A 55950-nucleotide genomic window follows, 5' to 3' on the forward strand; every position below is an offset into this window, starting at 1 on the left:
CGCACTCGACGAACAGCAGCGGGACTTCGCCGCCAGTATCGACGCCGCACTGGGCGCCGCCGATGTCCCCGGCTCCGTCCGGGCGTGGGCACAGGGCGACACCGCACCCGCACGCAAGGTGTGGTCGGCGCTGACCGACCTCGGTGTGACCGCCCTCGCCGTTGCCGAGAAGTACGACGGCATCGAAGCGCATCCCGTCGACCTGGTGGTCGCCCTGGAGCGACTCGGCCGATGGAACGTTCCCGGTCCGGTCACGGAATCCATTGCGGTGGCGCCGATTCTGCTGGCCGATCAGGAGGATTGGGCCGACCGTTCGGCTGCTCTGGCGTCCGGCGAGCTGATCGCCACGGTGGCATTGCCGCCGTCGGTGCCCCGCGCGGTCAACGCCGACTTCGCCGGACTGACCTTGCTGGCGCAGGACGGTCAGGTCGGTGACGCCACCGTCGGAGACGGGCACTCCTCCGTCGACCCCAGTCGCACCCTGTTCGACGTCACCGCCGCAGACACCCGCGCCGCCGACGTGGCCCTGGCCTTTGAATACGGGGCGTTGGCGACCGCAGCGCAACTGGTCGGCGCCGCGCAGGCGATGCTGGACATGTCGGTCGAATACGCCAAGCAGCGCAGCCAATTCGGCCGCATCATCGGCAGTTACCAGGCGATCAAGCACAAGCTCGCCGACGTGCACATCGCGGTGGAACTGGCCCGCCCCCTGGTCTACGGCGCGGCACTGTCGCTGGCCGACGGATCCCCTGACACCACACGCGACGTCAGCGCAGCCAAGGCGGCCGCCTCGGACGCCGCGCTGCTGGCGGCACGGTCCTCGCTACAGACCCACGGCGCAATCGGATTCACCTCCGAACACGACCTGTCACTGTGGCTGCTACGGGTGCAGGCGCTGCATTCGGCGTGGGGCGATCCGACCAGCCATCGTCGTCGAGTGCTGGAGGCGCTGACATGACATCCACCGAAGAACGGCAGATGCTGCGCGAGAGCGTCGCAGCGCTGATCGACAAGCACGCCTCGCCCGCAGCGGTGCGCGACGCGATGGAGTCCGATCTCGGTTACGACGCATCGTTGTGGTCCAAGCTGTGCGAGCAGGTCGGCGTCGCCGCACTGGTGGTACCCGAGGAACTCGGCGGTGCAGGCGGGGAATTGGCCGATGCCGCAGCAGTTCTCGAGGAGCTGGGTCGCGGCTTGGTCCCGACGCCACTGTTGGGAACGACACTGGCCGAGCTGGCCCTGCTCGCCGCGGACGAACCCGACACCGACACACTCGAGCAGCTCGCTGCGGGTGAGTCCGTCGGCGCCGTGGTGTTCGACCCCGGATACGTGGTGAACGGTGACATCGCCGATGTGGTGGTCGGTATCGAAAGCGGTTCACTGACCCGGTGGAGTGACGTCAGCGCCGAAACAGTCCAGACCATGGACCCGACCCGCCGGCTGGCGCGCGTGTCCGCGGGATCAACCGACGTCATCGGCACCGATCCCGGCCTGGCCGACACCGCGTCGATCCTGCTGGCCGCCGAGCAGATCGGTGCGGCCACCCGCTGCCTGGAACTCACCGTCGCCTACACCAAGGAACGCGTGCAGTTCGGCCGCCCCATCGGCAGCTTCCAGGCGCTCAAACACCGGATGGCCGATCTGTACGTCGCGGTGCAGTCCGCCCGCGCCGTCGTCGAGGATGCCATTGCCGCACCGTCGCCGACATCGGCAGCGCTGGCCCGCCTGGCGGCCACCGAGGCGTTCACCAAGGTCGCCGGTGAAGCGATCCAGCTACATGGCGGAATCGCCATCACCTGGGAACACGACATCCAGCTGTACTTCAAGCGCGCGCACGGCAGTGCCCAGCTGCTCGGTCCGCTGTCGGACCAACTGCGCCAGCTCGAATCACAGGTGTTCTAGCCTGACTTCAGTGAAGTCCACCGCGGTCAACCTGCCCCATCCGATCGGCTACGTCCTCGGCGGGGGCGGCAGCCTGGGTGCAGTCCAGGTCGGCATGCTGCAGGCGCTGAGCGAGCGAGACCTGGGTCCCGACCTGGTGGCCGGCACCTCCGTCGGATCGATCAACGGGGCGGTGCTGGCGTCCGACCCGGTCGGGGCCGCCAACCGGTTGTCCCACGCGTGGGCGCGGATGACACGGGAGGAAGTGTTTCCCGGCGGCCTGATCGCCCAGGCGTTGCTGTTGCAACGGGTCAAGACCCACCTGTTCCCCAACACCGGGCTGGCAGCCGTCATCGCCGACTTCCTCGGCCCTACCACGGATTTCGCCGATCTCGTCCTGCCGTTCGCGGCCGTCGCCGTCGATGTCGCGACCGCGCAGCCCCATGTGCTTCGCCAGGGCCCGCTGCTGCCCGCGCTGCTGGCCAGCTCCGCCATACCCGGCATCTATCCGCCCGTCGACCACGACGGCCTGCGGCTCTACGACGGCGGCGTGGTGGCCAACGTCCCGATGCGCCAGGCCGTCGCGATGGGCGCCCGCTCGCTTGTGGTGCTGGACTGCTTTTTCCCCGGTCAGCTGCCGCGCTCCACCGACACCATCGCCGACATCCTGCTCTACACCGCACTGGTGACCATGCATTCGCAGTCGGTATCCGAGGCGACGCTGGTGGCCGAGAACATCCCGGTGGTCTACCTGCCCGGACCCGCGCCGCGGCTGGTCTCGCCGCTGGACTTCACCCACACAGCCGAGCTGATCGAAGACGCGTACCTCTCGGCGCGACAGTTCCTCGACGAGCTTCACGTCGACGGACCCGGGCTGTACCGTCAGCGCCCGCCGGAGAAAGGTCCTCTAGCGTGAGTCCGGTGAACGATCACGTGGCGTCGCGGGCCGGCATCCCCCCGTTCTACGTCATGGATGTGTGGCTGGCCGCCGCCGAACGTCAACGCACCCACGGTGATCTGGTGAACCTGTCGGCCGGCCAACCCAGCGTCGGCGCTCCGGAACCGGTGCGCGCGGCAGCGGCGGCCGCCCTGGAGGCCAACCAGCTGGGCTACACCGTCGCGCTGGGCATCCCGGAGCTACGGCAGGCGATCGCCGGGTCCTACGCCGACCGCTACGGCGTGGACGTCAGCACCGACGACGTGGTGGTCACCACCGGTTCCTCCGGCGGATTCCTGCTGGCATTCCTGGCTTGCTTCGACGCCGGCGACCGCGTGGCCATCGCCAGCCCGGGCTACCCTTGCTACCGCAACATCCTGTCCGCTCTGGGATGCGAGGTGGTGGAGATCCCGTGCGGGCCGCAGACGCGGTTCCAGCCGACGGTGCAGATGCTGGCCGAGCTGGATCCACCGGTGCAGGGTGTGATCGTGGCCAGCCCGGCCAACCCCACCGGCACGGTCATCCCGCCTGAGGAACTCGCGGCGATCGCCACCTGGTGCGACCAGACCGGGGCCAGGCTGATCAGCGACGAGGTGTACCACGGGCTGCTCTACCCCGGTGCACCGGAAACGTCGTGCGCCTGGCAGACGTCGCGCAATGCGGTTGTGGCGAACAGCTTTTCAAAGTACTTCGCGATGACGGGCTGGCGGCTGGGCTGGCTGCTGGTACCGCAGGAGCTGCGCCGCGCGGTGGATTGCCTCACCGGGAACTTCACGATCTGCCCGCCGGTGCTCCCGCAGTACGCCGCGGTGGCGGCGTTCACGCCGGAGGCCATCGCCGAAGCGGAGGGCCATCTGCACCACTACGCCGCCAACCGGGAGCGGCTGCTGACCGGTTTGCGTGATATCGGTGTGACCCGGCTGGCCCCCACCGACGGGGCGTTCTACGTCTACGCCGACGTCTCGGACTACACCTCGGATTCGTTGGCGTTCTGCGAAAAGCTGTTGGCCGACACCGGATTGGCGATCGCCCCGGGGGTCGACTTCGACACCGTGCGCGGCGGGTCGTTCGTACGGTTGTCGTTCGCCGGGCCGTCGAGCGACATCGAGGAGGCGCTGCGCCGGTTGAGACCCTGGCTTCGCTGACTTGTCGGTGGGTCGGGGTACCGTCGACCACATGTTCGAAAGTTTGTTCGAGTTCGACGCTGACGCCGACGAAGCAACGCTGCGTGGGATCGTCGCACAGCTCGAACAGCTGAAGGCCGCTGCAGCTGCCGCCCAGGCCCGCGCAACCGAAGCGTGGGCGACCAAGCGGCATGTGGCGGAAGCGGAAGCGGGTGTTCCGAAGCCGAAACGCGGCCGTGGACTGGCCAACGAGGTGGCTCTTGCTCGCCGCGTCGCCCCGAAGCGGGGTGGCCAACACCTCGGGTTGGCGACCGCGCTTGTACGCGAAATGCCGCACACCCTTGCCGCGCTGGGATGTGGCGCACTCAACGAGTGGCGCGCGACAACGATCGTGCGCGAGTCAGCATGTCTTTCGATCGAGCATCGCCGGCAACTGGACGCCGAACTATGTAGCGATACTTCGGCACTCGAAGGCTGGGGTGACAAGCGGGTTGCCGCTGAGGCAAAGAAGATCGCCGTGCGACTGGACGCGCAAGCCGTTGTCGAACGCAGCGCCAAAGCGGCAGCCGATCGGTGCGTGTGGATCCGTCCCGCGCCGGACACTATGGCCTACGTAACGGTGTTGTTGCCCGTCGCGCAGGGGGTCGCCGTGTACGCCACAGTCAGACGACAGGCAGACATCACCTTCGACGGACGCTCCCGCGGTCAGGTCATGGCCGATACCGTGGTGGAGCGCGTCACCGGCAGACCCGCAGAACAGCCCGTACCCGTGTCGCTCAACCTGGTGATGGCCGATACCACCTTGGCTGGGGATGACGATGAGTCGGCATGGTTGGACGGCTACGGTCCGGTGCCCGCCGGATTCGCATGCAAGATGGTCGGCGACGCCGCTCTCGATGACAACGCCAGAACCACGTTGCGAAGGCTTTATCGGCATCCCGACAGCGGACAGCTGGTTGCGATGGAATCGCGTTCACGAATCTTTCCGAGAGGGTTGGCCGCGTTCATCGGACTGCGGGACCAAACGTGCCGAACGCCGTACTGCGACGCCCCTATTCGCCATCGGGATCATGCGCTACCGCACCGGGAATCCGGCAGTACGAGCGCGCTCAACGGCCTCGGGGAGTGCGAGGCGTGCAATTACGCCAAAGAAGCTCGCGGCTGGCGGGTACGTACTGCCGAGCGCGACGGCATGCATCAGGCCGACTTCACCACTCCGACCGGAGCCACGCATCGGTCCATCGCCCCACCGTTGCCCGGGCCGCCGATCCGAAAACGGCTCAGCATCATCGAGAGTCAGCTCAGCGTCGACCTGGTGACCTTCGACGCTGCCTGACGTCCTGTCAGCGGGCGCTCCAGCCGCCGTCCATCGTGTAGGAAGCGCCGGTCACCATCGCCGCGGCGGGCGACGCCAGCCAGCCGACCAGATCGGCGACCTCCTCGGGTTCGACCAGCCTTTTGATCGCGCTCTCGCTGAGCAGGATCGTCTCCAGCACTTCCTGCTCGTCGATGCCGTGGGTGCGGGCCTGGTCGGCGATCTGCTTGGTCACCAACGGAGTTCGCACATACCCGGGGTTGACGCAGTTGCTGGTCACGCCGCGCGGGCCGCCCTCGAGTGCGGTCACCTTGGACAGCCCCTCCAGCGCATGTTTGGCCGTCACGTAGGCGACCTTGAACTCCGAGGCACGCAACCCGTGGATGGACGAGATGTTGATGATCCGGCCGAACCCGCGCTCGTACATCACCGGCAACACGGCACGCACCAACAGGAACGGCGCCTCAACCATCAGTGCGAGCAGCATCCGGAACTTGTCCGGCGGATAGTCGACGATCGGATCGATGACCTGCATGCCCGCATTGTTGACCAGGATGTCGAAGTCCAGGTGCAACTCTTCCAATGCTGTGACGTCGAGAAGATCCACCTCCCAAGCTTTTCCGCCGACTTCGGTGGCCAATTCGGCTGCCCCGGCACCGTCGATGTCGGCAACTGTGACTCGCGCCCCGCGAGCGGCCAGCTCGCGCGCGCACGCCGCGCCGATCCCACTGGCCGCCCCGGTGACCAGAGCCGAGCGCCCCTTCAGTGCAGTCATGCCGGCGCCGTCGCGGAGACTGCCCTGCTGTCGCGCTGGGCGTCGGCGGTGTCGATATCGGCAAGGTCGATGCCCTTGGTCTCCCGGGCGAACGCCAGCGCGATCAGGGTTATCACCGCGGCGCCCGCCAGATAGATCGCGATCGGCACCGCCGACTTGTAGATCTCCAACAGCTTCACCGCGATGATCGGCGCCAGCGATCCCGCGAAGATCGCGGTGACCTGATAGCCCAGGGACACACCGGAATACCGCATCCGGGTCGGGAACATCTCGGCCATCAGCGCCGGCTGTGGTGCGTACATCAGCGCATGGATGACCAGACCGAGAATGATCGAGCCCATGATCAACAGGTAGTGCCCGCTGTTCATCATCGGGAAGGCGAAGAAGCCCCACGCGCCGGCGCCCAGCGCTCCGAGCAGATACACCGGTTTGCGCCCGAAGCGGTCCGACAACCGGCCGGCGTACGGGATCATCACGAAATGTACTGCGTGCGCGGCCAACAGCCACCACAAGATATCGCTCGTGTCGGCGTGCACCTGCACCTTGAGATAAGTGATCGAGAAGGTGACCACCAGGTAGTACATGATGTTCTCCGCGACGCGCAGCCCCATTGCGGTGAAAACCCCACGCGGATAACGCTTGACGACCTCGACGACACCGTACGAACTCGCCTTGATCTGCTCCGCCTCCCGCTGGGCCGCCACGAAGATCGGGGCGTCGGTGACCTTGGTCCGGATGTAGTAGCCGATCAACACCACCACCGCCGACAGCCAGAAGCCGACCCGCCAGCCCCAGGACAGGAACGCGGTTTCGGATAGCGTGGTCGTCAACGTCAGCAGCACCACCGTGGCGAGGATATTGCCCACCGGGACGCCGGCCTGCGGCCAGCTGGCCCAGAATCCGCGCTCCCGGCTGGGACTGTGTTCGGCGACCAGCAGCACCGCGCCGCCCCACTCCCCGCCCACGGCGAAGCCCTGAAGGAAGCGCAGCACCACCAGCAGCGCGGGCGCCCAGTACCCGATCTGCCCGAAGGTCGGCAGGCAGCCCATCAAGAATGTCGATGCGCCGACGAGCACCAGGCTGAACTGCAGGAGTTTCTTCCGGCCGTACTTGTCGCCGAAATGGCCGAACACGATTCCACCGAGCGGTCGTGCGGCGAAGCCGACGGCATAGGTGATGAACGCCGCGAGGATCGCGTCGAGGTCGCTGGTCCCTTTGGCGAAGAAGATCTTGTTGAAGACCAGCGTGGCCGCGGTGCCGTAGAGGAAGAACTCGTACCACTCGACGACGGTGCCCGCCATCGAGGCAGCGACCACCTTGCGAAGGCCGCTCGTCACAGTGGTCACGCTCATCTGTCCCTCCTCGGTAACTCCATGCCCCAATGTGACGGCAGCCACACGCCGATGAGTATTCGCGCACGCCGCAGAGGGCGCAATGTCGAAATGCGCAGGAGCGGTCTGCGATTATGCAGATAAATCCGAGCTCGCGGCCGCTCGTCACCTCAGCAGATCGGCGGCCTTCTCGCCGATCATCATCGCGGCGGCGTTGGTGTTCACCGGCACGAGCCGCGGCATGATCGATGCGTCTGCCACCCGTACACCGGTCAGACCATGCACTCGCAGGTCCGGTCCGACCACCGCGTCGGCTCCGATTCCCATCGCGCAGGTGCCGACCGGGTGGTAGTAGGTGCCGGTGCCGCGAGCGACGAAAGCCCGGAGCGCCGCCTCATCGGTGACATCGGGCCCCGGCAGCACCTCACGTGCTCGCCACGGCGCGAACGGCTCTGTCGCCGCGATCTCGCGCGCCACCTCGACCCCGTGGACCATTCGCCGCACGTCGGATTCCGTCCCCAGGTAGTTGGGATCGATCAGTGGCGGTGTCACCGGGTCGGGTCCCGCCAGACGGATCGAACCACGCGCTTCCGGCACCGTCGCGACCCCGAGCGTGAAGCTGTTCGCCGGCGCGTCCAGATGCGGCGGATGAAACGGTACGTGGATGAACATGAGCTGCATGTCCGGGCCCGCCAGCGCCGCTGAGCTGCGCCACAGCAGCGACGTCTCGGCGTGGTTGGTCTGACCCGCCGGAATCGCCTGCGCAGCCTCGTAAACCACGCCACACAGCGGATGGTCGTGCAGGTTGCGACCGACGCCCGGCAGGTCATGGATGACCCCGACCCCGGCCGCGTGTAATTCCGCGGCGGGGCCGATACCCGACAGCAGCAGCAGGCGCGGCGAGTCCACGGCACCGGCACTGATCACCACCTCAGCCTCGGCGTACCCGGTCAGTTCTCGACCGTCCTGTACAAAATCGACACCGACGCAACGGTTTCCCTCGAATCGCAGTCGGTGTGCGCGAGAGTCCGTCATGACGGTCAGGTTGGGCCTGCCCCGCGCGGGGTGCAGATAGGCGGCCGCGACGCTCTGCCTGGCGCCACCGGAGATCGACAGATCGTGCCAGCCGGCCCCCTCCGCGTCGGCCCCGTTGAAGTCCTCGGTCAGCGGGAACCCCGCGGCGATCGCGGCATCGAGGAACACCTTCGACAGCGGATTGGCCACCTCGGTCGCGGCAGGAGCCGGGAGCACCGGGCCGTCGGTGCCGCGGTAGCGCGGGTCCCCATCGGGGACCGTCTCCATCCGGCGGAAGTAGGGCAGGACGGACGTGTAATCCCATCCGGTGCAACCGGCTTCTGCCCAGCTGTCGAAGTCGCTCGGGTGCCCCCGCAGGTACACCATCGCGTTGATGCTGCTACTGCCCCCCAGCGTGTGGCCCCGCGGCCAGTTGTGGGCCGAGCCGACGGTGCCCGCCTGCGGAACGGTGGTGTAGGAGTAGTCGATCTCGCTGCCCCACAACGTCGGCCATGCGGGCGGCGCGGCGATCTCGGGTTTGGTGTCGGCCGGCCCGGACTCGAGCAGCAACACCCGGACTGCCGGGTCCTCCGAGAGCCGGGCGGCGATCACCGACCCTGCCGATCCGGCGCCGACGATGACGTAGTCGTGGTTGATCAAGGCGTCGTAGTTGGTCAAAACGGAGTGCAACGGAACTTCCTTAGGCTGTGGTTGACGGTGTGGCCGGGCCAGCGCGCGAGAGCGGCGCTACAGGTTGCGGTCGATGAGGGAGGAGGGTGTGTGCGGTCCGAACTGACCATCGGCGAGTTCGCCACGGTGACGCACCTGAGCGTGCGGACGCTGCGGCGCTACCACGAAGCCGGACTGCTCGAGCCCGCATCGGTCGACGCGATCTCGGGTTACCGGTACTACGCGCCCGAACAGATCCCCACCGCTCAGGTGATCCATCAGCTCCGCCGGCTCGATCTGCCGCTCGCCGAGGTCCGGTCGATCCTGGCCACCGATGATCCGCAGGAACGGGCTGAGGTCATTGCGGGTCACCTGCGGCGCCTGGAGGCCGAGTTGACCCGCACCCAGGCGGCTGTCGTATCGCTGCGTCGGCTGCTGCGTCCGGATCCCGCCGACGTTCATGTCGAGCTTCGGTCGGTGCCCGCCCGAACCGTCGCCGCGATCACCGAGCAAGCACGCCTTGGTGATTCGGTGCGCTGGTATGACGATGCGATGACCGAACTCGATGCGGCCTTTCCCCCGCCGGAACGCACCGGGCCGCCCGGCGGCCAGTACGCGAACGCACTGTTCGCGCACGGCGCCGGGGTGATGATGGTCTTCCGGCCGGTCCGTACCCCACGACCATCCGGCCGGATCGAGGTCGTCGAGCTTCCGGCGGCGGACCTCGCCGTCGCGGTCCATTCCGGACCGCACGACGACATCGATGTGACCTACGGCCGTCTCGGCGCCTGGGTCGTCACGCATGCCCTTGCCGTCGACGGTCCGATTCACGAGACCTATGTGGTCGGACCCCGTGACACCGACGACTCGACCATGTGGCGGACAGAGATCGGCTGGCCGGTGTTTCAACTCGCCCCCGCACCGGGATAGTCGGCCGGTGGAAAGTCGGCGCCACGGGACAGCGACTCATGGGCGCGGACCTCGGCGAGCGAGTTCTCGAGCGTGGCGACGACGGCGTCGACCCCGCCGCTGCCGAGGACCAGCCGCCGGGGCGGTGAATCCTGGGCCATCGCGGCGATCACCGCGCGCACCCCACGCTGCGGGTCTCCCGGCTGAGTGCCGTTCTGCTCCACCATCACCGAGCGGACCTGCTCGAGCATCGGCCGGTAGTCGACAATGGATTCGGTGATCGGTTCGTCGTCGAAGCCGGCATAGGCGTGGGTGCGGAAGGCGCCCGGCTCGACGGCCATCACCTGAATGCCCAGCGGCGCAACCTCTTCGGCGAGTACCTCAGTGACCGCCTCGACAGCGAACTTCGTCGCACTGTAGTAGCCGAAGCCGGTGACGCCGCTGCGCCCAGCCACCGAGGACATGTTGACGATCCACCCGCTACGGCGGGCGCGCATACCGGGGAGCACCGCCCGGATGACGGAGAGCAGCGCGAAGAAGTTCAGCTCGAACATCGCGCGGACGTCGTCGTCCGCCATGCCTTCGATCGACCCGTACCAGCCGCGTCCGGCGTTGTTGACCAGGACGTCTATCCCGCCGGTGTGTTCCTCGGCCGCGCGGACGGTGGCCTGCACCTGGGCGGCATCGGTGACGTCGAGAGGCAGGACCAACACTCGGTCGCCGTGGGCCCGGGCCCAGTCATCGAGTTCCGCGGGCCGGCGTGCGGTGAGCACCACCCGGTCGCCGATCTCCAATGCCGCGTCGGCGTACGCCATTCCGAATCCACCGGGGGTGCCGCCGGTGATGAACCAGTTCTTCATCGTCAGGGCTCGATGACCAGTCGGCTGATGAGGTTGCCGTCCAGGGTGAACCGATAGTGCAGATCGGCTACCCCGCCGGGAAAGTCGCCTTCCAGGCGCTGGAGCACGTCGACGTGCTCGGCATCGGTCGCGGTGGCTCCGGTGAACTCGGTGGTGAAGGTGTACTCGTTGCCCGCACTGGCCAGCCAGGTTTCGATCGCCGCGCGGCCGTGCACGGTGTGGCCCTCGTCGGTGACCGCGGCGTCGGCGGTGAAGGTGGCGGTCGCGGCGGCCACGTCGCGGGACCGGTGCGCGGTGAGGTACGTCCTGACCACGGCGGGAAGCGCATCCCAGGCCGTGGTGGTTTCGGTGTTATGCGTTGTCATAGCGTCACCCTGCGGCTTCCCCCAGGGGGAGGGTCAACCCCGCTTCATCCGGACCGCGGAATCGGCCGCGGTGATCTGCGACCATGCAGCTATGTCTGTGCCGCCCGCCCGTCCGAGCGCCGACGATCTGCTCGTGCTCTTGGCCGTCGGGCGCTCCGGCCGGTTCGTGACGGCCGCCGACGAACTCGGCCTCAACCACACCACGATCTCGCGGCGGATCGCTGCCCTGGAGCAGACCCTGGGCGGCCGGGTACTGGCGCGCGCTGCCGGCGGGTGGGAGCTGACCGACCTCGGCCGCGACGCACTGGCGGCCGCCGAAACCATCGAGTCTGCGGTACGCACACTGGCCACGGACGCCGACGGATCCCGCTCACTGGAAGGAGTCGTCCGGCTGTCGGCGACCGACGGGTTCAGCGCCTACATCGCCGCCCCGGCCGCGGCCCAGATGCAACGCCGGCACCCCCGCGTCACCGTCGAGATCGTCACCGCGACACGACGCGCGTCGCAACAGCGGTCGGGCCTCGACATCGAGGTGGTGGTCGGGGAGCCGCGGGTGCGCCGCGCCGTCGCGACCCGACTCGGCGACTACCGGCTCGGGCTCTACGGATCACATGACTATCTGTCCCGGCACGACTCCCCCGCCACCGTCGCCGAGCTGGCGCGCCACCGACTGGTGTACTTCATCGATTCCATGCTGCAGGTCGACGATCTGGACCTGGCGTCGAGTTTCGTTCCGGCGATGCAGGAATCGGTGACCTCGACCAACGTCTTCGTCCACGTCGAGGCGACCCGGGCGGCCGCCGGCCTTGGACTGCTGCCCTGCTTCATGGCCGACCGTCACGACGACCTGGTTCGGGTACTGCGCGACGAGGTAGCCGTCGATCTGAGCTACTGGCTGGTGGCGCGGGAGGAAACCTTGCGACGGCCCGAGGTCGGGGCGCTGGTCGAGGCGATCACGGTTCGCATGAGCGAGATGGCGGGCGCACTGACCGGAACCGGCGCGCACTGAGCGGAAGTGTTGCGTGACAACGCCGGAGCTGGTGGGCTCATGCCATGCCCTTCATCGACCATGACCGCGGCCGCGCCTACTACCGGCACTGGGCCGCCGACCAGCCGCACGCGGCGGTCATCTTCCTGCACGGGTTCGGCGAGCACACCGGCGTCTACCACCGCCTGGGTTTCGCCCTCAACGCGGCCGGCATCGACTTGTGGGCCGTCGACCAATTCGGCCATGGGCTCTCGCCCGGCGAGCGCGGCGACTTCGGGTCGATCGAGGACAGCTCGGCACTCGCCGACTCGCTGACCGAACTGGCCCGGCAGCAGACTCCCGGGATTCCGTTGATCGCCCAGGGCCATTCGTTCGGCTCGGTGGTCACCCTGTTCCGCCTCCTGAAGGATCCGAAACAGTATGCGGCGGCGGTGATTTCGGGGTCTCCCCTGGTTCCGGTCCCCGAACTGCTCGGCGGCGACGCCGTCGAGCTCGACCCGAGCTGGCTGTCCGGCGACCCGTTCTACCTGGACTCGCTGGAGAACGACCCGTTGGCCTTCGTCGACGCCGACGGCGGCGCCCTGGCACGCGAACTCGACCGGGCCTGGGACCACTTCGGCGCCGAACTGCCGAAGCTGGCCGTCCCGACGCTGGCCATCCACGGCGAGCTCGATCCGATCGCCCCGGTGAGCGCGCTGCGCGCCTACGCCGAGCAGATCGAACCTTTACGGCTGCACGAGTTCCCGGGTGCGCATCACGACATCCTGAACGAGACGGTTCACCGAGAGGTGGCCGCGGCCATCGTCGACTTCATCGACGAGCAGCGTTAGAGCCAGGTGTCAGTCGTCGTGGTGGTGAGGAACGCGTCGAGGTCGTCGCGCCACTGCGCCGGGCTGTTCTTGTCTGGCTCGATGCCGGTGTACTCGCCGCGGTAGAACAGCAGCGGGCGCGGCTTCTTCTTCGGCACCTCGGACAGCGAGTGCACAGCACCGAACACCACGAAGTGGTCGCCGCCGTCGTGCACCGAATGCACGGTGCAGTCGATGTGAGCCAGCGTGCCCTCGATCACCGGTGAGCCGAGCTTGCTTGGGCTCCAGTCGATCCCACCGAACTTGTCCGGTTCCCTCGACCCGAACCGGGCCGACACGTCCTTCTGGTTCTCGTGCAGGACGTTGACGCAGAATTTCCCGCTGGCCTCGATGGCCGCCCAGGACCGGGACAGCTTGGTCGGGCAGAACAGCACCAGCGGCGGCTCGAGGGACAGCGCCGCAAACGACTGGCAGGCGAAGCCGACCGGAGTGTCCTCGTGCACGGTCGTGATGATCGTGATGCCGGTACAGAACTGCCCGAGCACATGGCGGAACGTGCGGGGGTCGATCTCCGGGGACGCCATCGGCTACTTGAACCCGACGGAGAAGTCGTGGCCCCACAGGCTGACCGCGGTGCTCTCCCGGGCGATCCAGTCGTGATCGTCGACTTCGAGTCCCTCACAACCGAATTCGACGTCGAAGCCGCCGGGGGTCTTCATGTAGAAGGACAGCATCTTGTCGTTGGTGTGGCGGCCGAGCGTCGCCGACATCTTCACCTTGCGACGCAACGCACGGTCCAGGCACAGGCCGACGTCGTCGGAGTTCTCCACCTCGACCATCAGGTGCACGATGCCGGTCGGGTTCGGCATCGGCATGAACGCCAGCGCATGGTGGCGCGGGTTGCAGCCGTAGAACCGCAGCCAGACCGGGTCCCCGTCGGCCGGGCGACCGGCGATCTCCGGGGGCAGGCTCATCGAATCCCGCAGCTTGAATCCGAGCACGTCCTGATAGAACGCCTGCGCGGCGGCATCGTCGTCACAAGTGAGCACGACATGGCCGAGACCCTGTTCGGCGGTGACGAACGTGTGGCCGTAGGGGCTGACGAACCGGCGACCGAGGTACTGCGCACCGTGGAACGCCTCAAGGGTGTTGCCCGCGGGATCGGAGAACCGGATCAGCCCCTCGACGCGTCGCTCGGACTTCTCCTCGCGGGTGCCTTCGACGAAGTCGACGCCCGCCTTGGCCAGGGTCTCGCGCAGAGTCTGCAGCGCCGGCGCATCGGCGACCTCCCAACCCGATATCAGCAGCCGGTCCTGCTCGCCGGGCACGATGACCAGTCGGGCGGCGAACTCGTCCATGCGGAGGTAGAGCGCGCCGGGGATGGCCCCGTCGCCTTCCACCATGCCGAGCACCTTGGTGCCGAAGTCTCGCCAGGCCGCCACGTCGGTGGCCTCAATCCGCATATAGCCGAGGGCTTTCAGCGTCATACCCCACCTCCGAGAAAAGTCGATCGTCAGCTTGTCGAACCGATTAGACCATCGTGTCGCCGAGCGGCAGCCCGAATTCCTGGTTGCCGAACATCACGTAGGCGCGCTCGGCATCGTTGGCGGCGTGCACCCGGCCCGCGTGCGCATCACGCCAGAACCGTTGCAGCGGAGTGTCGGTGCCCAGTGCGGTGGCACCCGCACTCTCGAAGAGACGGTCGACGGACGCGATCGCCCGCTGGGTGGCGCGCACCTGGTCGCGGCGGGCCTTGGCGCGCAGCTCCAGCGGAATGTCCTGACCGTCGAGCAGCAACGCGTACTCGGTGGCGAGGTTGCCCGACAGCTGGGTCCAGGCCGCGTCGATGTCGCTGGCCGCTTCGGCGATGCGGACCTTGGCGAACGGGTCGTCCTTCGCTTTCTCGCCGGCGTAGGCGGCGCGCACGCGCTTACCCTGATGCTCGACGTGAGCGGCGTAGGCACCGTACGCCATACCGACGATCGGAGTGGAGATGGTCGTGGGATGCATGGTGCCCCACGGCATCTTGTACACCGGCGCGGTATTGGTCTGTAGACCCGGCGACGCCAGATCACCCATCGCCTTGAACGAGGTGAACCGGTGGCGGGGCACGAACACGTCCTTCATCACCAGGGTGTTGCTGCCGGTTCCCTTCAGCCCCACCACATGCCAGTCGTCCTCGATGCGGTAGTCGCTGATCGGGACCAGGAAGCTGCCGAAGTCGACCGGCCTGCCGTCCTTGATCACCGGGCCGCCGACGAACGTCCAGGTGGCGTGATCGCAACCCGACGACCAGTGCCATGCGCCGTTGACCAGATAGCCGCCGTCGACCACCACGCCGGCGCCCATCGGGGCGTACGACGAGGAGATCCGGACCGTGGGGTCGGCACTCCAGACGTCTTCCTGAGCCTGCTGATCGAAGTGCGCCAGATGCCAGTTGTGCACACCGAGGATGCCGGCCACCCAGCCGGTGGACCCGCAGGCGCTGGCCAGCCGTCGCACCGCCTCGTAGAACATCGTCGGGTCACTCTGCAGGCCGCCCCACTGCTCGGGCTGCAGCAGCTTGAAGAAGCCGACCTCGTCCAGCTCGGCAATCGTGGCCTCGGGGATCCGACGCAGGTCTTCGGTCTCCTGCGCGCGCTCGCGAAGCTTGGGCAACAGTTCATCGATGCCGGTGAGAACTGCGTTCGCGTCACGCTGTTGAATGGACGTCACTGCATGCCTCCCAGAGTGTGGTTCTGGACCCAAGACTAGAACACGTTACGATTTGTGTCGAGCAGGGCGAGCCTGCGGCTGGTAGCGATATGGAAAGCGATTTCTGTAACCTGTTCTAGTTAGGCGGAGGGAAGGCTGAACACCGTGACGCAGGTTCCACCCGACGAGCCGCTGGGCAGCCACGTGCTCGAGTTGGAAGTGACCGATGTGGTCGACGAAACCGACGACTCGCGATCGCTGGTGTTCGGCGTGCCCGCCGGTGCCGACATCCCGGCTGATCGGCTGCGCTACGCGCCCGGCCAGTTCCTGACCCTGCGCATCCCCAGCGACCGGACGGGGTCGGTGGCCCGCTGCTACTCCCTGTGCAGCTCGCCGTTCACCGACGACGCTCTGACCGTGACCGTCAAGCGCACCGTTGACGGCTACGCGTCGAATTGGCTGTGCGACCACGCGCACCGGGGCATGAAGATCCACGTGCTCGCACCGTCGGGAACCTTCGTGCCCAAGACCCTGGACACCGATTTCCTGCTGATCGCGGCCGGCAGCGGCATCACGCCGATGCTGGCCATCTGCAAGTCGGCCCTCTCGGAGGGCAGCGGCAAGGTGACCCTGCTCTACGCCAACCGCGACGAGCGTTCCGTGATCTTCGCCGGCACGCTGCGTGACCTGGCCGCCAAGTACCCCGACCGGCTGACGGTCGTGCACTGGCTGGAGTCGGTGCAGGGATTGCCCAGCACCGCGGCGCTGAGCACCGTGATGGCGCCCTACACCGACCGGCAGGCGTTCATCTGCGGGCCGGGACCGTTCATGCAGGCCGCCGAACAAGCGCTGGACTCGCTGCAGGTGCCGGCCAAGCAGGTGCACATCGAGGTGTTCCGCTCACTGGACACCGATCCGTTCGCCGCGGTGACGATCACCGACGACGGCGACGAACCGCCCGCGGAAGCCGTCGTCGAACTCGACGGGCAGACCCACACCGTGTCGTGGCCGCGCAGCGCCAAACTGCTCGACGTCCTGCTCGACAAAGGCCTCGACGTCCCGTTCTCCTGCCGCGAGGGGCACTGCGGGGCATGCGCGGTGGTCAAGCGCAGCGGTGACGTGGAGATGGACATCAACGACGTCCTGGAGCCCAGCGACATCGACGAGGGGCTGATCCTGGCCTGCCAGGCGCGGCCGACCTCCGATTCAGTCGAAGTCACGTACGACGAATAGCGCGGCGCGGGGCGCGAGTGTGCGTCCTCATCCGCCGAGAGCGGCGTGTTGCGGATGAAACCGCACACTCGGAGATGTCGTGCTAGCGCGGCAGGCCCAGCAGCCGTTCGCCGGCCATGGTGAGGAGGATCTGTTCGGTGCCACCGGCGATCGTCAGGCATCGGGTGTTGAGGAAGTCGTGGACGAACCCGTCGACGGTGAGGCCGCCCGACTCGGACAGCTCCTGGCGGAACTCGGCCAGCGCCTGCCGGTGCCGAACGCCAATCAGCTTGCGCGCGCTGGCTTCTGCGCTGGTGTCCTGTCCGCCGACCGCCAGCTGCGCGATGCGCTGATCGAGCAGCGAGCCGGCCTGCGCGGACAGGATCAGCTTGGCTGTCTGGTCCTGCAGCGCGGTGTCGAGTTCACGGGCGGCGACCGAGCGCAGCATCTCCTCCACCGGATTGCCCAGCGCGGTGCCCTGCGCCATCGCGACGCGCTCATTGGCCAGCGTGGTGCGGGCCAGCCGCCAGCCGTCGTTGACGGTGCCGACCACCATGTCGTCGGGCACGAAGACGTCGTCGAAGAAGACCTCGTTGAAGAGCTCGTCGCCGGTGATCTCCCGCAGCGGGCGCACCACGATGCCGGGCGAGCGCATGTCGATCAGGAAGTACGTGATGCCCTTGTGTTTCGGAGCGTCGGCGTCGGTGCGGGCCAGGCAGACACCCCAGTGCGCCTTCTGCGCGGCAGAGGTCCACACCTTCTGACCGGTGAGCTTCCAACCACCTTCGGCGCGAACAGCTTTGGTGCGCAGGGCGGCCAGGTCCGACCCGGCGCCGGGCTCGCTGAACAGCTGGCACCAGATGATCTCGCCGCGCAGGGTGGCCGGTACGAACCGGTCGATCTGCGCAGGCGTGCCGCCCTCCAGGATCGTCGGCACCGCCCACCAGCCGATCACCAGATCAGGGCGCTGCACGTCAGCCTTGGCCATCTCGGAATCGATGAGCAGCTGCTCGGCCGGTGACGCCTCCCGGCCATAGGGCTTGGGCCAGTGCGGCGCGAGCAGACCGGAATCGGCCAGCGCGGGCTGACGCTGATCCGCCGGCAGCTTGGCCACCTCCGCGACCGCGGCGGCGATCTCAGGCTGCAGGTGCGCGACGGAGTCCAGGTCGATGTGCAGTTCGCGGCGCACCCCGTCCAGCGTCAGCGCGGCGACCCGACGCAGCCACGCCGGCCGGCCACCGAGGATCTGGCCGATGCTGTAGGCGCGACGCAGGTAGAGATGGGCGTCGTGCTCCCAAGTGATGCCGATGCCGCCGAGCACCTGGATGCAGTCTTTGGCGTTGGCGGTGGCCGCCTCGATACCGATCGCGGCGGCGATCGCGGCGGCGATCGACAGCTGCTGGGAATCCTCACCGGCAGCCGCGACCGCGGCATCGGCCGCCGCCACGGACGCCTGCTGGGAACGCAGCAGCATCTCGGCGCACATGTGCTTGATGGCCTGGAAGCTGCCGATCGGCTTGCCGAACTGCTCGCGCACCTTGGCGTAGTCCACGGCGGTGTCCAGCGTCCAGCGGGCCACGCCCGCGGTCTCGGCGGCCAGCACGGTCGCGGCCAGGTCCTCGAACCGGCGCCGCGAGACGGCCAGCGTGGTGGCGGGAACCGAATTCAGCGTCACCCGGCCCAAGGGGCGGGAAAAGTCGGTGGCCGCCAACAGCTCGACCGAAACCCCGTCGGCTCCGGCGTCGACGACGACGACCTCGTCACCCACCGGCAGCAGCAGCACTCCCGAGGTGTCGGCGCCGAGCACGAAATCGGCGGTACCCGAGATCTGATCACCGTCTTTGCGCAGGTCGGCAGCCAGCGCCAGGCCGGCGGTGGCCTCACCCGAAGCCAGCGCTTCGAGCAGGTCGGCATCGGTGACCACCAGCGTGGCGACCGCCGTCGTCGCGACCGGTCCGGGGACCAGCGCCCGCGCCGCCTCCTCGACCATCGCGCACAAGTCCTGGATGGAACCGCCGGCGCCACCGGCCTCCTCGGCCACCGCGACACCGAACAAGCCCAGCTCGGCGAGCCCTCGATACACCGGGCGCCACGCGTCGGGCGTGCCATGGTCGACGTCGCGAACAGCGGCCAGGGCGCCGGAGGAGGCCGCCCAGCTGCGGACCAACTCGCGGGCGGCAAACTGTTCGTCGGTGATGGTCGCAGACACCCGCGGCTCCTAAAGGTCACAAAGAACGGGCGCTGAAAAACTTCTCGGCCCACTAGAACGTGTTCTAATAGTGCCAGCGATCAACAGTCAAGTCGACCGGCATCGCAGCAGGACACGCGGCTGTCCCAGGGGAGGCAGAGGTGCGCGACGCGGTGTAGCGATGCGTATCGTTTCTCCCAGAACAGCCTTGGAAGGAGCTAGCCGACCCATGTCATCGCCAGCGCAGAAATCGACGGCCGGCGGTGCAGGTTCGCAGCCACGTGAGGTGATACCGGTGTCCGTACTCGCCGAATCAGAGCTCGGATCCGAGGCGCAGCGCGAACGCCGCAAGCGCATCCTCGACGCCACCATGGCGATCGCCTCCAAGGGCGGATACGAGGCCGTGCAGATGCGTGCGGTGGCCGACCGTGCCGACGTGGCGGTCGGCACGCTGTACCGCTACTTCCCGTCGAAGGTGCACCTGCTGGTGTCGGCGCTGGCCCGCGAGTTCGAGCGCATCGACGCCAAGACCGACCGGACCGCCGTGGCCGGCGGCTCACCCTTCCACCGGCTCAGCTTCATGGTGAGCAAGCTGAACCGGGCCATGCAGCGCAACCCGCTGCTGACCGAGGCCATGACGCGGGCCTACGTGTTCGCCGACGCCTCGGCCGCAGGTGAAGTTGATCACGTGGAGAAGATCATCGACAGCATGTTCGCGCGCGCCATGAGCGACGGCGAACCGACCGAAGATCAGTACCACATCGCCCGGGTCATCTCCGATGTGTGGCTGTCGAACCTGTTGGCCTGGCTGACCCGACGGGCCTCGGCGACCGACGTCAGCAAACGGCTCGATCTCGCAGTGCGGCTGCTGATCGGCGACGACGGCGAGTCCTAGGACCCGTGCCCGAGGACCCTGTGCCCGATCTTCCCGAGGATCTGCATCGCGCGCTGACCGAGGTCGCGCGCGTTCCACAGTTGTTGGTGGCGTCCGACTTCGATGGCACCGTCGCGCCGATCGTGTCCAACCCCGCCGACGCCCGTCCCCTGCCCGCCGCCGCCGACGCCCTAGCCGCACTGGCGACATTGCAGTCCACCAATGCGGCGCTGATCTCCGGACGTGCGCTTCGCGACCTGAAGGTTCTGTCCGGCGCTCCCGGTGATGTGCATCTGGTGGGCAGCCACGGCGCGGAGTTCGACGCCGACTTCCTCGACGCGATCGACGACGCGGCCAGGGCGCGGCTGGCCGAACTCGAGCAGATCATGGCGGCCCTGGCGCGGCGCTATCCCGGCGCGAGCATCGAAACCAAGCCGGTCAGTGTGGCCTTCCACGTACGCAACGCGGTCCCCGAGGACGCCCAGAAGGCCCTCGACGAGGCGCTGAACGCGGTGCAGGACTGGGACATTCACATCACCGAAGGCAAAGCGGTTCGCGAGTTCGCCGTCATCGACACCGACAAGGGTGCCGCACTCGAGCAACTACGCGAACAGCTCGACGCGACCGCGGTGGTGTTTTTCGGCGACGACGTCACCGACGAAAAAGGGTTCAAGCGGCTCACCGACGGCGACGTCGGGGTGAAGGTCGGTACGGGCCAGACCCTGGCTCGCTATCGAGTCGACTCCCCTGACGACGTCGCGACCGCCCTGGCGTATCTGGTTCGCGCCCGGCGGGGTTAGACGGGCGGGCCCGCTGTCCGCCCCCGCACCAGTTCGGTTGGCAGCACATCGATCACCGGCAAGCCGTCGCGCGGCGGGCTGTGCAGCAGCCGTCCGGCGCGCTTGCCCTTCTCCAGGCTGGGCTGCGACACCGTGGTCAGCCCCCGGCTCAAAGCCTCAGGGATGCCGTCGAACCCGGTGACCGTCATCTGGCCGGGCACGTAAATACCTTTGGCGCGTAGATAATCCATCGCCGAGATCGCCAGGACGTCGGCGGTGCACATCAATGCGGTGATCCGCGGGTTGGTCTGCAACGCCAGCTCGGCGGCCGCGGCACCCGACGCCGGGCGGTGCTCACAGCTCTCCACGATGGTCAGGGCGGCCGCGTCGAGTCCCGCAGCCACCATCGCATCGCGCACCCCGCCGATCCGCTCGGTCTGGACGTGAAAGCGCGATCCCGTCAGCCGATCTGCACTAACAACACCTGCCGCCTGGTCACCGATGCGTCGCTCATTGCCCAATCGCATTGTCAGCAAACCGATTTCGCGATGACCGAGTCCGACGACATAGTCGGCCAGTTCCCGCATGGCGGTCCGGTCGTCGATGCAGACCCGGGATGCACCCGGGACGTCCGCGGGCTGGTCGACGACCACGATCGGCACGTGGCGCTGCAACGCCGTCTGCAGATAGGGATCGTCGTCGGCTGCTGCGTAGACGACGAATCCGTCGACTCCTGCTGCCAGAACGGAATTCGTGCCGTCCGAGACACTGCGATCGGGTCCGACCGCGACCAGTAGCAGGCCCTGTCCGGCTTCTTCGCACGATTCAGCGAGCCCGGCAACGAAGTTCAGTGCGGCGGGATCACTGAAGGCGTAGGTCAGCGGCTCGGTGATCACCAAGCCGACCGCGCCGGCCTTTCGGGTTCGCAGCGACCGGGCCACCGGATCCGGGCCGGCGTATCCCAGCCGCTTGGCCGTGGCCAGCACCCGCTCCCGCAGATCCGCCGACAACTGATCGGGCCGGTTGTATGCGTTGGAGATCGTGGTCCGCGAAACCTTGAGCTCGGCAGCCAATGAGGCCAGAGTCGCCCGCCGCCGCGGCGCGGGACTTCGGGACATGCTCCGTGAGGCTAGCGCATCGAGTTGCGCATGACCGGTACCGATGCCCTATGGTTATTGGAAACGGTTTTCATTTGTATTAGGTCTACTCGGTCACAAGGAGGGCTCGTGCGCAGTACTGCGATCCGTGCGGTCATGGGTTTGTCGGCGTTGGCGCTGGCGGCTGGTCTCACCGCATGCGGCGGCGACAAGTCCCCGGGCAGCGGCCCGGCAGCAGCACAGACCCCCACCGTGGTGGCGTCCACCGACGTCTGGGGCAGCGTCGCGCAGGCGGTCGCAGGCGACCACGCCAAGGTCACCTCGATCATCACCAGCGCCTCCGCCGACCCGCACTCGTTCGAGGCCAGCCCCTCGAACGCGGCCGACATCGCCGACGCGTCGCTGGTGGTCTACAACGGCGGCGGTTACGACCACTGGGTCGACGACGTCCTGGCCGGCCACAAGTCAGTGGCTGCGGTCAACGCCTACGCACTGCTGAAGCCGCCCGCCGGCGAACCCCAGCCGGCCAACGAGCACGTCTTCTACGACCTGTCCACCGCGCGGGCCGTGGCCAGCTCGATCGCCGACAAACTCGCCCAGGACGATCCGCAGCACGCCGCCGACTACAAGTCCAACGCCGAGACCTTCAACCGCAAGGCCGACGCGATAGCGCAGACCGAGAACGCGATCCGCACCACCCACCCGGGCGCCGCGGTGGTCGCGACCGAACCCGTCGCGCACTATCTCCTGGAGGCAGCCGGCCTGACCGACAAGACACCGGCCGGATTCGCCAGCGCCGTCGAGCAGGACACCGACCCCGCCCCCGTCGACGTCGCGGCCATGCTGGACCTCATCAAGGCCCGCGAGATCGCCGCTGTGGTGTTCAACGAACAAACGATCACCGAGGTCACCAAACAGGTGCAGGCCGCGGCTGCGAGCGCCGGTGTGCCCGTCGTCAGCGTCACCGAGACGCTGCCCGACGGCAAGGACTACCTGACCTGGCAGCGCGATACCGCCGACCGGTTGACCGCCGCCTTGCAGCAGAACCGATAATCACTGCTTGTGAGTACCGAGGTCGTCTGCCTGTCCGGTGCTCGGCTGGCGTTCGGGGACCGGGTGCTCTGGGACCACCTCGATCTGAAGGTGGCCCGCGGTGAGTTCATCGCCATCCTCGGCCCCAACGGCACCGGGAAAACGTCGCTGTTCAAGGTGCTGCTGGGTCAGCTGGAACTCAGCGCGGGCACGGCCACCATCGAGGGCAGGCCGATCGAGGCGGGCAGCGAGCGGATCGGGTACGTGCCTCAGCACCGCTCGGTCGACCGGGGCCTGAGCCTGCGCGGCCGCGACCTGGTCCGCCTCGGGGTGGACGGCCACCACTGGGGCATCGGGCCGCTGTCGCCGAAGGAGCGCCAGCACCGGAACTCGGTCGTCCAGCGGGCGTTGGCAGAGGTCCAGGCCCTGAAGTTGGCCAAGGTTCCGGTCGGGGTGATGTCCGGTGGCGAACTGCAGCGGGTGCGCATCGCGCAGGCATTGGCCAGCGATCCGGTGCTGCTGCTCTGCGACGAGCCCCTGCTCAACCTGGATCCGGCCAGCGCCCGGCTGGTCGCCCAGCTCATCGACCGGCGCCGCAGATCCGGTACCGCGGTGATGTTCGTGACGCACGAGATCAACCCGGTGGTCCCCTACGTGGACCGGGTGCTCTATCTGGTCAACGGCCGGTTCCGGATCGGCACGGTCGCCGAGGTGATGACCTCGGAGACGCTCTCGGAGCTGTATCAGGCCGACATCCAGGTGGTGCAGGTCGGCGATCGCTACGTGGTGGTCGGCGAACACCTCGATCACTCCGGCCACACCCACGGACACACCCATGAATGACCGCTTCGCACACCTGCTGGATCACCTGTTCGCATTCGACATCACCGCCGACCTGCTGGGCCGGGGCTTCGTTCAGCAGGCCCTGATCGCCGCCGCGCTGCTGGCGTTGGTGGCCGGGCTGATCGGGCCGTTCATCGTGATGCGCCAGATGTCGTTCGCCGTGCACGGTTCCAGCGAGCTGTCGCTGACCGGCGCGGCCTTCGCGTTACTGGTCGGCTTCAACGTCGGCCTGGGGGCGCTGGTGGGCAGCGCACTGGCCGCCGTGCTGTTCGGCATCCTCGGGCAGCGGGCCCGCGAGCGCGACTCGGCGATCGGCGTGGTGCTGGCCTTCGGGCTGGGCCTGGCGGTGCTGTTCATCCATCTGTACCCGGGCCGGGCCGGCACCAGCTTCGCGCTGCTGACCGGTCAGATCGTCGGCGTCGGCTACTCGGGTCTGACGCTGCTGATCGCGGTGACCGTGTTGGTGGTCGGCGTGCTGACCTTCAGCTACCGGCCTCTGCTGTTCGCCACCGCGGACCCCGAAGTGGCTGCGGCGCGCGGTGTTCCGGTGCGCATGCTGGGCATCGTGTTCGCCGCCCTGGTCGGCGTGGTGGCCGCTCAAGGCGTGCAGATCGTCGGAGCGCTACTGGTCATGTCACTGCTCATCACGCCGGCAGCCGCGGCAGCCCGGGTGTTCAGTTCACCGGCGGCGGTGATCGCGGCGTCGGTGATCTTCGCCGAACTGTCCGCGGTGGTCGGCATCGTGCTGTCGCTGGCGCCCGGAGTTCCGGTGTCGGTGTTCGTCACGACGATCTCGTTCGTGATCTATCTGGTGTGTTGGGCCGTCAGCCGCCGCCAGGTGGATCCCGCCGCGGCTTGATCGATCCGCCGGCTGGTTAGGCTGGTCCGGTGACGTCCGTCGACCTCAACGCAGACCTCGGCGAAGGTTTCGGGGTGTGGGAGCTCGGTGACGACGCGGCCATGCTCGACGTCGTCACGAGCGCCAACGTGGCATGCGGCTTCCACGCCGGCAACCCGGCCGGGCTGGCCCGTACCAGCCGTGCTGCCGCCGAGCGCGGGGTGCGGATCGGCGCCCAGGTGAGCTATCTCGACCTGGCCGGGTTCGGCCGCCGCTTCATCGATGTCGAACCGGCCGAACTCACCGCGGAGGTGATCTACCAGATCGGCGCCTTGCAGGCCCTGGCCCGCTCCGCGGGCACCGACGTCGGCTACGTCAAACCCCATGGCGCGCTGTACAACACGATTGTCACCCATCGCCAGCAGGCCCGGGCGGTCGCCGAGGCGGTGCACGCCGTCGACCCCGGCCTGCCGGTGCTGAGCCTGGCGGGTTCGGTCTTCTTCGAAGAAGCCGAACGACTCGGCTTACGCACCGTCGCCGAGGCGTTCGCAGACCGCGCATACCGCCCCGACGGAGCGCTGGTTTCCCGCCGCGAGAACGGCGCTGTGCTGCACGATCCGGAGCAGATCGCCGAGCGGGTGTCGCGGATGGTGCACCGTGGACAGGTATCCGCCGTCGACGGATCGACGATCGACATACGGGTGGAATCGATTTGCGTGCACGGTGATTCGCCGGGCGCGGTGCAGATCGCGACCGCGGTCCGTGATCGCCTGCTGCGCGACGGGGTCGACGTGGCGGCGTTCATCTGATGCGGCTCAAACTCGGCAGGCCGGATATCGGCCAGTACCGCGACCGCTTCGATGTCCCCGAGGCCGACCCGGACACCGCGCTGTCGGTCACCTGGCTGGGGGTGTCGACGCTGCTGGTCGACGACGGTACCTCGGCGCTGTTGACCGACGGCTTCTTCTCCCGCCCGCCGATGCTGGATGTCGGGCTGCGGCGGTTGACGCCGTCGGCATCGCGGATCGACCACTGCCTGAACCGGGCCAACATCAACCGGCTGGCCGCGGTGCTGCCCGTGCACACCCATTACGACCACGCGATGGACTCGGCGCTGGTCGCTGCCCGCACCGGCGCCCGGCTGATCGGCGGCGAGTCAGCGGCGAATATCGCTCGGGGATACCGCCTTCCGGATGATCAGATCGTCGTCGCGGCGTCGGGGGAAGAGCTGACACTCGGCCCGTTCGCGGTGACACTCATCGAGTCGCACCACTGCCCGCCGGACCGCTTCCCCGGCACGATCACCGCACCGGTCGTGCCGCCGGTCAAAGCGTCGGCGTTCCGCTGCGGCGAGGCGTGGTCGACCCTGATCCACCACGCGCCCAGCGATCGGCGGCTGCTCATCCAGGGCAGCGCCGGCTTCCTGCCGGGTGCCCTCGACGGTTGTCGCGCCGACATCGTCTATCTGGGCGTCGGCCAGCTCGGTGTGCAACCCCGGACCTACATCGAGCAGTACTGGGAGCAGACGGTCGGGGCGGTCGGGGCGCGCCGCGTCGTGCTGATCCACTGGGACGACTTCTTCCGCCCGCTCACCGAGCCGCTGATCGCGTTGCCGTATGCCGGTGACGACCTGAACGTGACGATGCGGGTGCTGTCGGTCCTGGCCGAGCGTGACGGCGTCGCGCTGCATCTGCCGACGGTGTGGCAACGCGAAGACCCGTGGGCCTGATCGCGCCGTGCTGATCGTCGCCCTGCTGGCCCTGGTGGTCGTCCTCGTCTTCGCCATCGCCCGCCCCAGGGGCTGGTCAGAGGCATGGGCAGCGGTGCCCGCCGCCGCCCTGGTCATCGCGATCGGTGCGGTGTCGACCCACGATGCCGCCGACGAGGCGAGCCGGATGCTTCCGGTGGTCGCCTTCCTGGCCGCGATATTGGTGCTGGCCAAGTTGTGCGACGACGAGGGGCTGTTCCAGGCGGCGGGCACCTGGATGGCACGCGGCACCGCGGGTAAACCGCGGCGGCTGCTGGGTCAGGTGTTCCTGATCGCGGCGGCCACCACCGCGGTGCTCAGCCTGGATGCCACCGTCGTGCTGCTGACCCCGGTGGTGCTGGCCACCGCACGCATGCTGAAAGTGCCGCCCCGCCCACACCTGTATGCGACTGCGCACCTATCCAATTCGGCATCACTGTTGCTGCCGGTGTCCAACCTGACCAATCTGCTCGCGTTCAGCGCCGCCGGGCTGTCATTCACCCGCTTCAGCGCGTTGATGACCGCGCCGTGGCTCGCGGCCATCGCCGTCGAATACCTGGTGCTGCGGCTGGCGTTTCGGCGCGATCTCGCCGACGTGCCGCCCGAGAGCCCGCCCCCGCATCCGGACCGGCCGGTGTTCGTCCTCGTGGTGCTGGCCTTGACGCTGGTCGGGTTCGCGGTGACCTCGTTCGCAGGCCTGTCGCCGGCCTGGGCGGCACTGGCCGGCGCGGTGGTACTCGGCGTGCGCTCACTGGCGCAGGGGCGCAGCACGATCGGCGGGATCGTGCACTCGCTGAATCTGCCGTTCCTGCTGTTCGTACTGGCGCTGGCGGTGGTCGTCAAAGCGGTGATGGTCAACGGTCTCGACACCGCCGCCGCGGACCTGCTGCCGTCGGGTGGCAGCCTGCCGGCACTGCTCGGCATCGCGACGGTGGCGGCGCTGCTGTCCAATGTCGTCAACAACCTGCCCGCTGTACTGGTGCTGCTCCCGCTGGCCGCAGGCAGCGGTCCGGCCGCAGTGCTCGCCGTGCTGATCGGGGTGAACATCGGACCGAACCTGACCTACGCCGGGTCATTGGCCAATCTGCTGTGGCGCAGGGTGTTGCACCAGCAGGGCGAGCCGACCAGCGTGCGCGAATTCACCTGGCTGGGTCTGGCGACGGTTCCGGCCTGCCTGGTGGTGGCGGTGGTGACGTTGTGGGCCGGGGTGCAGCTGATCGGCGTGTAACGCTAGCGACGACGCTGACGGGCGATCTCGGCGAGCACCACACCGGCAGCGACCGATGCGTTCAGCGACTCCGTCGGCCCTGCCATCGGAATCGACACCACCGCATCGCAATTCTGGCGTACCAGTCGCGATAGCCCCTTGCCCTCCGAGCCGACCACGAGCACCAGCGGCCCAGAGCCGTCGAGATCGTCGAGCGTGGTGTCGCCCTCGGCATCGAGCCCGATCACCTGAACACCGGCGTCGGCCCAATCCTTCAGCGTGCGAGTGAGATTCGTGGCCCGCGCGACCCGCACGCGGGCAGCCGCACCGGCGCTGGTGCGCCACGCGACCGCCGTCACCGATGCGGAGCGCCGTTGCGGGATCAGCACACCGTGGCCGGCGAAGGCGGCCACCGACCGCACGATCGCGCCGAGGTTGCGCGGGTCGGAGATGTTGTCCAGTGCGACCAGAAGCGCCGGTTCGACGTCAGAGGTGGCGGCCGCCAGCAGATCGTCGGGGTGGGCGTAATTGTAGGGCGGCACCTGCAGAGCGATGCCCTGGTGTAACCCGTTGGAGCTCAACCGGTCCAGATCGTGGCGTGGCACTTCCAGAATCGCGATGCCGCGGTCCGCGGCCAGGGTGACCGACTCGGTCAGCCGCTCGTCGGCTTCCGCGCCCAGCGCCACATACAGCGCTGTCGCCGGTGCGTGCGCACGCAGGCACTCCAACACGGGGTTGCGGCCCAGCACCATCTCGGTCTCATCGGTGGGCTTCGAATACTGGCGCGCCCGCTTGTCAGCATTTGCGGCGCGTCGGGCCGCCGGATGCCCGGTGCGAGCACTTGCCGGCGGCGTCGCGCCGCGGCCTTCCAGCCCACGGCGGCGCTGACCGCCGGACCCGACGGTCGGACCCTTCTTCGTGCCTTCCTTGCGAATCGCACCGCGCCGCTTGGAGTTTCCCGCCATCTACTTGCCGCCTTCGTCGCGTAGCGCCCACTGCGGTCCGTCGGCGGTATCGGTCACCTCGATGCCGGCTTCGGAGAGCCGGTCCCGAATCTCATCGGCCAGAGCCCAGTCGCGGGTCTGGCGAGCACCGTCGCGGCGGTTCAGCTCGGCGCGCACCAACACATCGACCGCAGCCAGGGCCGCCGACGTCTCGTCGCGGGTCTCCCAGCGCTCGTCGAGCGGGTCACATCCGAGAATCCCCATCATCGAACGGATTTCACGCGCCTTCGCCAGCGCGGTCTCGTGGTCGCCGGATTCCAGGGCCCGGTTGCCGTCCGCGCGGGCGGCATGCACCTCGGCCAGGGCGGCGGGTACGGCGAGGTCGTCATCGAGCGCCGCACCGAACTTCTCTGTCCACGTGCTCGGCACCACGACGCCGACACGAGTCCGCACCCGGTGCAGGAACTCCTCGATGCCGGTGTACGCCTTGACCGCGTCCTGCAGTGCGTTCTCGGAGAACTCCAGCATCGACCGGTAGTGGGCACTACCCAGGTAGTAGCGCAGCTCTGCGGGCCGAACCCGTTGCAGCACAGCGGGAATCGACAGGACATTGCCCAGCGACTTGCTCATCTTCTCCCCGCCCATGGTGACCCAGCCGTTGTGCAGCCAGTACCGGGCGAAGCCGTCGCCGGCGGCACGCGCCTGCGCGATCTCGTTCTCATGGTGCGGAAAGACCAGATCCATTCCACCGCAGTGAATATCGAATTCCGAGCCAAGGTATTCGTGCGCCATCGCAACGCATTCGGAGTGCCAGCCTGGGCGGCCCGCTCCCCACGGCGTCGGCCAGGACGGCTCGCCGGGTTTGGCACCCTTCCACAGGGTGAAGTCACGCTGGTCGCGCTTACCGGTGGCCACGCCCTCGCCCTGGTGCACGTCGTCGACCTTGTGCCCGGACAGCTTGCCGTACTCCGGGAAGCTCTGTACGTCGAAGTAGACGTCCCCTGCGCCGGTATAGGCGTGGCCGGTGTCGACCAGTCGCTCGATGAGCTCGACGATCTGGGTGATGTGTCCGGTCGCCCGGGGCTCGGCCGACGGCGGCAGCACGCCCAGGGCGTCGTAGGCCGCCGAGAATGCCCGCTCATGGGTGGCCGCCCACTCCCACCACGGCCGGCCTGCGTCGGCGGCCTTGGTGAGGATCTTGTCGTCGATGTCGGTGACGTTGCGGATGAATGCAACGTCGAAACCCTTGGCCGTCAGCCAGCGCCGCAGCACATCGAAGGCGACCCCGCTGCGGACATGCCCGATGTGCGGCAAGCCCTGCACGGTGGCGCCGCAGAGATAGATCGAGGCATGACCGGAACGGATCGGCGCGAAATCGCGCACGGCACCGCTGTAGGTGTCGTGGAGTCGCAGGGTGCCGGTCACGACGCGCCAGCTTACCGGCCTGAACGGCTCAGTCAGGCATCGAGGCGGACCCGGCCACCACCAGGGCGGTGGCGATGGCCGCCATCCCTTCCCCGCGGCCGGTCAGCCCGAGGCCGTCGGTGGTGGTCGCCGAGACCGATACCGGTGCGCCCAGCAGGCCGGACAGCAGGCGTTGGGCTTCCTCCCGGCGCGGCCCGATCTTGGGGCGGTTGGCGATCACCTGGACGACGGCGTTGCCGACCGTGAATCCCGCGGCGGTGAGCAGCTCGCGGACGTGTTCGAGCATGCGGGCGCCGGTGACACCGCGCCACTGCGGCTGGTCCACGCCGAACACCGACCCGAGATCGCCGAGGCTCGCCGCCGAGAGCAGGGCATCGCAGAGCGCGTGGACGGCGACGTCCCCATCGGAATGTCCGGAGCAGCCGTCGGCATCGTCGAACAACAGCCCCAGCAGCCAGCAGGGCCGGCCCGACTCGATCGGATGGACGTCGCTGCCCAGCCCGATGCGGGGAATCGTCATGCGACCAGCAGAGCTCGGGCCAGCTGGAGATCCAGCGGCGTGGTGACCTTGAATGCGAGGGGGTCGCCGGCGACGGTGTACACCGGGGTGCCCAGGTATTCGACCAGCGAGGCGTCGTCGGTGACCGACGCGCTGCCGACGTGCTCGTACGCGCGGCGGAGCAACGCGGTGTCGAAACCCTGGGGTGTTTGCACGGCACGCAGCCCGGAGCGCTCGGGAGTCCCGAGGACGACGCCGTTGGCGTCGACGGCCTTGATGGTGTCGGTGACCGGCAGCACCGGGATGACCGCGCGCAGGCCGTCACGCAGGGCGGCGACCACCCGCTGGATCTGCTCGACCGGCGTCAGCGGCCGGGCTGCGTCGTGCACGAGAACGAACTCCGGGTCGCCGACGGCAGCCAATGCTCGTCGTACGGTTTCCGGACGCTCCGGACCGCCGGCGACAACCGTGGCACGACCGTCGAGCAGCAGCTTTGTTTCGTCGACCCGCTCGGCCGGCGCGGCGACGACCACCCGGTCGATCACGCCGGAGGCCAACAGACCTTCCACCGAGCGTTCGAGCATGGTTCGGCCACCGAGATCCACAAAAGCCTTTGGGATACCCGCGCCCAGCCGTTCACCGGAACCGGCGGCCGTGACGACCGCGACCGTGTCCGACACCTAACCCCTCAGGGCAGTCAGGACGCGGCGGCCAGCGCCTCGTCGAGAATGATGGTGGCCTTCTCGTCGTCGGTGTTCTCAGCGAGGGCCAGCTCGCCGACGAGGATCTGCCGGGCCTTGGCCAGCATGCGCTTCTCGCCCGCCGACAGACCGCGCTCCTGATCCCGGCGCCACAGGTCGCGAACGACCTCGGCGACCTTGTTGACGTCACCGGACGCCAGCTTCTCGAGGTTGGCCTTGTAGCGGCGCGACCAGTTGGTCGGCTCTTCGGTGTGCGGGGCACGAAGCACCTGAAACACCTTGTCCAGGCCTTCCTGTCCGACCACGTCGCGAACGCCGACATACTCGGCGTTGTCGGCGGGAACTCGGACAGTGAGGTCCCCCTGGGACACCTTCAAGACGAGGTATTCCTTCTGTTCGCCTTTGATGGTCCGGGTTTCAATGGCCTCGATCAATGCAGCACCGTGGTGTGGATAGACAACGGTGTCTCCGACCTTAAAAATCATCAGTTTCGAGCCCCTTTCACACTCCGATGTTACCACGGTGGCCGACAGCGTGCGGAACAACGATGCAGGTCAGGGGCACCGAAGGTGAAGAGAGGGGGTTGACAGGGTGACGAAAGCGTGCAACGCGGACGCTCGTACCCACTGCTCAGCACACCCCCGCCCGGTCCCGGCCGCGCACTTCTGTCACCACCCCGTGAACCCTCAGCTACCGCCGCGCGACGCTACCTACTACTGTGCATAGTCGAACCGCGGCGGCGCGACGAAGCCGTCCACACGGGCCGAGCAGGAGGCTGTTGTGAACCGCTTGACGAATCGCCTCGTCGCCGCATCCGCTGGCCTGGCGGCCTGCGGCCTGATCCTGACGGGGTGCGGTGCGGGCCAGATCTCGCAGACCGCCGACCAGCAGTCGGCCGTCAACGGCGCCACCGCGAATGTCGGAAGCATCGCGCTGCGCAACGTGCACATCCAGGCAGTGCAATCCGGTGACGCCCTGAAGCCGGGGCGCGCCGTCGAGCTGATCTTCGCCGCGGCAAACATCTCCCCGGACACCAACGACAAGCTGGTCAGCGTCAGCTCCGACGTGGGTTCGGTCGAGCTGACCGGAAACACCTCGATCCCGGCCGGAACGTCCTTGATCGTCGGCAGTGCCGACGGCCAGGCCGAAGCGGCGCCGATGGGCAGTGTGCAGCCGGCCAAAGCCGAGGTCACTCTCAGCCAGCCGATTTCCAACGGCCTGACCTATGGCTTCACCTTCACCTTCGAGAAGGCCGGCCAGGCGACAGTCCAGGTGCCCATCTCGGCGGGCGGCGCGGAGCGGCAAGGGGCACCCGCAGGCCAGGAGTGAGCTGACACGGACCGCTAATACGCGGATCTGTCGGACCCACCCGATAGCGTCACGGCCGTGGCCAAGGCGCGTTCGCAATATCGCTGTTCGGAATGCCGCCATGTGATGGCCAAGTGGGTCGGCCGTTGCCCGGAGTGTGGAACCTGGGGCACGGTCGACGAGGTGGCCGGGGCGAGCGCCGCCGGCACCACTGCACAGCGCGCCGTCGTGCCCTCCACCCCCGCGGTACCGATCAGCTCCATCAACCCCGACCGCACCCGCCACTTCCCCACCGGCGTCGACGAACTCGACCGAGTCCTCGGCGGCGGGGTGGTGCCCGGCTCGGTCAGCCTGCTGGCCGGTGATCCCGGGGTCGGCAAGTCCACACTGCTGCTCGACGTGGTGCACCGGTGGGCGAGTTCGGGCCGGCGCGCGCTCTATGTCTCCGGCGAAGAGTCCGCGGGCCAGATCCGGATGCGCGCCGAGCGGACCTGCTGCACCCACGACGAGGTGTTCCTGGCCGCTGAAACCGACATCAACACCGTGCTCGGCCATATCGAGGCGGTCCAGCCGAGTCTGGTGGTGGTCGACTCGGTGCAGACGATGACAGCCGGTGACACCGACGGCGTGGTCGGCGGAGTGACCCAGGTACGCGCGGTGACGACTGCGCTGACCGCCGCGGCCAAGTCGAGCGGCGTGGCGCTGGTGCTGGTCGGCCACGTCACAAAGGACGGAGCGATCGCCGGCCCGCGCTCGCTGGAGCATCTGGTGGACGTGGTGCTGCACTTCGAGGGCGACCGCAACTCCACCCTCCGGATGGTCCGCGGGGTGAAGAACCGCTTCGGCGCCTCCGATGAGGTCGGCTGTTTCATATTGCAGGACAACGGTATTCAGGGGATTTCCGATCCGTCCGGATTGTTTCTCGACGACCGGCCCAACCCGGTACCCGGCACCGCGGTCACGGTGGCGCTCGACGGTAAGCGCCCGCTGATCGGCGAGGTCCAGGCCCTGTTGGCCTACCGCCCCGAGAACGCACCGCAACGCCGCGCGGTCAGCGGGGTGGACAGTTCACGGGCGGCGATGATCGCCGCGGTGCTGGAGCGGCGGGCCAACCTCAAGGTCAGCGCCACCGACATCTATCTGTCCACCGTCGGCGGGATGCGGTTGATGGATCCCTCGTCGGACCTGGCGGTCGCGATGGCGATGGCATCGGCCTACGCGGACCTGCCGCTGCCCAGCACCACCGTGGTGATCGGCGAAGTGGGCCTGGCCGGGGATCTGCGCCGCGTCACCGGAATGGACCGCCGACTCGCCGAAGCGGCACGCCTTGGCTTCACCGAGGCGCTCGTACCGATGGGGTGCGGCGCCGTCCCCAAGGGCTTCAAAGCCATCGAATCGGCCACCATCGGCGACGCCCTGCGCTCGATGTTGACGATCGCAAAACGGCCCTACGACAAGGTCGTCACGCAGCTTCGGCGGGAGGGGTCGAGTAACGACCTCGACGCAGTGGACAATAAGTGGCTGTGAGCACCGTCAACGGAGCCAGCGGCTCCGCCCAGCCAACGGCGGTCACGCTGCGCGAGACCATCGGGCGACTGGCGCCCGGCACCGCCCTTCGCGACGGCTTGGAGCGCATCCTGCGTGGTCGCACGGGTGCGCTGATCGTTCTGGGCTACGACGAGCGGGTCGAGACGATCTGCGACGGCGGGTTCTCCCTTGATGTGCGGTTCGCCCCGACCCGGTTGCGCGAGCTGTCGAAGATGGACGGCGCCGTCGTGCTGTCCACCGACGGCAGCCGGATCGTACGGGCCAACGTCCAACTGGTCCCGGATCCGACGATCCCCACCGACGAGTCCGGAACCCGGCACCGCTCCGCCGAGCGCACCGCGATCCAGACCGGCTATCCGGTGGTCTCGGTGAGCCACTCGATGAACATCGTCACGGTGTACGTCTCCGGCGAGCGCCACGTGGTGGCCGACTCAGCCACCATCCTGTCGCGGGCCAACCAGGCGATCGCCACGTTGGAGCGCTACAAGGCTCGCCTCGACGAGGTGTCCCGGCAGCTGTCCACCGCCGAGATCGAGGACTTCGTCACGCTGCGCGACGTCATGACGGTGGTGCAGCGGCTCGAGATGGTTCGCCGCATCGGACTCGAAATCGATTATGACGCAGTGGAACTCGGCACCGATGGCAGACAGCTGCGACTACAGCTCGAAGAACTGCTCGGCGGCAACGACACCGCCCGCGAGCTGATCATGCGTGACTATCACGCCAACCCCGACCCGCCGTCGAAGGCTCAGGTCGCCTCGACGCTGGCCGAATTGGACTCGCTGTCGGACACCGAACTGTTGGACTTCACCGCGCTGTCGCGCGTATTCGGCTATCCCTCGACGGCGGAGGCGCAGGATTCGGCGCTCAGCGCGCGTGGCTATCGGGCGATGGCCGGCATCCCGCGCCTGCAGTTCGCCCACGTCGACCTGCTGGTACGCCGCTTCGGTTCGCTACAGGGACTGCTGGCAGCCAGTGCCACCGACCTGCAGTCCGTCGACGGCATCGGCGCGATGTGGGCACGGCACGTTCGCGAGGGCTTGTCGCAGCTGGCCGAGTCGACCATCGCCGACCGGCTGGTCTGACGCTATCTGAATGCTTACCCCGCGGGCGCCGGCGGCGGGGCCTCGCCCGGGGCACCGGCGGGCAGCTGCTGTCCGGCGGCCGGTGCGGCACCCGGCGGCGGAGCGTCGGCCAGGATGAACGGCACCGTCGCTGAACGCAGGTTGCCCAGCTGGACCACCAGGTTGTAGGTGCCGGGTCCGATCGGCTGGCGCGGCAGCGGGCACTGCGGTGCGGAGCCCATGGCGGTCCAGGTCACCTCGGTGGTCACCTGCTCACCCGGGTTGAACGTCTTGACCAGCGTCTCGTTCGACGGCGCGCAGTCGAGGTTCGACCACAACCGCTTGCCGTCCATCGAGTACACGTAGGCGGCGAGCACGGCTGCACCGACGTCACGCTTGCAGGCCACCAGACCGATATTGGTGACGACCATGGTGAACTTCGGCTGGTCGCCGATCGCGTACTGCGGCTGGTTGGTGATGCCCTTGACCGCCAGGTTGGAATCCGGGCAGTCGTCGCCCTCTTTGAGCACCGGCGGTGGCACGACGGCCTCGGTGGGCGTCGGTGCGACCGCGACGGGTCCCGACGGGGTCTCCGCCGGCGGCGGCGGCGCGACGACGGGAGTCTTGTTGTCCGGCTGGGGATTCTGCGGTTGAGCCACGGGCGTGGTCTTCACGGCGCTCTTCGAATCCGAGCCACCGCTGAAGACGAGGAAGGCCACCCCGACGACGATTGCGGTAACTACCGCGACGATGCCGATTGCCAGAGCACGGCGTCGCCAATAGATTTGCGAGGGTAGGGGTCCACGCGGTTCCAGATCCAGATCCAGCACGTTTCCACGGTAAGGGCAGGTCACCGCGAGTTGCCCGACCCCGCTCGGCGTGTCGCCTTGTTAGCTAGCTGGAAAAGTGTTTATTCGCCGATATCGCCGAGGTGTTCGCGCAACGCAACTTTGCCGTCGGCGAGGTGATAGGTCAGGCCCACGATGGCCAGCGTGCCGGCGGCGACCCGCTCGGCGATGAGGGCGGACCGGGCCATCAGCTGCGTGCCGGTCTCGACGACATGGCGGGCCTCGAACTCGTCGACGCGGGTCAGGCCCTCGCGGCGACCCACCAGGATCGACGGTGTCACCCGCTCGACGAGATCGCGAATGTATCCGCCGGGCACCGCGCCGTCGTCGAGGGCGGACAACGTCGCCTTGACCGCGCCACAGCTGTCGTGTCCGAGGACGGCGATCAGCGGCACGTTGAGAACGCCGACCGCGTACTCGATGGATCCCAGCACCGCGGAGTCGATGACGTGTCCCGCCGTGCGCACCACGAACATGTCGCCCAGGCCCTGGTCGAAGATGATCTCGGCGGCAACCCGGCTGTCAGCGCACCCGAAGATGACTGCGGTCGGGGTTTGCCCCCCGGCCAACCGCGCACGGTCCTCGATGCTCTGGCTGGGATGCTCTGGCTGGCCGGCAACGAATCGCTCGTTACCCTCTTTGAGTGCCTTCCATGCGGTTATCGGGCTGGTGTTCGGCATGGCCGTCATTCTGCCTTGTCTGTCACCTCGAAACTATATGAGTTCCATTTGTGACGAGGTCGTCGTGTGGTACGGGCATGCCCGGCGCGACCTGCCGTGGCGCGCTCCCGATGTGACGGCGTGGCAAATCCTGGTCAGCGAATTCATGCTGCAGCAGACTCCGGTCGCGCGGGTGGCGCCCATCTGGCTGGATTGGGTGGCGCGCTGGCCGACACCGTCGGCGACGGCTGCTGCCAGCGCCGCGGACGTGCTTCGCGCCTGGGGCAAGCTCGGCTATCCGCGCCGAGCAAAGCGCCTGCACGAGTGCGCGACCGTGATCGCCACCGAACACGACGACCGGGTGCCCGACGATGTCGAGGTGTTGTTGACCCTGCCCGGTGTCGGCTCCTACACCGCCCGCGCGGTGGCCTGTTTCGCCTACCAGCAGAGCGTGCCGGTGGTGGACACCAATGTCCGACGGGTCGTGGCGCGCGCGATCCACGGCCGCGCCGATGCTGGAAATCCCTCCGCCACAAGAGATATGGCCGACGTCTTGGCGCTGATGCCCGATGACGAGACGGCGCCGGTGTTCTCGGCGGCGCTGATGGAGCTCGGCGCGACGGTGTGCACGGCGCGCTCGCCCAAGTGCGGGGTGTGCCCGCTGAGTGTTTGCGCCTGGCGGGCCGCCGGCCACCCGCCTGCGGCGACCGCGCCACGACCCGCCCAGCGGTTTGCCGGCACCGACCGGCAGGTACGCGGGAAGTTGCTGGATGTGTTGCGCGCCAGCACTTCTCCGGTACCGCGCGAGCAGCTTGACGTCGTCTGGCTGACCGATACCGCACAGCGCGACCGCGCGCTGGATTCACTTCTGGTGGACGGCCTGGTTGAACAGACCGCCGATGGCCGGTTCGCGCTGTGCGGTGAGGCCGACTAGGCAGACCGGGCGAACCGGCGGCGGTAGTCCGAGGGGGTGACACCGACGATCCGGCGGAAGTGGTGGCGTAGCAGCGTGGCATTGCCGAATCCCGCCCGCTCGGCGATGCGGTCGACGTCCAGATCGGTCTCCTCGAGCATGCGGCGGGCGTAGAGCACCCGCTGATCGGTGACCCACTGCATGGGCGTGGTGCCGGCCTCCTCGACGAAGCGCCGCGCGAACGTGCGCGCCGACATGTTGGCTCGGCGAGCCATGCTCGTGACCGTATGCGGCTTGTCGAGGTTGGACAGAATCCAATCCAGTTGCGGTGCAAAGCCTTCCGAGCATCGCGCGGGGATGGGTTGCTCAATGTACTGACGCTGGCCGCCGTCGCGCTGCGGAGGAACCACCATTCGCCTGGCGATGATGTTGGTGACCGCGCTGCCGAGTTCACGGCGCACCAGGTGCAGGCACGCGTCGATGCCGGCGGCGGTACCGGCGCTGGTCACCAGATCGCCATCGTCGACGAACAGCACATTGCGGTCGATGATCGCCGTCGGATAACGCTGCGCGAGGTCGTCGGCGTGCATCCAGTGCGTGGTGCAGTGGCGTCCGTCGAGCAGGCCCGCTTCGCCCGCCACGAAGGCGCCGGAACACACGGTCAAGATCGTCGACCCGGCCGCATGCGCGGCCCGCAGGGCTTCCAGAGCTTCCGGCGGGTACGCCTCGACCGGGCCGGTGACCGCCGATACCGCCACCACGTCGGCGCCGATCAGGGCGTCGAGGCCGTGGTCGGGCACCAGGGTGGCGCCGACACTGGTGCGCAGCGGCACGCCTGCCTGCGGACCGCACACCTTGAAATCGAAGTTGGGCACACCGTCTGCCGCCCGGTCGATTCCGAAGACTTCGCAGACCACGCCGAACTCGAAGACGGCGACGTTGTTCAGAACCAGCGCCGAGACACTCTTCAAAGGCATGGCAGAATTTTATCTCACCGGGTCAGTACTGCCACTGTTGGCGGAATCTTTTTCCCCGCAGCATTACTGCCATGAACGCATTCGCCGCCATCGCCAAGAAACTGCATCTGCACCCCGATCAATTCCGGGTGTGGGCACCGATGGTCGGTCCACTCTTCGCAGACGATGCCGACCTGCGCCGGATCGCCCACGATCTCGACGCCGTGCGGACCAGGTTCGAACACCATCCGACCTGGCCGTCATCAGGTGCTCTCGGGGAGCGCCGCTAGGAACGACTCGACGGCGTCCCGGTACCGATCCGGGGCGTCGTCGTGAACGAGGTGGCCTGCCCCGGGGACATGGACGTAGCGTGCCGACGGCCCGCCCAGCTCGGCCATCCGGCGCATCTGCCCGGGCGGCGCCACCGAGTCACCCGCCTCGATCAGCAACACCGGCGCCCGGACCGCCTGCCACTGCCGCCAGTAATCCCGAGTCCCCCACTCCGCCGCGATCTCGATCCAGCGAGCGGGCTGGCCGTGCAGCCGCCAGCCGCTCGCCGTGCGGTCGAAGGCTTCGAGGAAGTAGCGCCCCGCGATCGGCCCGAATTCGTCGAAAACCTGCTGTTCGGTGGAGTATTCGACCGGCAGGGCATGCACCCACGGTTCCCACGGGCCGGTCGTGCGGCCGACGAAGTCCGGCGCCATGTCCTCGACCACCAACCCGCGCACCAGGTCGGGGCGCTGCGCAGCCAGGCACCAGGAATGCAGACCGCCCATCGAGTGCCCGACGAGTACGGCCGGCCCGTCGAGGCGTGCAAGGGCGTCGCCGAGGTCGGTGACGAACCGTTCGGTGCTGACCGGTTCGGAATCCTCGACCTCACGGCCGCGGTGCCACGGTGCGTCGTAGGTGTGAACCGACCCGAACCGGGCCAGCCACGGCACCTGTCGCGACCACGTGGTGCCGCGGCCCATCAAGCCGTGAACCAACACCACGGGCCTCCCGGTGCCACCCCGATAGGTCAGCAGCTCAGTGCTCACCGGTTCATCTTGCGCGGTCGGTCACCGGCCCGGGCGGGCGCGGTAACCTTGCGCCATGTCCGTGGTGAAGATCAACGCAATCGAGATTCCGCCTGGCGCCGGTCCAGAGCTGGAGAAGCGGTTCGCCAACCGCGCCCACGCCGTAGACAACCAGCCGGGCTTCCTCGGGTTCCAACTGCTGCGGCCCGTCAAGGGCGAGGACCGCTACTTCGTGGTGACCACATGGGAGTCCGAGGAGGCGTTCCAGGCCTGGGCCAGCGGACCGGCGATCCACGCGCACGCCGGTGAGCGCGCGAACCCGGTGGCCAAGGGTGCCCATCTGCTCGAGTTCGAGGTTGTGTTGGACGTTGCCGGGACCGGCTCGAAGGCGTAGCGCACGCCGGGTGTGCCGGCGTGCGGTGGCGGCGGCCACCGTGATCGCGTCCGCCGCCCTGGCAACCAGCTGCACATCAGCCCCCGCGCCGCCCGCCAACGCCGGCGCGGGTGTCCGCATCGACCTCAACACCCCGCAGGGCGTCCGAGCCAAGCAGGTGATGGACATGCTGAACTCGGACTGGCCGATCGGAGACGAGAGCGTCAAGACGCTGGCCGCTCCGGACCTGGTGGACCCGGTCGCCCACACCATGGACTCGCTGTGGTGGGACCGGCCCTACACGCTGGCCGGCGTCGAAGTCGGCGCCAACGTCGCCACCCTGCACATGCTGACCTCCTACGGCGCCCGCCAAGACATCGACCTGCGCATCGGCGACGACACGTTCGTCAGCCGGTTCGTCGTCACCACCGAGAAACCGAAGATCGAATCGTGGCAGGACGTCGACACCGCCCTGAGCCGCACCGGTGCCCGTTATTCGTGGCAGGTCTCCAAAGTCGACGACGGCCGCTGCGAGAAGGTGGCGGGTACCAACACCACTGAATCCCTGCCGCTGGCTTCGATTTTCAAGACATACGTGTTGTACGCGGTTGAAACTGCCGTCAGGGCAGGAACTGTGAACTGGGACGACAAGCTCACGATCACCGCCGAGTTGAAGAAACTTGGTTCATCGGGCTTCGACAAGCTTCCCCCCGGATCCCAGATCACCGTCCGCGAGGCCGCGGGCAAGATGATCTCCACGAGCGACAACATGGCCACCGACATGCTGATCGGACGGGTGGGAACCCACGCCGTCGAAGAGGCCCTGGTCGCCGCCGGGCACCACGACCCGGCGAGCATGACGCCGTTCCCGACGATGCGGGAACTGTTCGCGATCGGCTGGGGCAACCCCGATGTGCGTGAGCAGTGGAAGACGACCGTGCCGGCGAATCGGGGAAACCTGTTGCACGACGCGGATTCCCGCCCGTACGACCCCGATCCGATGCGCTCCCACACACCGGCCTCGACCTACGGCGTGGAGTGGTATGCCAACGCCGAGGACATCTGCCGCGTGCACGCCGCCCTGCAGCACAACGCCGTCGGCCGCGCGGCTCCGGTCAAGGACGTGATGTCCGAAGCCGCGGGTATCGACCTCGACCCCGCCGAGTGGCCCTACATCGCCGCGAAGGCCGGAAACCTGCCCGGGGAGATGACGTTCAGCTGGTACGCGGTGGACCGAACCGGCCAGGCCTGGGTGGTCAGCTTCCAGTTCAACTGGCCCCGCTTCCACAGCGCGAACGCGGGTGGTTGGGCGATGATGATCATCAAGCAGGTGTTCGGGCTACTGCCCCGCTACCGCTGAGCGCAGCGTCCACCCCGAACCTCGGTGATGCAAGGCGGTGCTGCTGGCCGGTGCTATATCGATGCGCCAGAACGATTGTGGCGGCGCATCGAGGGTGCTCAGGATCGCCGCGCGAACAACCGCCGGGTGGGTGAAAGCGACAACCCGCCCCGGTGTGCGGGCCACATCGACCAACCAACCGCGTACCCGCGCGATCAGCTCGACCACCGATTCGCCGTTGTGCGGGCGGCTTTCAGGGTCGGTCAACCACTGTGTGAGCTCACCGGGCTGCACCTGGTCGAGACTCAGTCCGCCCCAGGAACCGCACCCCAGGTCGGCCAGCCGCGGATCAATTGCAGGCGTAAGACCGAGCGCGTGCGCGCTCTGTCGTGCCCGTAGTTCCGGCCCGGAGAACACCTCATCGGCGGCAACCAGGTCGATCCCGGTCAGCTGCCGTCGACCCAGGGGGTTGAGCTCTTCGTCGAGCGGAAATCGCCCGGCTGCCATGGCATCGGTCATGGCGTGTGACACCAGGGTCAGCCGGACGACCTCGCTCACGCAGCGATGGGTTCCTGCTGCTTGCTATCGAGCAGCCGGTGCAGCATCGCCCCACCGACCAGACCGATCGTTGTCCAGACGATCACCTGGGTGCCCAGCGCATACAGCCGGAACTCATAGAGATCCGTCGCCGGGAAGCCCGGGAACACAATCATTCCGGCGTCATTCACCATCGGTCCCGGCGTCTCGTTGATCGTCGGCAGCAGCAGCATCACGATCGCGACCGCGACGATGTACGCGCCGCCGGCGGCCAGCGTGGCGTTCCAGGCACCCAGCTTCGGCGTGAGCTGGAAGGCGAGGTAGACCGCAGCGACCATGAACAGCGCCGACAGCGCCACCATCAGGATGTACAGCAGCGCGCGCTGCTTGATGGTTTCGTCGAGGCTAGTGGCCGGCGGGCTGGGCGGATACTTCAGTGCCGGCACCACCCACAGCGAGATGAGCATCGCGCCCGCGGTCAGCACTGCGAGCGTGCGGGCCGACACGGTGTCGATGCGGCTGTACGCCACGCAGAACACGACAGCGAACAACGCGCCGAGCGCCACGCTGAAGAGCAGCACGCCCAGTCCCATACCGATGTTGGACTGCACCGTGCGAGTGAACAGCTCGCCGCCCTCATGGCTGTGCCCGTGCCCGTGCGCGGACGCCGCCTCCATGGCTTCATGCGCCGCGGTGGTGCCGTCTTCGAAGTCGATGGCTCGTCCGACGATCGGCTCGATGAAGATCTTGGACCAGACGAATCCGAACACGCCAGCGAGGGCGCCGGCCAGAATGCCGCGCCAAATTATTGATTTTTCCATTGTCGTGGAGTGTTTTCCGCCGGCTCAGTGGCAGGGGAATCCGAGGAGGTGGCGGGCGTCATGCACGAATTCGTGGATGTACATGTTGTCGCCGAAGACCGAGGTGGCGCCTTGGTCGACACCGACGAAATACAGCACCAGCAGCGCGAAGAAGGCGGTCAGCGAGAGCCAGACGACAGCTTTGGCGGCCGAGAGATCGACGGCGCGTGAGTGGCTCTTTGTCTGCGGAGTAGTCATTCGGTGTCCTTCCAGGGAGCTACGCGTCCCAATGCGAACCATGACGGGCCTCGGGTCTGACTGTCAACAGTGGCGCGACCGTTCTGGAATTTCACCAGATTCCTCGACTCGTCTCTTACCCCGAGGATGCTATACCTCCGCGGGGTCAGCCGGCGCCGTAACCCAGCTGCTGCGCGGTGTACTTGGCGGCATCGGTGACCGGGACCGCCTGCACCGCGGTGCCGTAGGCGCAGATTTCGGTCCAGACATCGCCGAGTTCGGTGGTGTCGAACCGCATTCCGATGATCGCGTTTCCGCCACGGGTGCGGGCCTCGGTCATCAAGCGATTCATCGCCTCATTGCGGCTCTCCGCGAGGTTCTTCGTCATGCCCTGCAGCTCGCCGCCGAACATGCTCTTGAAGCCCGCGCCCATCTGGGAGAAGGCATTGCGCGATCGCACGGTGAGACCGAAGACCTCGCCGCACACCCGCTGGATCTCCCAGCCGGGGATGTCGTTGGTGGTGACCACAAGCATGAGCAGAGGGTAGCGGTCGCGCGCGGGGGAATCGATGCGGACGAAAACAATTCATCGCCGACACGAAAAAGACCCCCGACATCGTCGGGGGTCTTTTTCGTTGGTGCCTACTCGCTGGCGGTGCCTGCGTTGGCCAGATCCGCCTCGGCGATCTCCGGACGCTTGGGACCACCGGCGAAGGTGAACTTCGCGTCCTCGCCGGCGCCTTCGCCGTCCCAGTTCTCCACGTCGACGGTGACCAGCTGACCGGGGCCGACCTCTTCGAAGAGGATCTTCTCCGAGAGGGCGTCCTCGATCTCGCGCTGGATGGTCCGACGCAGCGGCCGCGCACCCAACACCGGATCGAAGCCGCGCTTGGCCAACAGCGCCTTGGCGTTGTCGGTCAGCTCCATCTCCATGTCCTTGGCCTTGAGCTGCTTGGACACCCGGCCCACCATCAGGTCGACCATCTGGATGATCTCGTCCTGAGTCAGCTGGTGGAAGACGATGATGTCGTCGATGCGGTTGAGGAACTCCGGGCGGAAGTGCTTCTTCAGCTCGTCGTTGACCTTCTGCTTCATCCGCTCGTAGTTGTTCTCGCCGCCACCCTGGGTGAAGCCGAGACCGACCGCCTTACTGATGTCGGAGGTGCCCAGGTTCGAGGTGAAGATCAGCACGGTGTTCTTGAAGTCGACCGTGCGGCCCTGACCGTCGGTGAGACGGCCGTCCTCGAGGACCTGCAACAGGGTGTTGTAGATCTCCTGGTGGGCCTTCTCGATCTCGTCGAACAGCACCACCGAGAACGGCTTGCGCCGCACCTTCTCGGTGAGCTGGCCGCCCTCCTCGTAGCCGACGTATCCGGGCGGGGCACCGAACAACCGCGATGCGGTGAAGCGGTCGTGGAACTCGCCCATGTCGATCTGGATGAGTGCGTCGTCGTCGCCGAACAGGAACTCCGCCAGCGCCTTGGACAGCTCGGTCTTACCGACGCCGGACGGGCCGGCGAAGATGAACGAGCCGGACGGGCGCTTGGGATCCTTCAGGCCTGCGCGGGTGCGGCGGATGGCCTTGCTGACCGCCCGGACCGCATCCTCCTGGCCGATGATCCGCTTGTGCAGCTCGTCCTCCATGCGCAGCAGCCGGGTGGTCTCCTCCTCGGTCAGCTTGAACACGGGGATACCGGTCCAGTTGCCGAGCACCTCCGCGATCTGCTCATCGTCGACCTCGGCGACAACATCGAGATCGCCTGAGCGCCACTGCTTTTCACGCTCAGCGCGCTGCGCGACCAGTTGCTTCTCCCGGTCCCGCAGGTTCGCGGCCTTCTCGAAGTCCTGGGCGTCGATCGCGGATTCCTTCTCCCGGCGAGCGTCGGCGATCTTCTCGTCGAACTCACGCAGGTCTGGCGGCGCGGTCATTCGGCGGATGCGCATGCGCGCACCGGCCTCGTCGATCAGGTCGATCGCCTTGTCCGGCAGGAACCGGTCGTTGATGTAGCGGTCGGCCAACGTCGCCGCCGCGACCATCGCCGAGTCGGTGATCGACACCCGGTGGTGGGCCTCGTACCGGTCACGCAGACCCTTCAGGATCTCGATGGTGTGCGCCACCGTCGGCTCACCAACCTGGACCGGCTGGAACCGGCGCTCCAGGGCGGCGTCCTTCTCGATGTACTTGCGGTACTCGTCGAGCGTGGTGGCGCCGATCGTCTGCAGCTCGCCTCGAGCCAGCTTCGGCTTGAGGATCGACGCCGCGTCGATGGCACCTTCGGCGGCACCCGCACCGACCAGCGTGTGCAGCTCGTCGATGAACAGGATGATGTCGCCGCGGGTGTTGATCTCCTTGAGCACCTTCTTGAGGCGCTCCTCGAAATCACCGCGGTAACGGCTGCCGGCCACCAGCGACCCCAGGTCGAGGGTGTACAGCTGCTTGTCCTTGAGTGTCTCGGGAACCTCGCCGTGCACGATGGCCTGGGCCAGGCCCTCGACGACGGCTGTCTTACCGACACCGGGCTCGCCGATCAGCACCGGGTTGTTCTTGGTGCGCCGGCTCAACACCTGCATCACCCGCTCGATTTCCTTCTCGCGGCCGATGACCGGGTCGAGCTTGCCCTCCATGGCGGCCGCGGTGAGGTTGCGGCCGAACTGGTCGAGGACCAGCGACGTCGACGGGTTGCCGGACTCGCCGCCACGGCCGCCGGTGCCGGCTTCCGCGGTCTCCTTGCCCTGGTAGCCGCTCAGCAGCTGGATGACCTGCTGACGCACCCGGGTCAGTTCGGCGCCGAGCTTCACGAGCACCTGGGCGGCGACGCCCTCGCCCTCGCGGATCAGGCCGAGCAGAATGTGCTCGGTGCCGATGTAGTTGTGGCCGAGCTGCAGCGCCTCGCGAAGGCTCAGCTCGAGAACCTTTTTGGCGCGCGGGGTGAAGGGGATGTGCCCGGACGGGGCCTGCTGGCCCTGACCGATGATCTCCTCGACCTGGCTCCGGACACCTTCAAGTGAGATGCCCAGCGACTCCAGTGACTTGGCGGCTACGCCTTCACCCTCATGAATAAGTCCCAGCAGGATGTGCTCGGTGCCGATGTAGTTGTGGTTGAGCATCCGGGCCTCTTCTTGAGCCAGGACGACGACCCTGCGGGCACGGTCGGTGAATCTCTCGAACATCCTCGGTTACCTGCTCTCCATCACGATTAGGTACAGCGGTAGTCACCACGTACCTGTCGTCCACTCTAATGGGCGGCCCGGGAAGGCGTCCTCCCTTGTCACCCTTACCGCTTTCCCTAGCGGTGCGGACCTAGCACACCAACGCGGCGGAGCTGCGAATCGTTTCCGGCAATCACCGGCGTCCGCTTCGCCGCGAGCGAAACGGCGCCGCCACCTTCCTCGCGGTGCGGCACGAGCAGGTTAGCTGGGGCCTAGGTTGCGGCGTGGAAGGCGTCGATGATGTCGGCCGGGATGCGTCCCCGCGTCGACACCTTGTGGCCATTGCGGCGCGCCCATTCCCGGATCGCGGCGCTCTGCTCCCGATCGATGCTCGCGCGGCCACGGCCGGCCGGGCCCGAGCGACCACGGCGACGGCCGCCCACGCGGCGGCTGGCTTCGACCCACTGCTTGAGATCGTTACGCAGTTTCTGAGCATTCTTTGAAGAAAGATCGATCTCATAGCTCACGCCATCGAGCGCGAATTCGACCGTTTCATCGGCTGCGCCCGCACCGTCGAAATCGTCGACGAGAGTGACGGTCACTTTTTTGGCCATTGCCTCACTGAATCCTTCTGCCTGCGCTCAACAACCCATAGTCGAGCGTCTTCCCCATGCGAACCAATGTGCCACAGTGGCCCACATCATTCAACGTAGCTCGGATAAGCGCACCTCAGCCATGTCGGCGAACAATCGGGAACAATACAGTTTCCCGAATTGACAAGCCGGTGAGTGCCATCAGCAGACGATCGACGCCCATTCCGGTTCCCGTCGTCGGGGGCATCGCATACTCCATTGCCGCGAGGAAATCCTCGTCGAGTGCCATCGCCTCGTCATCGCCCGCCGCGGCCGCCCTGGCTTGGGCCTCGAAGCGCTCGCGCTGCACGATCGGGTCGACCAGCTCGGAATAGCCGGTGGCCAATTCGAACCCGCGCACGTAGAGATCCCACTTCTCCGTGACGCCGGGGATGCTGCGGTGCTGGCGGGTCAGCGGTGTGGTTTCGACCGGGAAATCCTTGACGAATGTCGGAGCCCACAATGTGTCCCCGACTGTGTGCTCCCACAGTTCTTCGATCACCTTGCCGTGCCCGTAGCCGCGATCCCGCGGGATCTCCACCTCGAGCCGGTCGGCAATAGTGAGGAGATATTCCAGCGACGTGTTCGGGGTGATCTCTTCACCGAGGGCTTCAGACAACGACGGGTACATTTCCAGTGCCGGCCATTCACCGTCGAGGTCATAGATTGTGCCGTCCGGCAATGGCACTTGCCGCGTGCCGATCGCCTCATCCGCAACTTCCTGAATAACTTCACGGGTGACGATCGCCGAATCGTCATACGTACCCCATGCTTGATAAGTCTCGAGCATGGAGAATTCCGGCGAATGCGTCGAATCGGCGCCTTCGTTTCGGAAGTTTCGATTGAGCTCGAAAACCTTCTCGAGACCACCCACCACGCATCGCTTGAGGAACAACTCCGGCGCGATCCGCAGATACAGGTCGGCGTCGAGCGCGTTCGAGTGGGTGATGAACGGCCGTGCTGCCGCACCACCGGCGAGCGTCTGCAGCATCGGCGTTTCGACTTCGAGGAACCCTCGACGATCCAACGCATTGCGCAGTGCACGGACCACCGCGATGCGTTGCCGGGCCACGGTGCGGGCCTGCGGGCGCACGATCAGGTCGACGTAGCGCTGCCGGACGCGCGACTCTTCGCTCATTTCCTTGTGAGCGACGGGCAGCGGACGCAACGCCTTGCTGGCCATCTGCCACGAATCGGCCAGCACCGAGAGTTCCCCGCGGCGGGAACTGATCACCTCGCCGTGCACGAACACGATGTCACCGAGATCCACCTCGGTCTTCCAGGCTTCGAGGGCGTCCTCACCGACGCCGGCCAGGCTGATCATGGCCTGCAGCTGGGTCCCGTCGCCTTCCTGCAGGGTGGCGAAGCACAACTTGCCCGAGTTGCGGGCGAACACCACCCGGCCGGTGACGCCGACGATGTCGCCGGTGGCGGAGTCGGCTTCCAGATCGGGATACGCGGCCCTGATCTGGGCCAGCGAATGGGTTCGCGGCACCGAGACGGGATAGGGGTCTTTCCCGTCGGCCAACAAGGCCTCGCGCTTGCCCTGGCGAATCCGGAACTGCTCGGGGACGTCGGAGTCCGCGTGGTCGGTTTCCGGAGTATCAGCAGAGCTCACGACGTGCCAGCTTAAATGAGGTCATGGGGTCCCTCCTAAACGCGGCCGCGCTCACAGCCTTGGCGGGCGAACGAGTGGACTGGCGGTTCAAGGGGCTGCCGGCCTCCTGGGCGAGGCTGACGGTGGCACAGATCCGTGCGGCGGCGCCCGACCTGTTCGACGCCGGACCGCTGGGCCCGATCTGCACGCTCTCCGATACGGCGCTGCGGCACAACCTGGCAACGATGGCGGGCTGGTGTGCCCGGCACGGGGTCGAGCTCGCGCCGCACGGGAAAACCCACATGTCACCGCAACTGCTGGCCCGGCAGTTCGCGGCCGGCGCATGCGCGGTGACCGCCGCGACGATCAGCCAGGTGCGAACCTTCCGCGCGTTCGGGGTCCGCGACGTGGTGCTAGCCAACGAACTGGTGGACGCCGCGGCCCTGGCGTGGCTGGCCGCCGAGCTCGACGGCGATCCCGAGTTCCGGCTGATCTGCTGGGCGGATTCCGCGCGCGGGGTGGCACTGATGACCGAGGCGCTGCAGGCGGCGGGCGCGCGACGCCCGCTGGATGTCTGCGTCGAGCTCGGCGCAATGGGCACTCGCACCGGCTGCCGCGACGACGCGAGCGCCGATGCGGTCGCCGCCGCGGCGGTCGCCAGTCCGCGCCTTCGGCTGGTCGGGGTGGCCGGCTACGAGGCCGCCCTGGGCCACGACGTGTCGCCCGCCGGTCTCGATCGGGTGCGGAGTTACCTCGAGTGGGTTCGCGCGGTGGCGATGCGGCTGGCGCCGCTGTGTTCGGACATGGTCGTAACCGCCGGTGGCAGTACGCATTTCGACCTGGTAGCCGAGACGCTGACCGGTCCGTGGCGCACGGTCTTGCGCAGCGGGGTGTATCTGACGAATGACGACGGGCTCTATCTGCGGACCTCGCCGCTGACCAGACCCGGTGCCGAGCCGGGCGGGTTCATACCGGCGATGCACGTGTGGGCTCAGGTGTGTTCGCGGCCCGAGCCGGGCCTGGCGTTGTTGACGATGGGCCGTCGCGACGTGTCGTTCGACGCAGATCTCCCTGTGCCACGACGACTTCGAATCGGCTCCGGCTGGACGGACCTGGCGGGCTGTGAAGTCGCCGCGCTCAACGACCAGCACGCGTTCCTGCGGCTGTCCCCGGCCGCCGAGGACGTGGTCGCGGTCGGCAGCTGGATCGAGTTCGGGGTATCGCACCCGTGCACGGTGTTCGACAAATGGCAGCTGATCCCGGTGCTCGACGAGCACGGCCGGGTGATCGATCTGGTGCGAACGTTCTTCTAGCGGGCCGATTTGATCCGGCGCTGGTTGTCGCGGTTGCGTTCGTAGACCATCCGCAGGCCGTCCAGCGTGAGGTGCTGGTCGTAGTGCTGCACCGTGTGCAGATCGGGCAGCATCAACGGAGCGGTATGACCGGTGGCGACGACGGCCACGTCGGACCCGGCGAAGCCGTCGACATCCTCCCGGATCCGGTTCACCAGGCCGTCGACCAGACCCGCGAAGCCGAACATCGCACCGGCCTGCATGCACTCCACGGTGTTCTTGCCGACCACCGACCGCGGCCTGGTGAGCTCGACGCGCCGCAGCGCCGCAGACCGTGCGGCTGCCGCGTCCGACGACACCTGAACACCGGGAGCGATTGCGCCACCGAGGAATTCGCCCCTCGCGGAGACCACGTCCACACAAATCGAGGATCCGAAGTCCACCACGATAGCGGCGGAGGAGAACTTGGCATAAGCGGCCAGGCAGTTCACGATCCGGTCCGCTCCCACCTCCTTCGGGTTGTCGACCAGCAGCGGAATCCCCGTGCGCACACCAGGTTCGATCAGCACGTGCGGCACTGCGGACCAGTACTGCTCGAGCATGAGGCGCACCTCGTACATCACCGAGGGCACGGTGGACAGGCCGGTCGCACCGGTCAGGCGTTCAGAGTCGTCGCCGATCAATCCTTCGATGGTGAGTGCGAGTTCGTCGGCAGTCACTTCCGGCTCGGTACGGATTCGCCAGTGCTGCACAACTTTCGCATGGTCGCCGGATCCGGAGATCAACCCGACGACGGTGTGGGTGTTGCGGACGTCGATCGCCAGCAGCACGGTCAGCTCACCGTCCGCGGCGACAGCAGACCGGTGACGTCGTCCGGCACATGCGCCGGGTCGTCACCGAGATCGATCTGCCGGTTGTCGGCGTCGACGAACACGACTCGTGGCCGGTACTCCCGCGCCTCGGCATCGGTCATCACGCCATAGGCGATCAGGATCACCAGATCACCGGGGTGGACCAGATGCGCTGCCGCCCCGTTGATTCCGATCACACCGGTGCCACGCCGTCCGGTGATCGCGTAGGTCTCCAGCCGCGCACCGTTGTCGATGTCGACGATGGTCACCTGTTCGCCTTCGAGAAGGTCGGCGGCGTCCATCAGGTCGGCGTCGATGGTCACCGAGCCGACGTAGTGCAGGTCGGCCTGGGTGACGGTCGCGCGGTGGATTTTCGACTTCAGCATCGTCCGGAACATCAATTTCTCCAGGTGATTTCGGGGTGATCGCCGGTGCCGCCGACACCGGGCGGTGCGGTGTCGGTGGACAGATCGACAGCGATGTTGTCCAGCAATCGGGTGGTGCCCAGCCGGGCGGCGATCAGCAGCCGGGCGGGGCCGGACAGCGGAGCCTGATCAAGCCACGGTCCCCGCAGTTCCAGGTAGTCGACCTCGATGGCGGGCACCTCGTCGAGCACCGCCCGAGCGGCGTCCAGCGCGGCATCGGCGCCGCCGGCCGCCGCCCACATGCCGGCCAACAAAGCTGAGGACAACGCGCAAGCCTGTTCGCGCTCTTCAGAATTGAGGTAACGATTGCGCGAGGACATGGCCAGCCCGTCAGCCTCGCGGACGATGGGTACACCGACGATGCGGACATCGACGTTGAGGTCGTCGACCATCTGGCGGATCAGCACGAGCTGCTGGTAGTCCTTTTCGCCGAAGAACGCCCGGTCCGGCCGCACGATCTGCAGCAACTTCAGTACGACGGTCAGCATTCCGGCGAAATGCCCTGGTCGAGAGGCGCCTTCGAGCTCGCCACCCAACGGACCGGGGTGCACTGTGGTCCGGGGGCCGGCTGGATACATGGCCGATGCGCTCGGGGCGAAAACCACGTCGACGTCTTCACGGCGCAACAGCTCGAGGTCGGATTCCAGCGTGCGTGGATAGGCGTCGAGATCTTCGCCGGCGCCGAACTGCAAGGGATTGACGAAGATCGACACCACGACCACCGCACCCGGCACCTTCTTGGCCGCGCGCACCAGCGACAGGTGGCCGTCGTGCAGTGCGCCCATCGTCGGCACCAGCATCACCCGCCTGCCGGTGTGGCGCAGCGCGCGGGTCACATCGGATACCTCTTGCGGCGTCTGGTACAGGTTGAGTTGTCCAGCAATGAATTTCGGCGGTGTCATGGCCGCCGCCCTTGTCCGGACCAGTTGGCCAACACCTCAACAACCTCCTCGGGGGCGTGCGCGCGCTGGGCGGTGCGCAATGAGTTCGCGCAGTAAGACTGGGCCAGTTCGGGATTCACCGCGTCAAGTGCAGCGAGATGGCCCGCTACCGCAGCCGCGTCGCCGCGGGCGACCGGCCCAGTCAGCGCCGCCTGCCCGCGTTGCAGCGTGTTCTCCAGTGCGGCACGGGCCAGCGGGCCCACGATCCGCTCCGCCAGGCCACCGGGCGCGTCACCGACCAATTCCTGCCCGAGCAGCTCCTGGCCGGATACCGCCGCTCGCAACGCATCCAGCGCATCGGCTACCACCGTGACGAGATGATTGCTGGCGTGGGCCAGGGCCGCGTGATACAGCGTGCGCGCATCCTCGCGCACCCCGAACGGCTCGCCGCCGATCTCGAGCACCAGCGACTGGGCGATGGCATAGCCGATCTCGTCGGCCGCGGTGACGCCGAAGCAGCTGTCGGACAGCCGGACGATGTCCTCATCGGCGCCGGTGAACGTCATCGCCGGATGGATCGCCAGCGGGACGCACCCCAAGTCGGCCAGCGGCGCCAGGATCGCAACTCCGTTCGCACCCGATGTGTGCACGACGATGGTTCCGCGGTGCACCGCACCGGTGGCCGCCAGCCCCCGCACCAAGCCGGGCAGTTCTGAATCGGGAACCGTCAGCAGCAGCAGCTCGGCCCGGTCGGCGACGTCGGGCACCGGCAGGATCTCGGTGTCGGGCAGCCGACGTTCGGCGAGCCGGCGCGACGCCATCGAAATCGCGCTGCAGGCGACCACCACGTGTTCGGCCCGCTCCAACGCGACACCGAGGGCGGTACCGACACGGCCGGCCGACACGATGCCGACCTTGAGCCGGGCCGGGCGCAAGCCGCTGGGGGTCCCCACGTAGACGACCTCGCTGACGTCAATGAGTTGTTCGTTCCAGTCCTGTGCCAGGTACCGGACGGTCGGGACAACTCTAACTCGCCCCGATTCGCGACCTACTCGTCGCGTCGACGCCGCCTGCCGCCCTCCCCGGGTGTGGCATTGGCCTGCAACCGGGCCAGCAGGTCGGCGACCGACTGGCCGCCGGTCTGCTCAGCGTCCCGGGCCCTGCGCCGCGGCTCCTCCTGTTCCTCGGTCCCGCGGTGCCGGGCCGGCGGCGGTGGGGTGGTCATGGCGGGCTGGCCGGGACTGTCGACGGCATGGCGCGACCGGGGGGCGGCTGGTTCCGGCGACGGCTGCATCGCTGGTTCGGGCCGGGGTTCCGGCCGGGGTTCCTCGGCGGGCGCCACTGTGGGCGCCGCCTCCTGCGGTGGGGTCCAATGCCGACCCCGGGGCCCGTCGACAGACGATCCCTGCGCCGCGGCGGACGGCACGACGAAACCGTTGTCGGCGTTGGCAACCCAATTGCTGCCCGGCGAGCCCGGCGGCAGCCAGCGGCCGTCGGGTTCGACCGGTCGCCATTCGGCGCCCTCAGGCGACGGGGGCGGCGGCTCGGACTGCGTGGGTTCTGGCGCCAGGGCGGCGGCCGCGGCGGCGACATCGGCGTCCGGCGGGGGCGGCGCGAACGGTCGCTCCGGCTCGGCAGCCGGCTCGGCGTTCTGCCCGCCGTTTTCCCACGGCCGCCGGTGCGAACCAACCGGCTCGGGCTGCGGCTCGGCCCGGCGGCGGCGCCGCGGCTCCGGCCGCTCCGACTGCTCCGGCTGCGCCGACACCAGCGGCTCTTCGGGAACGTCGATGATCGGGTTCTCGGCGGTGCGGCTGCCCGCGTCCTGCGGCCGGACCGGGGTGATCCGGCTGCTCTCGACACGCCCGGGCACCGGCGGCATGGTCGTTGTGTCGCGGGTCCAGTCGGCGGCCCGATCGCCCTCGAGCGCCGGCCGGTCACCCAGGTCGGCGTCGAACATGATCTCCAGGTTGGCCCGCAGCGCCGCCAATTCTGCCCGCAGCGCGGCGACCTCGTCGGCGGCCTGCGCACGCAGCTCGGACGCCAGCTCGCGGCGCAGGTGCGACTCGACGCTGAGTTCGTATTCGCGGCGGGCCGAGATCTCCCGGTCGAGCTGCAGGTCGTAGACCAACTTCAAATCACGCGCCCGGGCGGCATCGATATCGGCCTGCCTGCGATACATCACGGAGACGAATGCCCCGATCACCGCGGCCCACAACGACAGAATGACCGCCAGCTTCAGCAGCTCGACGCGAGTGGTGAACACCAACGCGGAACTGGCCGCAATGGCAAGGACCAGCAACACCGTCAAGAGCAGCCAACCCGGCCTGCGGCCGCCGCGCCGATTCTTGGCGCCGCGGGACAGAACGGTCATGGGCTGACTGTACCCGCGCGATGTCCGTCCGCGTGTCGTCGAGCTGCGGCGATTCGCCGTCTTCGCACTATTCCCGGGCGGCGTCCGGATCGTCGGTCGGGTCACCGGGCGAGCGGCAGCAATACTCCAGCCAGAGCGCGGCAGCCACCAGCGCAAGGGCACTCAGCACCGCGATGACCGCACCGGGGATGAAGGTGCCGGCCACGTGTTCAGTTCGCCGGAGCCAGAGGTAGACCAGCACGCCGACCCACCAGCCCAGCATCAGCGCGCCGACCCACGCCGAGGCTTTGGCAATCGCCACGCTGCGTGCGACAGCCAGCGGGTGTAGCCGTCCGCCGCCGACACCGATCTGCCCGTCTCGGATTTTCGTCCGCACAGACACCCCCCAGGCGCCCTCGAGCGCGGCGACCGCCAGTAAAGACAGGCCCGTCCATGCCGTGATCGCAGGAAAGTCGCGGTACAGCACCCGCATCAACAACCAAGCCAGGACCGCGACTCCGACGGCGGCGACGGTGAGATCGCGTTTACGTGTCGGCCCCATCAAGCGCCCAGCCGAAGCACCAGAGGGGTCAGGCGTACTCCGTCGCGGTCCACCGCATCGAGCTCGGCCAGCAGCCGGTCGACCCGCTGGCTCTCGCCGGCCACGGTGAGCTCGGCGTCGGGGTCGACGGCCAGCCACGGCACCATCACGAAGGCCCGCATGTGGGCCAGCGGATGAGGCAGGGTCAGACCCTCGTCGCGGGAGAAGACCTCGGCGTCGCCGTCATGACAGGTGACGAGATCCACGTCGAGGGTGCGCGGTCCCCACTTCTGCTCGCGGATTCGGTCGTTGGCGTTCTCCAAAGCCTGTGCGCGCCGCAACCATTCGTGACCGTCGGCCTCGGGATCGTCGGCGACCACGACCGCGTTGAGGAACGGTCCCTGCTCGACCCCACCCCAGGCATCGGTTTCGTAGACCGGTGAGAGCGCGCGCACCATATCGCCGAGCCCGTCGACGGCGGCCTGCAGCCGCGCCATCCGGTCCCCGAGATTGGAGCCGATCGACAGCACCACGCGCGTCACAGCTCACCCCCGAGCGGAACGATCTGGCCGCGTCCGCTGCGGCGGGACCGCCGCGCGACCACCGCAACGTCGGTGAACGTCAACGGGATCGGCGCGTTCGGCTTGTGCACCACCACCTCGACGGCATGCACCCGCCGGTCGTTCATCACATCCTCGGCGATCTCGCCGGCGACCGTCTCGATCAGATTGCGCGCCGGGCCGCCGACGATGGCTGCCGCACGCTGGGCCAGCGTGCCGTAGTCGAAGGTGTCGGCGAGGTCGTCGCTGGCAGCGGCGGCGGCCAGGTCGATCCACACGGTGATGTCGACGATGAAGTCCTGTCCGTCGCGGCGCTCGTGATCGAAGACGCCGTGGTTACCGCGGACCGTCAGGCCGCGCAGCTCGATCCGGTCAGCCATCCGCACCTGCTTGTTCTCGTCCGCCACCCCATGCTCCAGCCACTTTGAGTGCGTCCACGCTGGCGCGCACGTCGTGTACCCGGACACCCCAGGCGCCGTGGACCGCGGCCAGCGCCGAGATCACCGCGGTCGCGGTTTCGCGGCCGTCCGGCGGCCGGACGGTGCCGTCGGCGTCGGCGAGCAGCGAACCGAGAAACCGCTTGCGGGACGCACCGACCAGCACCGGGATTCCGGTTGCGACGAACTCCGGCAGCGCGTGCAGCAACGCCCAGTTGTGGTCGGCGGTCTTGGCGAACCCCAGACCCGGATCGATGATCAGGTTCTCCTGATCCACGCCCGCCGCGACGGCGGCGTCGACACCGGCGAGCAGATCGTCGCGCACCTCGGTCACCACGTCGCCGTAGTCCGGTACATCGTGGGGATGCTCGGTCCGCACCGAGCGCCAATGCATCAGCACCCAGGGCACCTTCGCCTCGGCCACCAGCGGCGCCATCACCGGATCGGCCTTGCCGCCCGAGACGTCGTTGACGATGGTTGCGCCGTTGTCCAGCGCGGCGGCCGCGACAGCCGCGTGCATGGTGTCGATGCTCACCGTGATCCCTTGGGCGGCAAGCTCTTTGATGACGGGTATGACGC

60 protein-coding genes (2 of these 60 running past the window's edge) are annotated in these 55950 nt (G+C 67.8%); 25 read left to right on the forward strand and 35 right to left on the reverse strand.

From position 1 onward, the window contains the following. The 5 genes in view from CRM90_RS12635 to CRM90_RS12655 are tightly spaced (at most 31 nt apart) and all read left to right on the forward strand, a layout consistent with a single transcriptional unit that may run on beyond the window. On the forward strand, positions 1–958 hold the 3' portion of the coding sequence (locus CRM90_RS12635; RefSeq protein WP_102807300.1) for an acyl-CoA dehydrogenase family protein. It extends 8 nt beyond the left edge of the window; the window shows 958 of its 966 coding nt (coding positions 9–966); its start codon lies beyond the left edge, outside the window; its stop codon occupies positions 956–958. Further along, complete coding sequence (gene ipdE2 / locus CRM90_RS12640; protein ID WP_102807301.1) at positions 955–1902, forward strand: acyl-CoA dehydrogenase IpdE2; 948 nt, start codon at positions 955–957, stop codon at positions 1900–1902. The genes CRM90_RS12635 and ipdE2 overlap by 4 nt, the downstream gene beginning before the upstream one ends. A gap of 10 nt (positions 1903–1912) precedes the next feature. Continuing rightward, on the forward strand, positions 1913–2797 hold the full coding sequence (locus CRM90_RS12645) for a patatin-like phospholipase family protein (RefSeq protein WP_233209296.1): 885 nt from the start codon (positions 1913–1915) through the stop codon (positions 2795–2797). 5 nt (positions 2798–2802) lie between these two features. Further along, positions 2803–3963, forward strand: a complete 1161-nt coding sequence (locus CRM90_RS12650) for a pyridoxal phosphate-dependent aminotransferase (protein ID WP_102807388.1) — start codon at positions 2803–2805, stop codon at positions 3961–3963. Positions 3964–3994: 31 nt separating this feature from the next. Next, positions 3995–5278 carry a 13E12 repeat family protein gene (locus CRM90_RS12655; RefSeq protein ID WP_102807302.1) on the forward strand — a complete coding sequence of 428 codons (1284 nt, stop codon included), beginning with the start codon at positions 3995–3997 and terminating at the stop codon, positions 5276–5278. A 7-nt stretch (positions 5279–5285) separates the two neighbouring features. Here the strand turns inward: CRM90_RS12655 and CRM90_RS12660 are convergent, their stop codons facing one another. From CRM90_RS12660 to CRM90_RS12670, 3 genes are all read right to left on the reverse strand, one after another. Beyond that, the gene (locus CRM90_RS12660; protein ID WP_102807303.1) at positions 5286–6032 is read right to left on the reverse strand and encodes a 3-hydroxybutyrate dehydrogenase; all 747 of its coding nucleotides are present in this window, start codon (positions 6030–6032) and stop codon (positions 5286–5288) included. Next, positions 6029–7384 (reverse strand): MFS transporter, encoded by a 1356-nt coding sequence (locus tag CRM90_RS12665; RefSeq protein WP_102807304.1) that lies wholly within the window; start codon positions 7382–7384, stop codon positions 6029–6031. The genes CRM90_RS12660 and CRM90_RS12665 overlap by 4 nt, the downstream gene beginning before the upstream one ends. Before the next feature lie 144 nt (positions 7385–7528). Then, entirely contained in the window at positions 7529–9067 is a 1539-nt protein-coding gene (locus tag CRM90_RS12670; protein WP_199189875.1) for a GMC family oxidoreductase, read from the reverse strand. A 90-nt stretch (positions 9068–9157) separates the two neighbouring features. Between CRM90_RS12670 and CRM90_RS12675 the strand changes: the two genes are divergently transcribed. After that, positions 9158–9976 (forward strand): MerR family transcriptional regulator, encoded by an 819-nt coding sequence (locus CRM90_RS12675; protein WP_102807305.1) that lies wholly within the window; start codon positions 9158–9160, stop codon positions 9974–9976. Here CRM90_RS12675 and CRM90_RS12680 read toward each other — a convergent pair. Together CRM90_RS12680 and CRM90_RS12685 are read right to left on the reverse strand one after the other, a co-directional pair. Beyond that, complete coding sequence (locus CRM90_RS12680) at positions 9952–10815, reverse strand: oxidoreductase (protein WP_102807306.1); 864 nt, start codon at positions 10813–10815, stop codon at positions 9952–9954. The two genes, CRM90_RS12675 and CRM90_RS12680, sit on opposite strands and share 25 nt — an antisense overlap. Before the next feature lie 2 nt (positions 10816–10817). Then, entirely contained in the window at positions 10818–11180 is a 363-nt protein-coding gene (locus CRM90_RS12685; RefSeq protein ID WP_102807307.1) for a nuclear transport factor 2 family protein, read from the reverse strand. Positions 11181–11271: 91 nt separating this feature from the next. Here CRM90_RS12685 and CRM90_RS12690 point away from each other — a divergent pair, with 91 nt between their 5' ends. Together CRM90_RS12690 and CRM90_RS12695 are read left to right on the forward strand one after the other, a co-directional pair. Further along, positions 11272–12189, forward strand: coding sequence for a LysR family transcriptional regulator (locus tag CRM90_RS12690; RefSeq protein ID WP_102807308.1), 918 nt, complete (start codon positions 11272–11274; stop codon positions 12187–12189). A gap of 44 nt (positions 12190–12233) precedes the next feature. Further along, entirely contained in the window at positions 12234–12998 is a 765-nt protein-coding gene (locus tag CRM90_RS12695; RefSeq protein ID WP_102807309.1) for an alpha/beta fold hydrolase, read from the forward strand. On the opposite strand, the gene hsaB is transcribed toward CRM90_RS12695, so the two are convergent. From hsaB to hsaA, 3 genes are read right to left on the reverse strand one after another with little or no spacing between them, the layout of a single operon-like run. Beyond that, positions 12995–13561: a 3-hydroxy-9,10-secoandrosta-1,3,5(10)-triene-9,17-dione monooxygenase reductase subunit gene (gene hsaB, locus CRM90_RS12700; RefSeq protein WP_102807310.1), complete on the reverse strand. Its 567-nt coding sequence runs from the start codon at positions 13559–13561 to the stop codon at positions 12995–12997. The two genes, CRM90_RS12695 and hsaB, sit on opposite strands and share 4 nt — an antisense overlap. Positions 13562–13564: 3 nt before the next feature. Continuing rightward, entirely contained in the window at positions 13565–14464 is a 900-nt protein-coding gene (gene hsaC / locus CRM90_RS12705) for an iron-dependent extradiol dioxygenase HsaC (RefSeq protein WP_102807311.1), read from the reverse strand. A gap of 43 nt (positions 14465–14507) precedes the next feature. Beyond that, positions 14508–15692: a 3-hydroxy-9,10-secoandrosta-1,3,5(10)-triene-9,17-dione monooxygenase oxygenase subunit gene (gene hsaA, locus CRM90_RS12710; protein ID WP_102807312.1), complete on the reverse strand. Its 1185-nt coding sequence runs from the start codon at positions 15690–15692 to the stop codon at positions 14508–14510. A gap of 144 nt (positions 15693–15836) precedes the next feature. Here hsaA and CRM90_RS12715 point away from each other — a divergent pair, with 144 nt between their 5' ends. Next, on the forward strand, positions 15837–16904 hold the full coding sequence (locus CRM90_RS12715) for a ferredoxin--NADP reductase (RefSeq protein WP_102807313.1): 1068 nt from the start codon (positions 15837–15839) through the stop codon (positions 16902–16904). Positions 16905–16986: 82 nt separating this feature from the next. Here the strand turns inward: CRM90_RS12715 and CRM90_RS12720 are convergent, their stop codons facing one another. Further along, positions 16987–19092, reverse strand: a complete 2106-nt coding sequence (locus tag CRM90_RS12720) for an acyl-CoA dehydrogenase family protein (RefSeq protein WP_102807314.1) — start codon at positions 19090–19092, stop codon at positions 16987–16989. 274 nt (positions 19093–19366) lie between these two features. Here CRM90_RS12720 and kstR point away from each other — a divergent pair, with 274 nt between their 5' ends. Beyond that, on the forward strand, positions 19367–19966 hold the full coding sequence (gene kstR / locus CRM90_RS12725) for a cholesterol catabolism transcriptional regulator KstR (protein WP_199189876.1): 600 nt from the start codon (positions 19367–19369) through the stop codon (positions 19964–19966). Positions 19967–19986: 20 nt separating this feature from the next. After that, positions 19987–20745 (forward strand): trehalose-phosphatase, encoded by a 759-nt coding sequence (gene otsB / locus CRM90_RS12730; protein WP_102807390.1) that lies wholly within the window; start codon positions 19987–19989, stop codon positions 20743–20745. On the opposite strand, the gene CRM90_RS12735 is transcribed toward otsB, so the two are convergent. Continuing rightward, complete coding sequence (locus tag CRM90_RS12735; protein ID WP_102807316.1) at positions 20742–21842, reverse strand: Rv3575c family transcriptional regulator; 1101 nt, start codon at positions 21840–21842, stop codon at positions 20742–20744. The two genes, otsB and CRM90_RS12735, sit on opposite strands and share 4 nt — an antisense overlap. A gap of 135 nt (positions 21843–21977) precedes the next feature. Here CRM90_RS12735 and CRM90_RS12740 point away from each other — a divergent pair, with 135 nt between their 5' ends. Genes CRM90_RS12740 through CRM90_RS12765 form a run of 6 tightly spaced genes read left to right on the forward strand, consistent with a single transcriptional unit; the run spans position 21978 to position 27509 of the window. Further along, a complete protein-coding gene (locus CRM90_RS12740) occupies positions 21978–22874 on the forward strand; it encodes a metal ABC transporter solute-binding protein, Zn/Mn family (protein ID WP_102807391.1) in 897 nt (298 codons plus the stop codon). Between the two features lie 9 nt (positions 22875–22883). Continuing rightward, positions 22884–23696, forward strand: a complete 813-nt coding sequence (locus CRM90_RS12745; protein ID WP_102807317.1) for a metal ABC transporter ATP-binding protein — start codon at positions 22884–22886, stop codon at positions 23694–23696. Further along, positions 23689–24555, forward strand: a complete 867-nt coding sequence (locus CRM90_RS12750; protein WP_102807318.1) for a metal ABC transporter permease — start codon at positions 23689–23691, stop codon at positions 24553–24555. Before CRM90_RS12745 ends, CRM90_RS12750 begins: the two co-directional genes overlap by 8 nt. Positions 24556–24584: 29 nt before the next feature. Beyond that, complete coding sequence (locus CRM90_RS12755; RefSeq protein WP_102807319.1) at positions 24585–25343, forward strand: LamB/YcsF family protein; 759 nt, start codon at positions 24585–24587, stop codon at positions 25341–25343. Next, on the forward strand, positions 25343–26263 hold the full coding sequence (locus CRM90_RS12760) for an MBL fold metallo-hydrolase (protein WP_102807320.1): 921 nt from the start codon (positions 25343–25345) through the stop codon (positions 26261–26263). Before CRM90_RS12755 ends, CRM90_RS12760 begins: the two co-directional genes overlap by 1 nt. 10 nt (positions 26264–26273) lie before the next feature. Further along, a complete protein-coding gene (locus CRM90_RS12765; RefSeq protein WP_102807392.1) occupies positions 26274–27509 on the forward strand; it encodes an SLC13 family permease in 1236 nt (411 codons plus the stop codon). Positions 27510–27511: 2 nt separating this feature from the next. Here CRM90_RS12765 and rlmB read toward each other — a convergent pair whose 3' ends face one another. The 5 genes from rlmB to carD are packed head-to-tail and all read right to left on the reverse strand — an operon-like array spanning position 27512 to position 31542. Continuing rightward, complete coding sequence (gene rlmB, locus CRM90_RS12770; RefSeq protein WP_102807321.1) at positions 27512–28453, reverse strand: 23S rRNA (guanosine(2251)-2'-O)-methyltransferase RlmB; 942 nt, start codon at positions 28451–28453, stop codon at positions 27512–27514. Then, on the reverse strand, positions 28454–29857 hold the full coding sequence (cysS, locus tag CRM90_RS12775; protein WP_102807322.1) for a cysteine--tRNA ligase: 1404 nt from the start codon (positions 29855–29857) through the stop codon (positions 28454–28456). Between the two features lie 28 nt (positions 29858–29885). Beyond that, complete coding sequence (ispF, locus tag CRM90_RS12780) at positions 29886–30377, reverse strand: 2-C-methyl-D-erythritol 2,4-cyclodiphosphate synthase (protein ID WP_102807323.1); 492 nt, start codon at positions 30375–30377, stop codon at positions 29886–29888. Next, complete coding sequence (ispD, locus tag CRM90_RS12785) at positions 30374–31036, reverse strand: 2-C-methyl-D-erythritol 4-phosphate cytidylyltransferase (protein ID WP_102807324.1); 663 nt, start codon at positions 31034–31036, stop codon at positions 30374–30376. The genes ispF and ispD overlap by 4 nt, the downstream gene beginning before the upstream one ends. 17 nt (positions 31037–31053) lie before the next feature. Beyond that, entirely contained in the window at positions 31054–31542 is a 489-nt protein-coding gene (gene carD / locus CRM90_RS12790; RefSeq protein WP_019512593.1) for an RNA polymerase-binding transcription factor CarD, read from the reverse strand. 295 nt (positions 31543–31837) lie between these two features. Between carD and CRM90_RS12795 the strand changes: the two genes are divergently transcribed. Genes CRM90_RS12795 through disA form a run of 3 tightly spaced genes read left to right on the forward strand, consistent with a single transcriptional unit; the run spans position 31838 to position 34998 of the window. Beyond that, positions 31838–32386: a copper chaperone PCu(A)C domain-containing protein gene (locus CRM90_RS12795; RefSeq protein ID WP_102807325.1), complete on the forward strand. Its 549-nt coding sequence runs from the start codon at positions 31838–31840 to the stop codon at positions 32384–32386. 57 nt (positions 32387–32443) lie between these two features. Next, positions 32444–33892 (forward strand): DNA repair protein RadA, encoded by a 1449-nt coding sequence (gene radA / locus CRM90_RS12800; RefSeq protein WP_102807326.1) that lies wholly within the window; start codon positions 32444–32446, stop codon positions 33890–33892. Then, positions 33889–34998, forward strand: coding sequence for a DNA integrity scanning diadenylate cyclase DisA (disA, locus tag CRM90_RS12805; protein ID WP_199189877.1), 1110 nt, complete (start codon positions 33889–33891; stop codon positions 34996–34998). Before radA ends, disA begins: the two co-directional genes overlap by 4 nt. A gap of 14 nt (positions 34999–35012) precedes the next feature. Here disA and CRM90_RS12810 read toward each other — a convergent pair whose 3' ends face one another. Then, the gene (locus CRM90_RS12810; RefSeq protein WP_199189886.1) at positions 35013–35798 is read right to left on the reverse strand and encodes a hypothetical protein; all 786 of its coding nucleotides are present in this window, start codon (positions 35796–35798) and stop codon (positions 35013–35015) included. Positions 35799–35887: 89 nt separating this feature from the next. After that, positions 35888–36505 (reverse strand): carbonic anhydrase, encoded by a 618-nt coding sequence (locus CRM90_RS12815; protein ID WP_102807393.1) that lies wholly within the window; start codon positions 36503–36505, stop codon positions 35888–35890. A gap of 37 nt (positions 36506–36542) precedes the next feature. Here CRM90_RS12815 and CRM90_RS12820 point away from each other — a divergent pair, with 37 nt between their 5' ends. Further along, positions 36543–37418, forward strand: coding sequence for an iron-sulfur binding domain-containing protein (locus CRM90_RS12820; RefSeq protein WP_102807329.1), 876 nt, complete (start codon positions 36543–36545; stop codon positions 37416–37418). On the opposite strand, the gene CRM90_RS12825 is transcribed toward CRM90_RS12820, so the two are convergent. Beyond that, positions 37415–38374 carry a GlxA family transcriptional regulator gene (locus CRM90_RS12825; protein WP_102807330.1) on the reverse strand — a complete coding sequence of 320 codons (960 nt, stop codon included), beginning with the start codon at positions 38372–38374 and terminating at the stop codon, positions 37415–37417. The two genes, CRM90_RS12820 and CRM90_RS12825, sit on opposite strands and share 4 nt — an antisense overlap. 71 nt (positions 38375–38445) lie before the next feature. Here CRM90_RS12825 and CRM90_RS12830 point away from each other — a divergent pair, with 71 nt between their 5' ends. Continuing rightward, positions 38446–38643: a hypothetical protein gene (locus CRM90_RS12830; RefSeq protein ID WP_102807331.1), complete on the forward strand. Its 198-nt coding sequence runs from the start codon at positions 38446–38448 to the stop codon at positions 38641–38643. On the opposite strand, the gene CRM90_RS12835 is transcribed toward CRM90_RS12830, so the two are convergent. Continuing rightward, a complete protein-coding gene (locus CRM90_RS12835; RefSeq protein WP_102807332.1) occupies positions 38617–39390 on the reverse strand; it encodes an alpha/beta fold hydrolase in 774 nt (257 codons plus the stop codon). The genes CRM90_RS12830 and CRM90_RS12835 overlap by 27 nt on opposite strands. Positions 39391–39445: 55 nt before the next feature. On the opposite strand from CRM90_RS12835, the gene mhuD reads away from it, so the two are divergent. Together mhuD and CRM90_RS12845 are read left to right on the forward strand one after the other, a co-directional pair. After that, positions 39446–39763: a mycobilin-forming heme oxygenase MhuD gene (mhuD, locus tag CRM90_RS12840; RefSeq protein ID WP_036341775.1), complete on the forward strand. Its 318-nt coding sequence runs from the start codon at positions 39446–39448 to the stop codon at positions 39761–39763. Next, complete coding sequence (locus CRM90_RS12845) at positions 39738–41102, forward strand: serine hydrolase (protein WP_502693267.1); 1365 nt, start codon at positions 39738–39740, stop codon at positions 41100–41102. The genes mhuD and CRM90_RS12845 overlap by 26 nt, the downstream gene beginning before the upstream one ends. Here CRM90_RS12845 and CRM90_RS12850 read toward each other — a convergent pair. From CRM90_RS12850 to lysS, 7 genes are all read right to left on the reverse strand, one after another. Further along, positions 41082–41639, reverse strand: a complete 558-nt coding sequence (locus CRM90_RS12850) for a histidine phosphatase family protein (RefSeq protein WP_102807334.1) — start codon at positions 41637–41639, stop codon at positions 41082–41084. The genes CRM90_RS12845 and CRM90_RS12850 overlap by 21 nt on opposite strands. Continuing rightward, on the reverse strand, positions 41636–42439 hold the full coding sequence (locus CRM90_RS12855) for a CbtA family protein (protein WP_102807335.1): 804 nt from the start codon (positions 42437–42439) through the stop codon (positions 41636–41638). The genes CRM90_RS12850 and CRM90_RS12855 overlap by 4 nt, the downstream gene beginning before the upstream one ends. A gap of 24 nt (positions 42440–42463) precedes the next feature. After that, a complete protein-coding gene (locus CRM90_RS12860) occupies positions 42464–42676 on the reverse strand; it encodes a CbtB domain-containing protein (protein ID WP_083118814.1) in 213 nt (70 codons plus the stop codon). Positions 42677–42821: 145 nt separating this feature from the next. Further along, entirely contained in the window at positions 42822–43190 is a 369-nt protein-coding gene (locus tag CRM90_RS12865) for a YbjQ family protein (RefSeq protein WP_036341780.1), read from the reverse strand. 107 nt (positions 43191–43297) lie between these two features. After that, entirely contained in the window at positions 43298–45826 is a 2529-nt protein-coding gene (gene clpC1, locus CRM90_RS12870) for an ATP-dependent protease ATP-binding subunit ClpC (protein ID WP_102807336.1), read from the reverse strand. A gap of 251 nt (positions 45827–46077) precedes the next feature. Beyond that, complete coding sequence (gene lsr2, locus CRM90_RS12875; protein ID WP_036341782.1) at positions 46078–46419, reverse strand: histone-like nucleoid-structuring protein Lsr2; 342 nt, start codon at positions 46417–46419, stop codon at positions 46078–46080. A 115-nt stretch (positions 46420–46534) separates the two neighbouring features. After that, the gene (gene lysS / locus CRM90_RS12880; protein WP_102807337.1) at positions 46535–48055 is read right to left on the reverse strand and encodes a lysine--tRNA ligase; all 1521 of its coding nucleotides are present in this window, start codon (positions 48053–48055) and stop codon (positions 46535–46537) included. A 23-nt stretch (positions 48056–48078) separates the two neighbouring features. On the opposite strand from lysS, the gene CRM90_RS12885 reads away from it, so the two are divergent. After that, positions 48079–49347, forward strand: a complete 1269-nt coding sequence (locus CRM90_RS12885) for an alanine racemase (protein ID WP_102807338.1) — start codon at positions 48079–48081, stop codon at positions 49345–49347. On the opposite strand, the gene CRM90_RS12890 is transcribed toward CRM90_RS12885, so the two are convergent. The 9 genes from CRM90_RS12890 to folP all read right to left on the reverse strand — a co-directional run. Next, the gene (locus CRM90_RS12890; RefSeq protein WP_102807339.1) at positions 49344–50156 is read right to left on the reverse strand and encodes a type III pantothenate kinase; all 813 of its coding nucleotides are present in this window, start codon (positions 50154–50156) and stop codon (positions 49344–49346) included. The two genes, CRM90_RS12885 and CRM90_RS12890, sit on opposite strands and share 4 nt — an antisense overlap. Positions 50157–50158: 2 nt before the next feature. Further along, on the reverse strand, positions 50159–50575 hold the full coding sequence (gene panD / locus CRM90_RS12895; RefSeq protein ID WP_102807340.1) for an aspartate 1-decarboxylase: 417 nt from the start codon (positions 50573–50575) through the stop codon (positions 50159–50161). Further along, positions 50575–51504 carry a pantoate--beta-alanine ligase gene (panC, locus tag CRM90_RS12900; protein WP_102807341.1) on the reverse strand — a complete coding sequence of 310 codons (930 nt, stop codon included), beginning with the start codon at positions 51502–51504 and terminating at the stop codon, positions 50575–50577. The genes panD and panC overlap by 1 nt, the downstream gene beginning before the upstream one ends. Beyond that, positions 51501–52436 carry a Rossmann-like and DUF2520 domain-containing protein gene (locus tag CRM90_RS12905; RefSeq protein ID WP_199189880.1) on the reverse strand — a complete coding sequence of 312 codons (936 nt, stop codon included), beginning with the start codon at positions 52434–52436 and terminating at the stop codon, positions 51501–51503. Before CRM90_RS12905 ends, panC begins: the two co-directional genes overlap by 4 nt. A 95-nt stretch (positions 52437–52531) precedes the next feature. Continuing rightward, positions 52532–53854: a DUF6779 domain-containing protein gene (locus CRM90_RS12910; protein ID WP_102807343.1), complete on the reverse strand. Its 1323-nt coding sequence runs from the start codon at positions 53852–53854 to the stop codon at positions 52532–52534. Between the two features lie 67 nt (positions 53855–53921). Continuing rightward, on the reverse strand, positions 53922–54395 hold the full coding sequence (locus tag CRM90_RS12915; RefSeq protein ID WP_102807344.1) for a DUF3180 domain-containing protein: 474 nt from the start codon (positions 54393–54395) through the stop codon (positions 53922–53924). Beyond that, positions 54395–54916, reverse strand: coding sequence for a 2-amino-4-hydroxy-6-hydroxymethyldihydropteridine diphosphokinase (gene folK / locus CRM90_RS12920; protein WP_102807345.1), 522 nt, complete (start codon positions 54914–54916; stop codon positions 54395–54397). The genes CRM90_RS12915 and folK overlap by 1 nt, the downstream gene beginning before the upstream one ends. After that, positions 54913–55314, reverse strand: coding sequence for a dihydroneopterin aldolase (folB, locus tag CRM90_RS12925; RefSeq protein WP_102807394.1), 402 nt, complete (start codon positions 55312–55314; stop codon positions 54913–54915). Before folB ends, folK begins: the two co-directional genes overlap by 4 nt. Then, positions 55307–55950 carry the 3' portion of a dihydropteroate synthase gene (folP, locus tag CRM90_RS12930; RefSeq protein WP_102807346.1) on the reverse strand. It continues 211 nt past the right edge of the window, so the window shows 644 of its 855 coding nt (coding positions 212–855); its start codon lies beyond the right edge, outside the window; it ends in the stop codon at positions 55307–55309. The genes folB and folP overlap by 8 nt, the downstream gene beginning before the upstream one ends.

The sequence above is a fragment of the Mycobacterium sp. ENV421 genome (assembly GCF_002887815.1).
In the GTDB taxonomy this organism is placed as follows: Bacteria; Actinomycetota; Actinomycetes; order Mycobacteriales; family Mycobacteriaceae; genus Mycobacterium.

What these genes read in the sequence shown, in the direction of transcription:
- ipdE2 (WP_102807301.1), top strand. Translation starts at nt 955, where the DNA reads ATGACATCCACCGAAGAACGGCAGATGCTGCGCGAGAGCGTCGCAGCG.
- CRM90_RS12655 (WP_102807302.1), top strand. Translation starts at nt 3,995, where the DNA reads ATGTTCGAAAGTTTGTTCGAGTTCGACGCTGACGCCGACGAAGCAACG.
- CRM90_RS12660 (WP_102807303.1), bottom strand. Translation starts at nt 6,032, where the DNA reads ATGACTGCACTGAAGGGGCGCTCGGCTCTGGTCACCGGGGCGGCCAGT.
- CRM90_RS12665 (WP_102807304.1), bottom strand. Translation starts at nt 7,384, where the DNA reads ATGAGCGTGACCACTGTGACGAGCGGCCTTCGCAAGGTGGTCGCTGCC.
- CRM90_RS12680 (WP_102807306.1), bottom strand. Translation starts at nt 10,815, where the DNA reads ATGAAGAACTGGTTCATCACCGGCGGCACCCCCGGTGGATTCGGAATG.
- CRM90_RS12685 (WP_102807307.1), bottom strand. Translation starts at nt 11,180, where the DNA reads ATGACAACGCATAACACCGAAACCACCACGGCCTGGGATGCGCTTCCC.
- CRM90_RS12690 (WP_102807308.1), top strand. Translation starts at nt 11,272, where the DNA reads ATGTCTGTGCCGCCCGCCCGTCCGAGCGCCGACGATCTGCTCGTGCTC.
- CRM90_RS12695 (WP_102807309.1), top strand. Translation starts at nt 12,234, where the DNA reads ATGCCCTTCATCGACCATGACCGCGGCCGCGCCTACTACCGGCACTGG.
- hsaB (WP_102807310.1), bottom strand. Translation starts at nt 13,561, where the DNA reads ATGGCGTCCCCGGAGATCGACCCCCGCACGTTCCGCCATGTGCTCGGG.
- hsaC (WP_102807311.1), bottom strand. Translation starts at nt 14,464, where the DNA reads ATGACGCTGAAAGCCCTCGGCTATATGCGGATTGAGGCCACCGACGTG.
- CRM90_RS12735 (WP_102807316.1), bottom strand. Translation starts at nt 21,842, where the DNA reads ATGTCCCGAAGTCCCGCGCCGCGGCGGCGGGCGACTCTGGCCTCATTG.
- CRM90_RS12740 (WP_102807391.1), top strand. Translation starts at nt 21,978, where the DNA reads ATGGGTTTGTCGGCGTTGGCGCTGGCGGCTGGTCTCACCGCATGCGGC.
- CRM90_RS12750 (WP_102807318.1), top strand. Translation starts at nt 23,689, where the DNA reads ATGAATGACCGCTTCGCACACCTGCTGGATCACCTGTTCGCATTCGAC.
- CRM90_RS12760 (WP_102807320.1), top strand. Translation starts at nt 25,343, where the DNA reads ATGCGGCTCAAACTCGGCAGGCCGGATATCGGCCAGTACCGCGACCGC.
- rlmB (WP_102807321.1), bottom strand. Translation starts at nt 28,453, where the DNA reads ATGGCGGGAAACTCCAAGCGGCGCGGTGCGATTCGCAAGGAAGGCACG.
- ispF (WP_102807323.1), bottom strand. Translation starts at nt 30,377, where the DNA reads ATGACGATTCCCCGCATCGGGCTGGGCAGCGACGTCCATCCGATCGAG.
- carD (WP_019512593.1), bottom strand. Translation starts at nt 31,542, where the DNA reads ATGATTTTTAAGGTCGGAGACACCGTTGTCTATCCACACCACGGTGCT.
- CRM90_RS12815 (WP_102807393.1), bottom strand. Translation starts at nt 36,505, where the DNA reads ATGCCGAACACCAGCCCGATAACCGCATGGAAGGCACTCAAAGAGGGT.
- CRM90_RS12820 (WP_102807329.1), top strand. Translation starts at nt 36,543, where the DNA reads ATGAGTTCCATTTGTGACGAGGTCGTCGTGTGGTACGGGCATGCCCGG.
- CRM90_RS12825 (WP_102807330.1), bottom strand. Translation starts at nt 38,374, where the DNA reads ATGCCTTTGAAGAGTGTCTCGGCGCTGGTTCTGAACAACGTCGCCGTC.
- CRM90_RS12830 (WP_102807331.1), top strand. Translation starts at nt 38,446, where the DNA reads ATGAACGCATTCGCCGCCATCGCCAAGAAACTGCATCTGCACCCCGAT.
- mhuD (WP_036341775.1), top strand. Translation starts at nt 39,446, where the DNA reads ATGTCCGTGGTGAAGATCAACGCAATCGAGATTCCGCCTGGCGCCGGT.
- CRM90_RS12855 (WP_102807335.1), bottom strand. Translation starts at nt 42,439, where the DNA reads ATGGAAAAATCAATAATTTGGCGCGGCATTCTGGCCGGCGCCCTCGCT.
- CRM90_RS12860 (WP_083118814.1), bottom strand. Translation starts at nt 42,676, where the DNA reads ATGACTACTCCGCAGACAAAGAGCCACTCACGCGCCGTCGATCTCTCG.
- CRM90_RS12865 (WP_036341780.1), bottom strand. Translation starts at nt 43,190, where the DNA reads ATGCTTGTGGTCACCACCAACGACATCCCCGGCTGGGAGATCCAGCGG.
- clpC1 (WP_102807336.1), bottom strand. Translation starts at nt 45,826, where the DNA reads ATGTTCGAGAGATTCACCGACCGTGCCCGCAGGGTCGTCGTCCTGGCT.
- lsr2 (WP_036341782.1), bottom strand. Translation starts at nt 46,419, where the DNA reads ATGGCCAAAAAAGTGACCGTCACTCTCGTCGACGATTTCGACGGTGCG.
- CRM90_RS12885 (WP_102807338.1), top strand. Translation starts at nt 48,079, where the DNA reads ATGGGGTCCCTCCTAAACGCGGCCGCGCTCACAGCCTTGGCGGGCGAA.
- panD (WP_102807340.1), bottom strand. Translation starts at nt 50,575, where the DNA reads ATGTTCCGGACGATGCTGAAGTCGAAAATCCACCGCGCGACCGTCACC.
- panC (WP_102807341.1), bottom strand. Translation starts at nt 51,504, where the DNA reads ATGACACCGCCGAAATTCATTGCTGGACAACTCAACCTGTACCAGACG.
- CRM90_RS12910 (WP_102807343.1), bottom strand. Translation starts at nt 53,854, where the DNA reads ATGACCGTTCTGTCCCGCGGCGCCAAGAATCGGCGCGGCGGCCGCAGG.
- CRM90_RS12915 (WP_102807344.1), bottom strand. Translation starts at nt 54,395, where the DNA reads ATGGGGCCGACACGTAAACGCGATCTCACCGTCGCCGCCGTCGGAGTC.
- folB (WP_102807394.1), bottom strand. Translation starts at nt 55,314, where the DNA reads ATGGCTGACCGGATCGAGCTGCGCGGCCTGACGGTCCGCGGTAACCAC.